49 protein-coding genes and 1 pseudogene (1 of these 50 only partly in view) are annotated in these 57025 nt (G+C 71.2%); 20 read left to right on the forward strand and 30 right to left on the reverse strand.

What is annotated here, in order from left to right; translation table 11 throughout:
* Both ACZ562_RS15030 and ACZ562_RS15035 read left to right on the forward strand, forming a co-directional pair.
* On the forward strand, positions 1–300 hold the final stretch of the coding sequence (locus tag ACZ562_RS15030) for a MalY/PatB family protein (RefSeq protein WP_471178211.1). 879 nt of this gene lie to the left of the window's left edge; 300 of the gene's 1179 nt are visible here — the last part of the coding sequence; its start codon lies beyond the left edge, outside the window; its stop codon occupies positions 298–300.
* A 73-nt stretch (positions 301–373) separates the two neighbouring features.
* Positions 374–760 (forward strand): PPOX class F420-dependent oxidoreductase, encoded by a 387-nt coding sequence (locus tag ACZ562_RS15035; protein ID WP_471178214.1) that lies wholly within the window; start codon positions 374–376, stop codon positions 758–760.
* A gap of 15 nt (positions 761–775) precedes the next feature.
* Here ACZ562_RS15035 and ACZ562_RS15040 read toward each other — a convergent pair whose 3' ends face one another.
* Both ACZ562_RS15040 and ACZ562_RS15045 read right to left on the reverse strand, forming a co-directional pair.
* Entirely contained in the window at positions 776–1189 is a 414-nt protein-coding gene (locus tag ACZ562_RS15040; protein ID WP_471178823.1) for a Zn-ribbon domain-containing OB-fold protein, read from the reverse strand.
* A 165-nt stretch (positions 1190–1354) separates the two neighbouring features.
* The gene (locus tag ACZ562_RS15045; protein ID WP_471178217.1) at positions 1355–2089 is read right to left on the reverse strand and encodes a TetR family transcriptional regulator; all 735 of its coding nucleotides are present in this window, start codon (positions 2087–2089) and stop codon (positions 1355–1357) included.
* Between the two features lie 218 nt (positions 2090–2307).
* Here ACZ562_RS15045 and ACZ562_RS15050 point away from each other — a divergent pair, with 218 nt between their 5' ends.
* On the forward strand, positions 2308–2949 hold the full coding sequence (locus ACZ562_RS15050; protein ID WP_471178219.1) for a peptidoglycan-binding domain-containing protein: 642 nt from the start codon (positions 2308–2310) through the stop codon (positions 2947–2949).
* Positions 2950–3234: 285 nt separating this feature from the next.
* On the opposite strand, the gene ACZ562_RS15055 is transcribed toward ACZ562_RS15050, so the two are convergent.
* The 3 genes from ACZ562_RS15055 to ACZ562_RS15065 all read right to left on the reverse strand — a co-directional run bounded on the left by ACZ562_RS15055 (position 3235) and on the right by ACZ562_RS15065 (position 7451).
* Positions 3235–5664, reverse strand: a complete 2430-nt coding sequence (locus tag ACZ562_RS15055) for a SpoIIE family protein phosphatase (RefSeq protein WP_471178222.1) — start codon at positions 5662–5664, stop codon at positions 3235–3237.
* A 76-nt stretch (positions 5665–5740) separates the two neighbouring features.
* Positions 5741–6121, reverse strand: coding sequence for a hypothetical protein (locus tag ACZ562_RS15060; protein ID WP_471178224.1), 381 nt, complete (start codon positions 6119–6121; stop codon positions 5741–5743).
* A 406-nt stretch (positions 6122–6527) separates the two neighbouring features.
* The gene (locus tag ACZ562_RS15065) at positions 6528–7451 is read right to left on the reverse strand and encodes a MurR/RpiR family transcriptional regulator (protein ID WP_471178226.1); all 924 of its coding nucleotides are present in this window, start codon (positions 7449–7451) and stop codon (positions 6528–6530) included.
* A gap of 199 nt (positions 7452–7650) precedes the next feature.
* On the opposite strand from ACZ562_RS15065, the gene ACZ562_RS15070 reads away from it, so the two are divergent.
* The gene (locus ACZ562_RS15070; protein ID WP_471178229.1) at positions 7651–8052 is read left to right on the forward strand and encodes a DUF3662 domain-containing protein; all 402 of its coding nucleotides are present in this window, start codon (positions 7651–7653) and stop codon (positions 8050–8052) included.
* Positions 8053–8076: 24 nt separating this feature from the next.
* Here the strand turns inward: ACZ562_RS15070 and ACZ562_RS15075 are convergent, their stop codons facing one another.
* Positions 8077–9750 (reverse strand): phospholipid carrier-dependent glycosyltransferase, encoded by a 1674-nt coding sequence (locus tag ACZ562_RS15075; protein WP_471178232.1) that lies wholly within the window; start codon positions 9748–9750, stop codon positions 8077–8079.
* Positions 9751–10332: 582 nt separating this feature from the next.
* Complete coding sequence (locus tag ACZ562_RS15080) at positions 10333–10995, reverse strand: nucleoside/nucleotide kinase family protein (RefSeq protein WP_471178235.1); 663 nt, start codon at positions 10993–10995, stop codon at positions 10333–10335.
* Positions 10996–11053: 58 nt separating this feature from the next.
* On the opposite strand from ACZ562_RS15080, the gene ACZ562_RS15085 reads away from it, so the two are divergent.
* From ACZ562_RS15085 to ACZ562_RS15115, 7 genes are all read left to right on the forward strand, one after another.
* Entirely contained in the window at positions 11054–11449 is a 396-nt protein-coding gene (locus ACZ562_RS15085) for a nuclear transport factor 2 family protein (RefSeq protein WP_471178237.1), read from the forward strand.
* Between the two features lie 72 nt (positions 11450–11521).
* Positions 11522–12262, forward strand: a complete 741-nt coding sequence (locus tag ACZ562_RS15090; protein WP_471178240.1) for an HAD family hydrolase — start codon at positions 11522–11524, stop codon at positions 12260–12262.
* Complete coding sequence (locus ACZ562_RS15095) at positions 12259–14610, forward strand: glycoside hydrolase family 65 protein (protein ID WP_471178243.1); 2352 nt, start codon at positions 12259–12261, stop codon at positions 14608–14610. Before ACZ562_RS15090 ends, ACZ562_RS15095 begins: the two co-directional genes overlap by 4 nt.
* Positions 14611–14712: 102 nt before the next feature.
* A complete protein-coding gene (locus tag ACZ562_RS15100; protein ID WP_471178246.1) occupies positions 14713–16200 on the forward strand; it encodes a hypothetical protein in 1488 nt (495 codons plus the stop codon).
* Complete coding sequence (locus tag ACZ562_RS15105) at positions 16197–16340, forward strand: hypothetical protein (RefSeq protein WP_471178248.1); 144 nt, start codon at positions 16197–16199, stop codon at positions 16338–16340. The genes ACZ562_RS15100 and ACZ562_RS15105 overlap by 4 nt, the downstream gene beginning before the upstream one ends.
* 384 nt (positions 16341–16724) lie before the next feature.
* Positions 16725–17876 (forward strand): glutathione-independent formaldehyde dehydrogenase, encoded by a 1152-nt coding sequence (locus ACZ562_RS15110; protein WP_471178251.1) that lies wholly within the window; start codon positions 16725–16727, stop codon positions 17874–17876.
* 162 nt (positions 17877–18038) lie between these two features.
* Positions 18039–20417, forward strand: a complete 2379-nt coding sequence (locus ACZ562_RS15115; protein WP_471178254.1) for an FdhF/YdeP family oxidoreductase — start codon at positions 18039–18041, stop codon at positions 20415–20417.
* Between the two features lie 234 nt (positions 20418–20651).
* Here ACZ562_RS15115 and ACZ562_RS15120 read toward each other — a convergent pair whose 3' ends face one another.
* The 3 genes from ACZ562_RS15120 to ACZ562_RS15130 form a co-directional block, all read right to left on the reverse strand.
* The gene (locus ACZ562_RS15120; RefSeq protein WP_471178256.1) at positions 20652–21443 is read right to left on the reverse strand and encodes a leucyl/phenylalanyl-tRNA--protein transferase; all 792 of its coding nucleotides are present in this window, start codon (positions 21441–21443) and stop codon (positions 20652–20654) included.
* Positions 21437–24715, reverse strand: coding sequence for an amino acid adenylation domain-containing protein (locus tag ACZ562_RS15125; protein WP_471178259.1), 3279 nt, complete (start codon positions 24713–24715; stop codon positions 21437–21439). Before ACZ562_RS15125 ends, ACZ562_RS15120 begins: the two co-directional genes overlap by 7 nt.
* A gap of 261 nt (positions 24716–24976) precedes the next feature.
* A complete protein-coding gene (locus ACZ562_RS15130; protein ID WP_471178262.1) occupies positions 24977–27979 on the reverse strand; it encodes a putative bifunctional diguanylate cyclase/phosphodiesterase in 3003 nt (1000 codons plus the stop codon).
* Between the two features lie 544 nt (positions 27980–28523).
* Between ACZ562_RS15130 and ACZ562_RS15135 the strand changes: the two genes are divergently transcribed.
* Complete coding sequence (locus tag ACZ562_RS15135) at positions 28524–29714, forward strand: MFS transporter (RefSeq protein ID WP_471178264.1); 1191 nt, start codon at positions 28524–28526, stop codon at positions 29712–29714.
* Between the two features lie 21 nt (positions 29715–29735).
* Here the strand turns inward: ACZ562_RS15135 and ACZ562_RS15140 are convergent, their stop codons facing one another.
* From ACZ562_RS15140 to ACZ562_RS15155, 4 genes and pseudogenes are all read right to left on the reverse strand, one after another.
* Complete coding sequence (locus ACZ562_RS15140) at positions 29736–30695, reverse strand: hypothetical protein (protein ID WP_471178267.1); 960 nt, start codon at positions 30693–30695, stop codon at positions 29736–29738.
* Positions 30696–30707: 12 nt separating this feature from the next.
* Complete coding sequence (locus ACZ562_RS15145) at positions 30708–32180, reverse strand: APC family permease (RefSeq protein ID WP_471178270.1); 1473 nt, start codon at positions 32178–32180, stop codon at positions 30708–30710.
* Positions 32177–32836, reverse strand: a pseudogene (locus tag ACZ562_RS15150) (hypothetical protein); the annotation flags it as partial. The gene ACZ562_RS15145 and the pseudogene ACZ562_RS15150, both read right to left, overlap by 4 nt.
* Positions 32837–32900: 64 nt before the next feature.
* On the reverse strand, positions 32901–33107 hold the full coding sequence (locus ACZ562_RS15155) for a hypothetical protein (protein ID WP_471178273.1): 207 nt from the start codon (positions 33105–33107) through the stop codon (positions 32901–32903).
* Positions 33108–33409: 302 nt separating this feature from the next.
* Here ACZ562_RS15155 and ACZ562_RS15160 point away from each other — a divergent pair, with 302 nt between their 5' ends.
* Positions 33410–35701, forward strand: a complete 2292-nt coding sequence (locus ACZ562_RS15160) for an MMPL family transporter (RefSeq protein ID WP_471178275.1) — start codon at positions 33410–33412, stop codon at positions 35699–35701.
* Here ACZ562_RS15160 and ACZ562_RS15165 read toward each other — a convergent pair.
* Positions 35655–36767 carry a PP2C family protein-serine/threonine phosphatase gene (locus tag ACZ562_RS15165; protein WP_471178278.1) on the reverse strand — a complete coding sequence of 371 codons (1113 nt, stop codon included), beginning with the start codon at positions 36765–36767 and terminating at the stop codon, positions 35655–35657. The two genes, ACZ562_RS15160 and ACZ562_RS15165, sit on opposite strands and share 47 nt — an antisense overlap.
* A gap of 390 nt (positions 36768–37157) precedes the next feature.
* Here ACZ562_RS15165 and ACZ562_RS15170 point away from each other — a divergent pair, with 390 nt between their 5' ends.
* Positions 37158–37997 carry an SAM-dependent methyltransferase gene (locus tag ACZ562_RS15170; RefSeq protein ID WP_471178281.1) on the forward strand — a complete coding sequence of 280 codons (840 nt, stop codon included), beginning with the start codon at positions 37158–37160 and terminating at the stop codon, positions 37995–37997.
* Here ACZ562_RS15170 and ACZ562_RS15175 read toward each other — a convergent pair.
* Entirely contained in the window at positions 37982–38902 is a 921-nt protein-coding gene (locus ACZ562_RS15175; protein WP_471178284.1) for a helix-turn-helix domain-containing protein, read from the reverse strand. The two genes, ACZ562_RS15170 and ACZ562_RS15175, sit on opposite strands and share 16 nt — an antisense overlap.
* Before the next feature lie 126 nt (positions 38903–39028).
* Positions 39029–39259 carry a DUF397 domain-containing protein gene (locus ACZ562_RS15180; RefSeq protein WP_471178286.1) on the reverse strand — a complete coding sequence of 77 codons (231 nt, stop codon included), beginning with the start codon at positions 39257–39259 and terminating at the stop codon, positions 39029–39031.
* 280 nt (positions 39260–39539) lie between these two features.
* Here ACZ562_RS15180 and ACZ562_RS15185 point away from each other — a divergent pair, with 280 nt between their 5' ends.
* The 4 genes from ACZ562_RS15185 (at position 39540) to ACZ562_RS15200 (ending at position 41406) form a co-directional block, all read left to right on the forward strand.
* Positions 39540–40031 carry an ATP-binding protein gene (locus ACZ562_RS15185; protein ID WP_471178288.1) on the forward strand — a complete coding sequence of 164 codons (492 nt, stop codon included), beginning with the start codon at positions 39540–39542 and terminating at the stop codon, positions 40029–40031.
* Positions 40032–40059: 28 nt separating this feature from the next.
* Complete coding sequence (locus ACZ562_RS15190; protein WP_471178291.1) at positions 40060–40605, forward strand: hypothetical protein; 546 nt, start codon at positions 40060–40062, stop codon at positions 40603–40605.
* 175 nt (positions 40606–40780) lie between these two features.
* Positions 40781–41035, forward strand: coding sequence for a DUF5133 domain-containing protein (locus ACZ562_RS15195; RefSeq protein ID WP_471178294.1), 255 nt, complete (start codon positions 40781–40783; stop codon positions 41033–41035).
* Between the two features lie 149 nt (positions 41036–41184).
* On the forward strand, positions 41185–41406 hold the full coding sequence (locus ACZ562_RS15200) for a hypothetical protein (RefSeq protein ID WP_471178826.1): 222 nt from the start codon (positions 41185–41187) through the stop codon (positions 41404–41406).
* Between the two features lie 5 nt (positions 41407–41411).
* Here ACZ562_RS15200 and tgmB read toward each other — a convergent pair whose 3' ends face one another.
* The 7 genes from tgmB to ACZ562_RS15235 form a co-directional block, all read right to left on the reverse strand.
* Positions 41412–42395, reverse strand: a complete 984-nt coding sequence (tgmB, locus tag ACZ562_RS15205) for an ATP-grasp ribosomal peptide maturase (RefSeq protein WP_471178296.1) — start codon at positions 42393–42395, stop codon at positions 41412–41414.
* Positions 42396–42412: 17 nt separating this feature from the next.
* Positions 42413–42604 carry a putative ATP-grasp-modified RiPP gene (gene tgmA, locus ACZ562_RS15210; protein WP_471178298.1) on the reverse strand — a complete coding sequence of 64 codons (192 nt, stop codon included), beginning with the start codon at positions 42602–42604 and terminating at the stop codon, positions 42413–42415.
* 132 nt (positions 42605–42736) lie between these two features.
* Positions 42737–43027 carry a YkvA family protein gene (locus ACZ562_RS15215; protein ID WP_471178301.1) on the reverse strand — a complete coding sequence of 97 codons (291 nt, stop codon included), beginning with the start codon at positions 43025–43027 and terminating at the stop codon, positions 42737–42739.
* 202 nt (positions 43028–43229) lie between these two features.
* A complete protein-coding gene (locus tag ACZ562_RS15220) occupies positions 43230–44330 on the reverse strand; it encodes a hypothetical protein (RefSeq protein ID WP_471178303.1) in 1101 nt (366 codons plus the stop codon).
* 528 nt (positions 44331–44858) lie between these two features.
* Entirely contained in the window at positions 44859–46223 is a 1365-nt protein-coding gene (locus ACZ562_RS15225) for an FAD-dependent oxidoreductase (protein WP_471178306.1), read from the reverse strand.
* Between the two features lie 236 nt (positions 46224–46459).
* A complete protein-coding gene (locus tag ACZ562_RS15230) occupies positions 46460–49081 on the reverse strand; it encodes a SpoIIE family protein phosphatase (RefSeq protein WP_471178309.1) in 2622 nt (873 codons plus the stop codon).
* 317 nt (positions 49082–49398) lie between these two features.
* A complete protein-coding gene (locus tag ACZ562_RS15235; RefSeq protein WP_471178311.1) occupies positions 49399–51954 on the reverse strand; it encodes a SpoIIE family protein phosphatase in 2556 nt (851 codons plus the stop codon).
* Positions 51955–52215: 261 nt separating this feature from the next.
* Here ACZ562_RS15235 and ACZ562_RS15240 point away from each other — a divergent pair, with 261 nt between their 5' ends.
* The gene (locus tag ACZ562_RS15240) at positions 52216–52752 is read left to right on the forward strand and encodes a hypothetical protein (protein ID WP_471178314.1); all 537 of its coding nucleotides are present in this window, start codon (positions 52216–52218) and stop codon (positions 52750–52752) included.
* Positions 52753–52803: 51 nt separating this feature from the next.
* Here ACZ562_RS15240 and ACZ562_RS15245 read toward each other — a convergent pair whose 3' ends face one another.
* The 5 genes from ACZ562_RS15245 to ACZ562_RS15265 all read right to left on the reverse strand — a co-directional run bounded on the left by ACZ562_RS15245 (position 52804) and on the right by ACZ562_RS15265 (position 56030).
* Complete coding sequence (locus ACZ562_RS15245; protein ID WP_471178317.1) at positions 52804–53367, reverse strand: hemerythrin domain-containing protein; 564 nt, start codon at positions 53365–53367, stop codon at positions 52804–52806.
* 73 nt (positions 53368–53440) lie between these two features.
* The gene (locus ACZ562_RS15250) at positions 53441–54205 is read right to left on the reverse strand and encodes a metallophosphoesterase family protein (RefSeq protein ID WP_471178320.1); all 765 of its coding nucleotides are present in this window, start codon (positions 54203–54205) and stop codon (positions 53441–53443) included.
* Positions 54202–54489, reverse strand: coding sequence for a hypothetical protein (locus ACZ562_RS15255; RefSeq protein WP_471178322.1), 288 nt, complete (start codon positions 54487–54489; stop codon positions 54202–54204). Before ACZ562_RS15255 ends, ACZ562_RS15250 begins: the two co-directional genes overlap by 4 nt.
* Positions 54486–55172, reverse strand: a complete 687-nt coding sequence (locus ACZ562_RS15260) for a nucleotidyltransferase family protein (protein WP_471178325.1) — start codon at positions 55170–55172, stop codon at positions 54486–54488. Before ACZ562_RS15260 ends, ACZ562_RS15255 begins: the two co-directional genes overlap by 4 nt.
* 90 nt (positions 55173–55262) lie before the next feature.
* Positions 55263–56030: an ANTAR domain-containing protein gene (locus ACZ562_RS15265; protein ID WP_471178328.1), complete on the reverse strand. Its 768-nt coding sequence runs from the start codon at positions 56028–56030 to the stop codon at positions 55263–55265.
* Between the two features lie 131 nt (positions 56031–56161).
* Between ACZ562_RS15265 and ACZ562_RS15270 the strand changes: the two genes are divergently transcribed.
* Positions 56162–56494: a helix-turn-helix transcriptional regulator gene (locus ACZ562_RS15270; RefSeq protein ID WP_471178330.1), complete on the forward strand. Its 333-nt coding sequence runs from the start codon at positions 56162–56164 to the stop codon at positions 56492–56494.
* Positions 56495–56524: 30 nt separating this feature from the next.
* On the opposite strand, the gene ACZ562_RS15275 is transcribed toward ACZ562_RS15270, so the two are convergent.
* A complete protein-coding gene (locus tag ACZ562_RS15275) occupies positions 56525–56980 on the reverse strand; it encodes a hypothetical protein (protein WP_471178333.1) in 456 nt (151 codons plus the stop codon).
* Between the last annotated feature and the right edge of the window lie 45 nt (positions 56981–57025).

Here is a 57025-nt window from a genome sequence, read left to right on the forward strand (position 1 = left end):
CTGGACGCGCTGCTCGCCGGCCTCGACGGCAACCGGCGGCTGCTCGCCGGACTCCTGGCCGAGCACCTGCCCTTGATCGGCTGCGTCCCGAGCGAGGCGACCTATCTCGCCTGGCTCGACTGCCGCGCCCTGGGCCTCGGCGACGATCCGGCGGAGGTCTTCCTTGAGCGCGGCCGGGTGGCCCTCAACTCCGGCATCCCGTTCGGCACCGGCGGGGCGGGACACGTACGCCTGAATCTGGCGACGTCTCCGGAAGTGATCGAGGAGGGCGTACGGAGGATGGCGGCGGCCCTCGGCTGAGCGGCCCCTCTGCCGAGCGGACCCTGCCGAGCAGGTCTGCCCTGTCCACCAGCACGTGCCTAGACTGCCCGGCATGGACGACACGCTGCTGGAGCGGCTCGGCGCCGGCAAGTACCTGCTGATCACCAGCTACCGCAAGAACGGCACCCCGGTCGCCACCCCGGTGTGGGTGGTGCGCGACGGGGACACGCTGGGTGTGTGGACCGCCGCCGACTCCTGGAAGGTCAAGCGGATCCGGGCCCGCGGCGACGTCCTGGTCGGCCCCTGCGACCTGCGCGGCAACCCGACCGGTGACCAGGTCCCGGCCACCGCCGAGATCGGCGACCGGGCTGCCACCGCCCGCTACCGCGCGCTGATCGCCCGCAAGTACGGCGTCGTCGGCCGTCTCAGCCTGTTCGGCAGCCGGCTGCGCCGGGGAGTGGACGGGACGCTGGGCATTCGCGTGCGGCTCACTCCGTGAGGGGGTGGCGGACCGTCAGCTCCAGGCCCGGTAGGGCTCGTCGACCAGCTGGAAGACCGGCTCGCCCCGGACCGGGTCCTTGGCGGTGGACAGCCGCACGCGGTCCCCGCTGTGGATGCCTATGGGCGGTCCTATGACCCGGCCGCGCACGACGAAGCCCTCGGCCATCTCGACCAGGGACACGTTGCGCGCCGCGGGCGTGTTGCGGTGCACCACCGTGGAGTGGCGGACCGTGCCCATGCCCTCGCTGCGCTCCGTGCGCAGGTCACTGCCCTGGCACACCGGGCACAGCAGCCGGTGGTACATGGCGGTGCCGCACCAGGTGCAGCGCTGGAAGAGCATCGCCTCCGTGTCCGGAGTCTTTGGATCCAGCACGCCCGCCACGGAGCCGGCATTCTCCTGAACAACGCTTCCTGAGTGGTGGTACACCCTGGTCAACTCCCTGCGCTCGGCCGGAATCCCGCGTGCGCGGTCAGCCGTGCACGCACGTGCGCGGTTCACCGTGCCACCGTGCACGCTCTCAGGGTATGGCACTCAGTGCCAGCCGTAAAGGCACTCCGTACCCTCAATAGTGCGCGCACCCGGCGGCGCGGGTCAGCCGTGCCCGAGCGTCGACTCGATCTCCTGGACCACCCGCCACAGCGGTGCTCCGCGCCGGGACACGACGACCACCACGTCGCCGGGCTGCTCGGCGCCGGGATGCGCGGGAGGCTCGCCGAAGGCGGACTGCACGTACCCCAGCGCGTGGTCCACGGTGGCGCCCGCCTCGCTCTGCCCGTCCGAACGCAGCCAGGAACGCAGCGCGTTGTTGTGCGCGGCGACCACCGCGGCGGCGATCACGTCGGCCCGCAGGTTCCCGTCTCGGCGGCCGGTGAAGCGGTCGCGCAGGTACTCGGCGAGGGCGCGCTCGTAGCGCCACACCACGGAAAGCTCGTAGGCGCGCAGGCCGGGCACCTTCTTGGTGAGGCGGTAGCGCTGCACGGAGAAGGTCGGGTTCTCGGCGTACATGCGCAGCACCAGCCGGGCCGCGTCGCAGACCCGCCGCACCGGCTCGTCATCGTCGTCGCCTGCCGCGAGGAAGGCGGTCATGTCGGCCAGGCACCGTTCGTGGTCGGGGAAGACCACGTCCTCCTTGGACGGGAAGTAGCGGAAGAACGACCGCCGTCCCACACCCGCGAGCGTCACGATGTCGTCGACGGTGGTCTGTTCGTAGCCCCGCTCCAGGAACAACCGGAAGGCCGCCGCCACCAGGGCGTCCCGCATGGGAGGCTTCGCGGCCGCCGCCTCCGTGTTCTCGTCGCGACGGGGTGCCGTACTGCTGGAGCTCATGGTCGGGAACGTAGCACCGAACGGGGCCGGAATGGCACTCAGTGCGCACCTATGGGGGAACTGAGTGCTCCCCTGTACGTCACCGACCTGGCGTACCCGGCGCGTGGGCGCCGCTACTGCGACGAGGACATGCGCGGTCTGAACTTCCGCGGCGCGGGCCACGTATCACTCCTCGGGGAACGGCGAAGACCCCGTGCACGGGTCGGAAGGAGACCGGCGTGCCGACACCGCCCGACCGGGAGCAGCAGCAGGACGGCTCCGCACCCGAACCGATCCGGGTGCTGCGCCCGCGCCGCACCGACGCCCTCGCGGAGCTGTTCCGCGAGTTCGAGCAGGGCACCCGCGGCGCCCACGAGTCGGTGTCCGTGCCCCGGCCGGGAGCCGAGGCCGAGACACAGGAACTGCCGCCCGTCACGGTCCATGACCGGCGCCCGCCCCCGCCCGGCCGCAGCGGGGCCGCACTGCGCCGCACCGCCGTCGTGATGGTGGTGGCCGCCGCGGCCCTGGCCGGCTTCGGCTGCGCGCTCCTGCTGCCCGGCAGGAGCGACGCCTCCGCCGCCGCGTCCCCCACCGCGACGGCCTCAGCGGCCCCGGCCACATCGGCCGCGGCCGACCCCGACGGTCCCGGCACCCTCCGCGAAGGCGACAGCGGCCCCGAGGTGACCGAACTGCAGGAACGCCTGCTGAACGTCCCGAGCGTCTACGAGAACGGTTCCACCAGCGGCCTGTACGACGCCGTCCTGACCGAGGCGGTGGCCCGTTTCCAGCTCTGGTACGGCGTCCGGGGGGACGAGGACGGCGTATACGGCGACGACACCCGGCTCGCGCTGGAATCCCGTACGGCACAGGGCAACGGCTGAACGGCAACCCGGCGGGGTGACGTCCCCGCCCGGTGATCGAACACGGGGCAACGTGTGGGAAAACTATCGGTAACGATGGCTAACCGGACGTCACGAGGGGCAGCCCTCGTGCCAAGGTTTCCTGATCGTCGTGCCGAACCGAAAGCCACGCCCATGAGCGGCTCCCGTATCCCGGGCCTGGTGTTGCCCGTCGTCTTCCTGCTGGCCCTTGTCGTGGGCGCGCTCTGGTACTGGACGCATCGCGGCGACGACTGACGCGGACACGGAGCACAGCCCCGGTGCCCGCTACTCGGCGTCGGCGGGCACCCGGATGTCGACCACGCAGACGTCGTCGCGCGCCTCGCCCTCCAGTACCTCGGCGAGCAGCGGGCCCAGGGAGCCCGGCAGGTCCGTGTGGTGGGACAGGACAGCTTCGGCGAACCGCTCCAGGCCCCGGTCGATGCCCTCCGCGGGCCGCTCGACCAGGCCGTCCGTGTACAGGATGATCCGGTCGCCCGGCTCGAGGCGGCACTGCGACTCCTCGAAGACCGGCGAGGAACTCGCTCCGAGCAGCATGCCGCGCGGGCGGTCGAGATAGCGCGCCTTCCCGCCCCGCAGCAGCAACGGCGGCGGATGGCCCGCCTGCGCCCACACCAGTCGCCGCGCCGCGCGGTTGTAGCGGGCCAGGACCATGGTGGCCGTGCCGTGGGAGTCGCGGGAGTGCAGCAGCAGCGTGTTGAGCCGGGCCAGCGCGCCGGTCAGCGACGAGCCCGTGATGACCATGCCCTTGGCGGTGAAACGGAGCTGGGCCATGGTGGCGACCGCGTCGATGCCGTGACCGGCTACGTCGCCGACCACGAACAGTGCGTCCCCGTCGGGCAGTTCGATGGCGCTGAACCAGTCGCCGCCGACGTGGAGCCCCGACTGGGCGGGCAGGTAGGCGACTTCGACGCGCAGCCCGGCCCGGCGTACGGGCCGGGTGGGCAGCGGCAGCAGCGCGTGCTGGAGCCGGGCCGCCAGGGTCCGTTCGGCGCGCAGCACCCCGTGCTGGGTGAGGATCGCCTGCTCGCTCTCCAGGAGGGCCAGTTCCGCGCTGCGCTGTGCGGTGAGGTCCTGCACGAAACCGTGCACCTCGACCGGCGTGCCGTGGATGTCCGCCACCGCCTCGGCGACGATGCGCAGATGCCGGATCCCGTCCGCCGTCCTGATACGGCACGGAACGTCGCACGGCCGTCCCGCGGCGACGAGTTCCCGCACCGCCCGGGACAGCGCGGGCATGTCCTCCGCGACGGCGAGGCCCGGGAGGTCGGTGAGGCGGACCGCCCCGTTCCCCTGGCCGCGGCCGAAGAGGGCGTAGGCCTGTGACGACCAGCTGACCTCGTGCGTGACCAGGTTCCAGTTCGCCCAGCCAAGGTTGCCGAGGCGCTGCACGTCCGCGAGACGCTGCTCCTGCCGGTCGGAGGATTCGTGGCGGAACCAGGTGACGACCAGGTTGCCGCCCAGCCGCGCCGCCCGCAGCGAGTAGGTGACGAGCTCCGCGGCGCCGGCCACGACTTGCTGGTGGGCGAAGGGTTCGCCCTCGTACGCGTCCCCGGTGGCGAGCGTGTGGTGGAAACCCTGCCACAGCGCTTCACCCGCCATGCTCGGGAAGCACTCCAGCATCCGCCGTCCGACCAGCTCACGGCCGGTCCGGCCGGTGACGTCGACCGCGTCCGTGGTCGCGGCGTCGATGCGGTAGTCCTCGGCCTCCCCGGAGGGTGCGCGCAGCGGAGCGAGCAGTATCGCCGCGCCGGGCAGCGCGTCGAACACGGCCTGTACGGCGTCTGCGCCGCTGTCGGCGGCGGGCTCCTGCCGGGTGGCGAACGCACGCAGCCGACCGGCGCACAGCCGGGCGACGGCCCGCAGGAGCTCGCGGCTGCGCGGCCCGAACGGTCCGCTCTGGCCGCGCAGCACCCCGATGCAGACCTCGGGCCTGTCCCCGGCCGGTACGGGCAGCCAGGCGCGGGACTGCCAGCGTCCGGGCGGATCTCCGATGAGCAGGTACCGCTCCTTGTCGGCTTCGATGTCCTCCAGCCAGCGCGGCTCCCGGGCCCGGAGCGCGTCGAGCGCGGCGACGCCGCTCACCGGAGGCACCTGATGCCACTGGTCGGCCAGCATGTCGTCGATTCCGGAGTGTCCGACCAGCTCCAGTCCGCCCGCCGGAAGGCGCGCGTAGATCATGACCGCGTCGGCCCCCACCTCCGGCGAGAGGTGCTCCAGCAGGCAGCGGGCGAGATCCTGTCGCGTGTTGACGTGGACCAGTGCCTTGCCGAGACGCCCGAGAGCGACGAAGCCCCCGGCCGCGTCGGACGTGTCCAGGGTGACCGGGACGGGCCGCCCTGGAGCGTCGGACCCGGAGCGGCCCGCGGCGCCGGGGGGCGGCGGCTCCTGTGCGGCGCGGCCGGGAGGGGGCATCAGACTCCCGAGCGTGATCCAGCACTCTTCCAGGAGCGTGCGGTTGGCGGCCTTGGCGCGTTGCAGGAGGTCCTCGCCGGCGGCGTCCGGGGTGCAGCCGGTCAGCGCCATCACCGCGCCCTTGGCCCGCTCCAGGACGGCCGAGGTCGCCGCCAGGTCCCGCAGCCGGTCCATCTCGGCGCGCTGGCGGGCAACGACCTTGGCCAGTGCAGCGGTTTCTGGCGCCGTCCCGGACTCCGCCGGAACCGCCGGTTCGCTCGTCACGCGACGAGCATCGCACATGGAGCCGTCCGGATCGCGGGGTTGCCCGGCGCCGGTCCGCGCGAACCGTCCGGTGCGGCGTGCGATGCTGTCCGGGTCAGCGTCCCAGGTTGTGCTCGGTCAGCGCCTGGCTGACCGCGCGGACGCTGCGGGCTATGTGCTGCAGCTGCATGACCTCCGCCGCGTACAGCTTGATCGTGTGCTCGATCACCGACTCGGGCATACCCAGCCCGGGCAGGTCGGCGCGGGCCGTCTGCAGGGCGGTGCGCGCGACCCGGATCTCGTGCTGGACCTGGATCTGAGCATGGCGGGCCAGCAGGACGGGGTGGCGCATCAGGGCCGGGTAGCTGGCGTAGCGCGCGGGCACCAGCTCGCGCAGCCACTTGGCCGCCGAGCGCTCCCAGTCGTAGCTTCCGGGGATCTTGACCTGGCACGGCCAGTCCGGGCTGGTGCGCGTCGTCGTCAGAGTCATGGTCATCGCTTCCGGGTGTGCGGCGTCGTGAGGGGTGGTCCGACGGGTTTGGGGCGGCCCCGGTCTAGGGGATGACCGGGGCCGCCACGGGCGCTCGCGCACGCGATGCCCGATCGAACACCCAGGGCGCCGACGCGGGTAGGAGACGGCTGCTTCGGGTGCCCGCGCAGGGGCCCGGGAAGGCAGTCGGCGCCGGCGCGGCGGATGGTGCAGCGTGCGCATGGGCGGACCGTCGGCTTTCTGCGGGCGGATGCGGGTGGTGAGGACGGGGTGGGGACCGGGTCCCGGAGCGGCCGGGCCGTGATCCGTGAGCAGTATTTATATATGCCGTCCGCTTGGCAAGGAGTATGAAAACATTCATGCGTAAATTAGGATGGAATGTCCCACTATAAGGATGTTTGGGGGAGTGGGGTCAGTCGCGCAGGAAGAAATGGTGCTGATCGGAGATCTGCTCGTACTCCTCGAGCCGGGCCTGGGTGCGCTCAGGGTCGGCATCGGTCATGGCCTGCAGCAGGGCGGCCGCCATCACGCCGGGCGCGGCATAGGAGTCGAAGACGAGCCGGGATCCGGTGCCGGTGGCGAAGACGACGTCGGCCTCGTCGGCCACGTCTCCGAGCGCCAGGTCGGTGACCACGGCGACCCGCAGTCCGGCGCCGCGCGCTACCCGCAGGGCGGTCAGGGTCTCGTGCGCGTGCCGGGGCATCGAGAACGCCAGCACCCAGGTGCCGCCGGCCTCGCGTGACTGGAGCAGCGCGTCGTACGCGGTGCTGCCGCCCCGCGTCACCAGCCGCACGTCCGGATGGATCCGGCGCGACGCGTACGCGAAGTACTCGGCCAGCGAGGCCGAGATGCGCAGCCCGAGCACGGTCAGCGGGGACGACCGGGACAGCTCGCGGCCGATGTCGATCACCTGGTCGGGGTTGGCGAAGTCCCGCCGCAGGTTCTCCAGGTTCTCCAGCTCGGCGTCGACCGCCGCCTGAAGCTCGTTGCTCCCGTTCTCCTCCGTCGCCCCGGGGCCGCCGGCCAGGGTGCCGAGGGCGATCGACTGCAGCCTTTCCCGCAGCGCGGGGTAGCCGCTGAAGCCGACGGCCGCGGCGAAACGCGTCACCGACGGCTGGCTCACACCGACGCGATCCGCGAGATCGGTGATGGAAAGGAACGCCGCCTCGGTGATGTGCTCGATCAGGTACTGGGCGATGCGCCGCTGCCCCGGAGACAGCCGGGGCCTGTCGAAGAGCGTCCTGAGCTGGGACGCCGGGGCGGCCTCCGTCTCCGGTGCGGTCTTTCCCGAGGTGATCGCTGATGCCTGTGCGCGTGCCTGCTGCGACGATGGCACCGGTGCGCCTCCCTTGTCTTCCACAGAGATGAACATAGCTCAAGCACTTTTGTGACCAGGGCCTGCACGGAGGCCTCCAGCGACCCGCCGGGAGCGGGGGATACCCGCCCGTCGGCCGGGAACCCGCAGTGGCGAAGGCGACGACGTCGAGCGCGGCGTCCCGGTACGCGAAACCAGACCTTTCGGCAGGTGAGACGGAATGAGCGCTCTGAGCGCGCTGGAGCAGGCCCTGGAACGGCGATGGGAGTCGCTGTGGGCGCGGGTGTTCGACAAGGAACCCGTCGAACTCGTCGACGCGTTGCGACGCGAGTGCGACAGCAACGCCGTCGTCTGCAGTGAGAGTCTGGTCGTGGTTCCGAACGCCTACGACATCGGGCTCGCCGACTTCGTGCACGACGAGCTCACCCGCCGGGGCAGCCGCGTGGGCCAGGTGCTCACCGACAGCCTCGCCCGGCACGCGGAGCGCAAGGGCTACGAGTGGGCCGGCCCGCTCACGGTGCACATCGCCAGGTCTCCGGACGTCCCCAATGGCCGCTACCGCGTGGTCAGCAGCGTGATGCCGCATGTGAGCGCCGACGGGTTCCAGCACGCGGCTCGGTAGGAGGGGGCTCACCCGGGACATGTGTCACCGTCGGTAGATCGTGATCGAGTGACCGACGTCGTCGACCGGACGACCGCTGTCGATCAGCTGTCTCAGCCGCCCGGCCGCCTTGGCCGCCGCGGAGTCCGACACGACCAGCACCCCGTGCACGTCGTCCACCGGCACCGTGCGGGGGTCGGACGCGTCGATGCCGTAGAAGGACGGCACGCCGCTGCCCTTGTACACGAGCCAGATCCGCTCTCCCCGGTACCGTTCGCGCAGCCGGTCGGCGAGCCGGCCCAGATCCTGGCCCCAGTCGACGTTGGAGTCGTGCAACCGCAGACGGGTCTTCGCCGGCCCGCCGAACGCCTCGTTGGAGTACGGCAGATAGTAGGGATACGTCCGCAGCGAGCTGACCGCGACGAACAGCACCAGTGCCGCCGTCACGAACGGCACCCACCGCCGGCGCACCGCCAGGACGCAGCCCGCCGCCACCGCCAGGAACATCGGCAGGAAGACGGCGTAGCGAGTGCCGAAGTTCCGTGCCCCGTCCATGGCCGGTGCCAGCAGCACACCGGAGGGGACCAGCAGATACGCCGCCGCGGGCCGAAGCCGCCGTACCGACACCACCACGACGGCACCGGCTGCCCACAGCGCGAGCATGCCGAGCGGGGTCTTCACCATCAGGGCGGCCGGCAGGTAGTACCAGAGCGAGCCGGTGTACACCCGGCCGAAGAGGAAGCCCTGCCACGGGTGGTTCTCCAGGCCGAACTGGATGCGCATCCCGTCCCGGTACGCCTCGGGGAAGGGCATCAGGTCCACGAGCAGCCCCCGCAGCCCGTGGACGACGGGCACATGCTGCTGGGGCGACCACCGCAGCCGCGGATCCACGGCCAGATACGCGGCCCATACGACCGCGACGGCGGCCAGCGCCACCATGCCCGCGCCCAGGACGGCCCGCGCCGCTCGTCGGCGGCGCTCCCGTGAATCCGCGCGCCACACCGACACGGCGGCCAGTACCAGGAGCACCGGCACCGCCGGCAGTGCGCTCATCTTCGTGGCCAGGGCCGCACCGAGCGCCGCCCCGGCCAGGAGCAGGTGCGGCCGGGGCCGTCGGCGGGCCCGCCACATCAGCCACACCGACGTCAGCAGGAACCCGGCGGCCGGCACGTCGAGCGTGGCGAGGGAACCGTGCGCGACGACGTCGGGCGAGAAGGCGTACAGCGCGAGCGCACCCACTCCGGCGGCCGGTCCGGCCAGGTCGCGGGCGAAGGCGAGGACGACGAGTCCGAACAGCAGCGTCAGCGCGATCACCGGAAGGCGGGCCCACAGCATCAGCCGCCAGGGGTCGTTGCCCGACTCGTACAGCAGATGCCGCCCCAGCCCGCCCTGGTCGCCGGTGAAGGACGCGTCGACGTGCGGATCGGCCGCGGCGACCCCGACGGTGATCACCAGCTTGCCGAGCGGCGGATGCTCGGGGTTGTAGCGCACCTCGTGCTCGTGCAGGTAGTCGGCCGCCGTGCCCACGTACACGGGCTCGTCGATGGTCGGGGTCTGCCGCACCGCCGTGGTCACCATCGCGAACGCCATCTGCGCGAGCAGCACGACCACGAGCAGCGGCACCAGCCACGGTCGGCGGGACTGCCCCGCAGGCCGGGCGGAGGGCTCGCTCGGGAGTGTCCCCGGATCCAGGACCGAGTGCCGTTCGCGCGTCATCATCCGCTCCGCGGTGTCACCGGGGCGTGGTGGCGGGAGAGATGCGAGGACGCCGCATGGGCCTACTCTGCACCACCGCCCGCCACGGAGGGCGTCACCGCTTGAGAAGTCGTACCGACGGACCTTCCGTCGTACAGAGGGGTACGGCCCGCAGCCTGTCGGAGTTCAGACCGACGCGGCCGAACCGGCCGCGCGGCACCGGCGCGCCGAGGACGGGTACCGTGGTTCCCGCCGCCTGGGCCTCTCGGCGTCCAGCCGCAGCGACAGCGCGCTGCCCTGGCCGAGCACCGCCCGCCGCATCACTTCCAGGGCCGGCTCTCGGCACGAACGCAGCATCAGGTCCGGCGTCGCGGACTCCGGGGCGTACCCACCGTGCGCCTGTACCGTCGCGGCGGGCAGGAGAGCAGCGGGCCGGAGCGCCAGGTTCGGCCCCGCGGGGAAGACACCGGCTTCGATGGCCGGCGCGCGTTCCAGCCGCCGGCCGAGGCGAGCACGGTGATGTCCGACCCCATGCGGGCAGACCGGGGCAGCGGACTGCGCCGGTCCTGGGCCCTGTCGTCGAACTCCCGCCTGCCCAGGGATTTCTCACCCCCGCGCGTCCACGCGCGGCAGCACCGCCATCGGTACGACGAGATCGGCCCGCTCCCGGGTCGCGGCGACGAGGTCCGCGTTGCGCTGGTCGGTGCGCAGGACCCACGCCACGGCCTCCTCATGCCCTTTGCCGAACTCCTCGTGCCGGGCGACCAGCCGCCGGACGCGCTCCTCCTCGTCCAGCTCGCAGAACCACACCTCGTCCAGCTGTGCCCGGACCCGCGCCCACGCACCCGTGCCCAGCAGCAGGTAGTTGCCCTCCGTCACGATCAGCCGGGCCTCGGGCGGCACCGGTAGGGCGCCGGCGAGCGGCTGCTCCAGGACCCGCTCGAAGCCGGGCGCGTAGACGACGTCACCGTCGCCCTCCTCGTGCAGGCGCCGCAGCAGTGCCGCGTACCCCGCCGCGTCGAAGGTGTCCGGCGCGCCCTTGCGGTCCAGGCGGCCGAGCCGGTCCAGCTCGGCGTCGGCGAGGTGGAAGCCGTCCATGGGGACGTGAGCGACCCACGGGTCCCCGGCTCCGTTGAGCGCCCGCAGGAGATGCTGGGCGAGCGTCGACTTCCCCGCGCCCGGGCTGCCGGCGATGCCGAGGACGGCGCGCCGCCCTCCGCGTACGAGGGTCCGGGCGCGGATCAGGAGGTCGTCGAATGTCAGCGGCACACAGCAGAGTGTGTCAGCCGGGGCGATGCTGGTGAGAGGGGGAGGAGGGAGCCGTACCGTGGCCGACGACGAGACGCAGATCCGCACACTGATCACGAAGTGGGCCGAAGCCGTTCACCGGGGCGACCTCGACGCGGTCCTCGCGGACCACGCCGACGACATCCTGATGTACGACGTGCCGCCGCCGCACGAGGGCATCCGGGGGCTGCTGCCCTATGCCGCGACCTGGCCGCCGTTCTTCGACTGGCAGGCGCAGGGCGCCTGCTTCGACATCGACACCCTCGACGTCACCGCCGGCGCCGACGTCGCCTACGCGCACGCGCTGCTGCGTTGCGGAACCCCGGAGGAACTCGCCGAATCGCCGACCCTCCGCCTGCGGCTGACGTTCGGCCTGCGCAAGGAGCAGGGGCGCTGGACCGTCGCCCACGAGCACCACTCGTTCCCGCACGACTGACCCACGCCCGCTCTTTCGCCCGTGTGGCGCGCGCCACCCACTGGACGCCGTGTCACGGGGAACCGGTCCTGTATGACGCAGCTCGGTCTCCCCGAAGAAATCCTGGCCTGCCTCTTCGACCTCGACGGGGTCGTCACCAAGACGGCCGTGGTGCACGCGGCCGCCTGGAAGGAGACGTTCGACGCGTTCCTGCGCGAGCGCGAGGGCGAGCCCTTCCGGCCGTTCGACGCCGTCGCCGACTACGACGAGTACGTCGACGGACGCCCCCGCGCCGACGGCGTCCGCACCTTCCTGGCCGCACGCGGTATCGAACTGCCCGAAGGCGACCCGGGCGACCCACCCGACGCCCCCACCGTCCACGGACTCGGCAACCGCAAGAACGACCTGGTCCTGACGAAGATCCGGGCCGGCGGAGTCGAGGTCTACGACGGCACCCTGCGCTACATCGAGGCGGTCCGCGGGCAGGGCCTGCGCACCGCCATCGTCTCCTCCAGCGCCAACTGCCGTGACGTGCTGCGCACGGTCGGCGCCGAGGATCTCTTCGACGTACGCATCGACGGCGTGGTGGCCGCCGAGCGGCACCTGCCCGGCAAGCCGCACCCCGACACCTTCCTGGCCGCGGCCCACGACCTGGGCACCGACGCACCCCACTCCGCCGTCTTCGAGGACGCGCTGGCCGGCATGGACGCGGGCCGGGCGGGTGGTTTCCGGTACGTCGTCGGCGTCGACCGCGTGGGACAGCGCGACGCGCTGTACGCGCACGGCGCGCACCGGGTCGTGGAGGATCTCGCCGAGCTGGGAGGACCGGCGTGATCACCCACGCGTCGTACGCCGTGGAACCGTGGAGCGTGCGCGAGAGGGGCCTCGGTCTCGACGTCCTGGCGCAGAGCGAGTCCGTGTTCGCTCTCTCCAACGGCCATGTCGGCTGGCGCGGCAACCTCGACGAGGGCGAACCGCACGGCCTGCCCGGTTCCTACCTCGGCGGCGTGCACGAACTGCATCCGCTGCCCTACGCCGAGGCCGGATACGGCTACCCCGAGTCGGGCCAGACGGTCATCAACGTCACCAACGGCAAGGTGGTACGGCTGCTGGTCGACGACGAGCCCTTCGACCTGCGCCACGGCCGGCTGGTCGCGCACGAGCGGAACCTGGACCTGCGCAGGGGAGTGCTGGAGCGGGTCTGCGAGTGGGTCTCCCCGGCCGGTTCCCGCGTACGGGTGCGCTCGACGCGGCTCGTCTCCCTCACCCAGCGGGCGATCGCCGGGGTGTCGTACGAGGTGGAGGCCGTCGACAGCGAGACACGCGTGGTGATCCAGTCCGAGCTCGTCGCCAACGAGAGCCTGCCTGAGCCGAACGGCGACCCGCGCGCGGCCAGGGCGCTGAGGTCGCCGCTGGAGCCCGAGGACGCCTTCGCCGTGGGCCGCCGGCTGCGCCTCGTGCACCGCACCCGGCGCAGCGGTCTGCGGGTGGCCGTGGCCGCGGACCATGTGGTCGAGGGTCCGGGGAAGACCCGTACCAGCAGCGAGAGCAACGAGGACGTCGCCCGCCTGACCGTCACCTCGGTCCTCGCCCCGGGGCAGCGGCTGCGCGTGGAGAAACTGGTCGCGCACGGCTGGTCCGGCACCCGCTCGCTGCCCGCGATGAGCGACCAGGCCGACGCGGCGCTGGCGGCCGCGGCGATGGGCGGCTGGGCGGGCCTCCTGGCCGAACAGGAGGCCTGCCTGGACGACTTCTGGGCGGGCGCCGACGTGGAGGTCGACGGCGACGAGGCGATCCAGCAGGCCGTCCGCTTCGCCCTCTTCCATGTGCTGCAGGCCGGAGCCCGCGCGGAACAGCGCGCGATACCCGCGAAGGGCCTGACCGGCTCCGGCTACGACGGCCACGCCTTCTGGGACACCGAGACCTTCGTGCTGCCCCTGCTGACCTACACCGCTCCCGAGGCCGTGGCCGAGGCCCTGCGCTGGCGCCGGAACACCCTGCCCGCCGCGCGGGAACGCGCGGCCCAACTCGGCCTGCGCGGGGCCGCGTTCCCCTGGCGGACCATCGAGGGCTCGGAAGGCTCGGCGTACTGGCCCGCCGGGACGGCCGCCTTCCATGTGAACGCGGCCGTCGCGGACGCGGTGGTGCGCTACACGGCGGCGACGGGGGACGAACGCTTCGAACGTGACACCGGGGTCGAGCTGCTCGTGGAAACGGCCCGCCTGTGGCGCTCGCTCGGCCACCACGACCACCGGGGCACCTTCCACATCGACGGTGTCACCGGCCCGGACGAGTACAGCGCGGTCGCCGACGACAACACGTACACCAACCTCATGGCCCGGGCGAACCTGCTGTCGGCCGCCGACGCCTGCGCACGCCATCCGGACCGGGCCGCCCAGCTCGGTGTCGACGTCGAGGAGAGCGCCTCCTGGCGGGACGCCGCCGAGGCCGTGCACATCCCCTACAACCACGAACTCGGCGTGCACGAGCAGCACGCCGGGTTCACTCGCTACCAGCGCTGGGACTTCACCGGCACCCGCCCCGACCAGTACCCGCTGCTGCTGCACTTCCCCTACTTCGACCTCTACCGCAAGCAGGTCGTCAAGCAGGCGGACCTGGTTCTGGCGATGTACACGTGCAGCGGCTGGTTCGAGGAGTTCTGCGACGAGGAGCAGATCGCGCGCAACTTCGCCTACTACGAGCCGCTGACCGTTCGCGACTCCTCGCTGTCGGCGTGCTGCCAGGCCGTCGTCGCCGCCCAGGCGGGCCATCTGGACCTCGCCTACGACTACACCGCCGAAGCCGCGCTGATGGACCTGGCGGACCTGGAGCACAACACCCGCGACGGACTGCACATCGCCTCCCTGGCCGGCACCTGGACGGCTCTGGTCGCCGGGTTCGGCGGCCTGCGCCGCGACGGCGACAGCCTGCGGTTCGCCCCGCGGCTGCCCGAACGTTTCAGCCGCCTGGCCTTCACGCTCCAACTCCTCGGCCGCCGCCTGCGCGTGGAGATCGGCCCGGACAAGGCCACGTACACGCTGACGGGCAAGCCGCTGACGATCCGCCACCATGGCTCCCCGCTGACCCTGCGAGGCGACAGTCCCGTCGTCCGCACGGTCCCGCGGTCGCAGGCGCGCCCCGCTCCCGAACAGCCGCCGCACCGCAGCCCGAACACCCGCTGACCTGCCGCGTAAGGCACCTGCTCCAGTCCACACTGCACGCCTGTCCGATGCGGGTTAATTTGTCCGTAATTTGCTGTGGGGTGCAGGGGCAAGAGGTGGACGATGGGCAGTGGAGCCGACGCGGTTCTCGCCGGAATGCGGCGACTCCAGGCACCGGACAGACCCGGCCCGTCCTGGCGGGCGCGCGGCGACGGACCGCTCGCCGCCGTCGCCTGCGCCTTCGCGCTGGCCCAGCTCGTCCTGGTACCCCCGGGCATGGGACTCGGCTGGGACGAGACGGTGTACGTCAGCCAGGTGAGCCCCCAGGCCCCGGCGGCCTTCTTCAGCGCACCCCGTGCCCGAGGCGTGACCCTGCTGGTGGCTCCGGTCGCAGCCTGGTCGTCGTCCACCCCGCTGCTGCGCGTCTTCCTCGCACTGCTGTCCGGCATCGGCCTCTGGCTGGCCCTGCGCGCCTGGCGCGGATTCTTCCCCGCCCGCGTCCTGGCCGCCGCCGGCGCACTCTTCGCCACCCTGTGGGTGACGCTCTTCTACGGCCCGCAGGCCATGCCCAACTACTGGGTGGCGATCGGCGCCCTGGCCTGCGTCGGCTGCTTCCTGCGGGCCCGCGCCGACCGCTTCGGGCGGGCGGCCCTCCGGGGTACGGCGGCCGCAGCCGCGGTCATGGCGTGGATGCGGCCCACCGACGCGGTGTGGGTGGCGCTGCCGCTGTTCGTCCTCGCCGCGGTGGCACGCCGGGTACGGCTCGCGGCCGCCCTCGTGGCGGGACTCCTCGCAGGTGCCGCGGAGTGGGTGATCGAGGCGTTCGTCAGCTACGGCGGCCTGGGCCAAAGGCTGTCCGACGCCTCCCGTGTCCAGGGAGGCCTCGGCTGGAACTTCGCGGTGGACGACCAGCTGCGCAGTCTGGGCGGGCGCGCGCTCTGCCGCCCCTGCACCGGGCCGATGCCCGAGCCGGTGCTCACGCTGTGGTGGTGGGCCCTCCCGCTGCTGGCCGTGCTGGGCCTCACCGCCGCGGTCCGGGCCCGGCGCACCACGTACACGCTGGTCCCGCTGGCCTGCGCCACGACGGCCGCCGTCCCCTACCTGTTCATGATCGGATACGCGGCGCCCCGCTTCCTGCTGCCGGCCTACGCGCTGTTGGCGATCCCGGTCGCCGAAGGCCTGTTCAGCCTGGTCACCGCGCGCAGCGGCCGATGGCGGCCGGTGGGGGCGGCCCTCGTCGGGGTGGCGCTGACGGGCCACCTCGCCGTGCAGTACGCCGTCCTGGACCACACCGTGGACCGCACCGCCGCGGACCGCCGCGCCTGGGCCCTTACCGCAGCCGAACTGCACCGCCTGGGGGTACGTCCGCCCTGCCTGCTCACCGGGCACGAGGCCATCCCCGTCGCCTACTACACGGGCTGTGCCTCGGCCCAGACACGCGGCAACAACGCCAACACCACCGAGGCGGAGATCCTGCGGACCACACGCCGGATGCCCGCCGCCGTGCTCACCGGGCCGGGCGGCCGGCCACCCGCATACGCCCGCACCTGGGAGACCCACCGGTCCGGTGATCTGCGCATCCGCCTGGCCCCCAGGGGCGGACCCGTATGACGTCCCAGCAGATCACCGTCCCGCCCCCGCGCAGACCCGCCTCATGGCGCACCGTCCCCACGCTCGCAGTCCTGGCCGGCGGCCCCTGCCCGGCCCGGCGCCGCCGGCCCGTGCTGGAAGCCGGGGCCTCCGGCTGCTGATCGCCGCCGGCCGCGCCGTCGCGCTGCGGCGCCGCCGGCCGGGTGATGCTGCTCTCCCGTGCCGCGAGCAGCGCCTCGGTTCTGCTGCCGGCTCCGGGCGGCCCCGGCTCCCTCGGCCCCGTGCTCGCCGACCTCTCGAATGCCTCCTCGTCTCCCTCGGTGATACTCCCTGGGCAGTGCGTTACCCGGCGCCGGGATTCCCGTCTGAAGGGGGTTGCAGCGCCTGCGATACGGGCGTTCCCTGGAAGTATCCAGTGGTGAACCAAGAGCGCCTGGGACTACGACACGGACCGAGGGGCTCCGCCTCATTACGTGTTCTCCCGGCAAAAGCCTCGGTGGGCGGTCCGCCGTGGTCACCAAGCGTTCGACGCGGAGGTGATCCAGGTGAAAGCCGTTGTCTACGAGAAGCCCTTCAGCGTCGCCGTCAGGGATGTCGACGATCCGCAGATCCAGCACCCGAACGACGTGCTGGTACGCGTCACATCGACGGCTATCTGCGGATCCGACCTGCACATGTACGAGGGCCGCACGGCGGCCGAGTCGGGCATCGTCTTCGGACACGAGAACATGGGCATCGTCGAGGAAGCCGGCGCCGGTGTGACCTCCCTGTCCAAGGGCGACCGCGTCGTCATGCCGTTCAACGTCGCCTGCGGATTCTGCAAGAACTGCCTTGCCGGGAAGACCGGCTTCTGCCTGACGGTCAATCCGGGCTTCGCGGGCGGAGCCTATGGCTATGTGGCCATGGGCCCGTACAAGGGCGGGCAGGCTGAGCTGCTGCGGGTGCCCTTCGCCGACTTCAACTGCCTGAAGCTGCCGTCGGGCAACGAGTTCGAGACCGATTTCGTGTTGCTCGCCGACATCTTCCCGACCGGCTACCACGGATGCGAGCTCGCCCAGGTGTCCCCCGGAGAGAGCGTGGCCGTCTTCGGTGCCGGCCCGGTCGGGCTGATGGCCGCCTATTCCGCGATGCTGCGCGGTGCGTCGAAGGTGTTCTCCGTGGACCGGGTGCCCGAGCGGCTGGCCAAGGCCGAGGAGATCGGAGTCGTCCCGATCGACTTCACCAAGGGCGACCCGGCCGAGCAGATCAAAGAACAGACCGGAGGCGAGGGAACCGACAAGGGCGTCGACGCCGTCGGCTACCAGGCCCAGGCGCACGACGCGAGCCATGAGGAACCCGCCGTCGTCCTCAACACACTCGTCGAGACGGTGCGGCCGACGGGCATGCTGGGCGTACCGGGTCTGTACGTGCCGTCCGACCCGGGCGGACCCGACGAGAACGCCAAGCACGGTCAGCTGTTGGTCTCCATCGGCAGGATGTTCGAGAAGGGCCAGCAGATGGGTACCGGTCAGTGCAACGTCAAGCGGTACAACCGCCAGCTGCGTGACCTGATCATCGCGGGGCGCGCCAAGCCCAGCTTCGTGGTCTCCCACGAACTGCCACTGGACCAGGCGCCGACCGCGTACGAGAAGTTCGACCAGCGGATCGAGGGCTACACCAAGGTCGTACTGCATCCAGGTCACGCGCTCGCGGCGTAAGGCGGACAGTCGGTGGGCGGCGGCGCTCACTGATCCCGCATGGCGACGGGCCGGCTGCTGGAAGCCAAGCTCAGCAGCCGACCCGCCGTGAGCTGGTTTCCTGCGAGTCGCGTCCGGGGTCCGGATCCCAGGTGAAGCCGGCCCCGGCAACATGAGGCGGTCATGGCTGAGCAACCCATCGACCCGACGGGTACGCACGCGTCGGCGGGCGGTCCTCCGCCCGCATCGGATCCGGCATCGTCCGGCCCCGGGACGTCCAGCGTCGGAATTCACGGCATCACCGAATCCGCGCGGTACTCCCTGGCCGAAATGGGGCCGAAACGGAGTCTGCAGACACTGCTGGCGATGAACCACGTCGACGGTTTCGACTGTCCGAGCTGCGCATGGGGCGACCCCGATCCCGGCCACCGGAAGACCGCGGAGTTCTGCGAGAACGGCGCGAAGGCCGTCGCCTGGGAGGCCACGCGCAAACGCGTCGACGCGTCGTTCTTCGCCGAGCACTCCGTCGCTGCCCTGCGGGAGCGGGACGGTCACTGGCTGGAGTCACAGGGCCGGCTGGCCCAGCCGATGCATCTCGCCCCCGGCGCGACCCACTACGCGCCCATCTCGTGGGAGGACGCGCTCGCGCTCACCGCCGGCCACCTGAGCGGCCTCGCCGATCCGAACCGTGCCGTGTTCTACACCAGCGGCCGGACGAGCAACGAGGCCGCCTTCCTCTACCAGTTGCTGGCACGCAGGCTCGGCACGAACAATCTGCCGGACTGCTCGAACATGTGCCACGAGTCGAGCGGCGCGGCCCTGACCGAGACCATCGGCGTCGGAAAAGGCCTCATCACGTTCTCCGACATCACCGACTACGCAGACTTGATCATCGTCGTGGGCCAGAACCCCGGCACCTGCCACCCCCGTATGCTCACCGCACTCGAGCAGGCCAAGCGGCGCGGCGCCCGCATCATCGCCGCCAACCCGCTCCCCGAGGCCGGTTTCGGCCGCTTCCGCAACCCGCACACCGCACGCGGCCTGGTCGGACCCGGTACGAAGCTCGCCGACCGCTACCTTCCCGTGCGCATCAACGGCGATCTGGCCCTGTTCGCGGGCCTGAACCGTGCCCTGATCGGCCGGGAGGACTCCCGGCCGGGCTCCGCCCTCGACCACGACTTCATCGACCGGTACTGCGACGGCTTCGAGGCGGCGGCAGCGGCATGGCGTGCCCTGGACTGGTCGCGGATCGAGACGATGGCCGGTCTGTCCCGCCGTCTGATCGAGGACTGTGCGGCCGACGTGCTCGCCGCGGACAGCGTCGTCGTCTGCTGGGCGATGGGGCTCACTCAGCACCGCAACGCGGTGGCCACCATCCGCGAGATCGTCAACTTCCTTCTGCTGCGCGGCAACATCGGACGCCCCGGTGCCGGGCCCGCCCCGATCCGCGGGCACAGCAACGTCCAGGGCGACCGCAGCATGGGCATCTGGGAGAAGATGCCGCCCACGTTCCTGGACAGGCTCCGCGACGAGTTCGGGTTCGATCCGCCCCGTGCCCCCGGCCTGGACACCGTCGACTCGATCAAGGCCATGCGCGACGGCGAGGTCGACGTGTTCATCGGCCTCGGCGGCAACTTCGCGTCGGCCACGCCCGACACACAGGTCACGGAGGCCGCACTGGCCAACTGCGTCCTCACCGTCCATGTCGCGACCAAACTGAACCGGTCCCATCTGTGCCCCGGCACCGAGGCGCTTCTCCTGCCCTGCCTCGGCCGCACCGAACGCGACCGGCAGGCCTCCGGCGAGCAGTTCGTCACGGTCGAGGACACGATGGCCATGGTGCACTCGTCGCGCGGACGACTCCTTCCCGGATCACCGCACCTGCGCAGCGAGGTCGCGATCATCGCCGGCCTCGGGCACGCGCTCTTCGGCGACGACCTCGGCTGGCGCCCCATGCGCGACGACTACGCCGTGATCCGCCGTCACATCGAGCACGTCGTCCCCGGCTTCCACGCCTTCGAGGAGCGCGTCCGGCAGCCCGGCGGCTTCATGCTGCCCCGGGCACCGCGCGACTCCCGCACGTTCCCCACGCCGACCGGCAAGGCGCGCTTCACCGTCAACCCACCGACCGCGCCCGAAGTCCCGCCGGGACACCTGCTGCTGACGACGGTACGGTCGCACGACCAGTTCAACACCACCGTCTACGGCCTCGACGACCGCTACCGCGGCATCAAGGGCGGACGGCGGGTCGTCTTCCTCAACCGGAACGACCTCCGCGACCTCCACCTGCAAGACGGCGACCTGGTCGATCTGGTCAGTGTCAGCCCTGACGGTGAACGCCGTGCCCCCGGCTTCCGCGCCGTCCGCTATCCGACGCCGCGCGGCTGCGCCGCCGCCTACTATCCGGAAACGAACGTGCTGGTCGCGCTGGACTCCACGGCCGAGACCAGCAACACTCCCGTGACCAAGTCCATCGTGATCCGCATCGAACCGTCCAGCGCGAGAGCTGTCCGGACGGTCGATGCGAGCACTGATCATCGGCGCCAGGGAGGGGGGACGTGATCCTCGGGTTCCCGGTCGTCAGGTAGTCGCGCCGCAGGTTCTTCCGGAATCGCGAACGCCGGCTCCTCCGTGCACGCCGCCCGCGCGCCAACGCCCGAGCCGCGCAGACCGCGGAGGACACCGGTCCGTCCACAGCCCCGAGCCGTGGGGCCGAGTCAGAGGCGGGCGTGGCGGCCACAGTTCCCCGACCAGAGCCCGCTCGGGGCCGCCGGCCCTGACACGCGACGACCGCGGTCAGCCCGATGCCGTCGGCTGGGCGAGGCGGCGGGCGGGCAAGGTGGCGGAGGGCATCGGGTGGCTGTCGCACGCGGTGCCGCGGAGGTGCCGGACGTACTGCTCCCGCGGTACGAGAACGGCGCCCAGGCCGCGGACGTGCGGGCTGTCCCGCTGTGCGTCGAGCAGCACACCGCCGGCCTGTGCGAAGCGCGCCGCGAGGTCGCTCACCGCGACCTTGGAGGCACCGGGACGGTGGAAGAACATCGAGTCCATGCTGAAGACCGATCCGACCTGGAGGCCGAAGACGCCGCCGACCAGTTCGTCGTCCTCCCACACCTCGACGCTGTGAGCATGCCCCAGGTCGTGCAGCCGGACCAGGCTTGCTATCAGCTCCTCGGTGAGCCACAGGGGGTCGCGGTCGGCGCGGCATTCGCGGACGACCCGCTCGAACTGCCGGTCCAGACTGGTCGACCACGGCAGCCGGTTGCGCAACTGGCGGGCGAGGCTCCGGCTGAGGTGTGCGCCCGTGACCGGCAGCACCGGCCTGGGGTCGGGCGACCACCAGGAGACGGCGTAGGGATCGTCCGGTTCCCCGCCCACGAGCGGGATGCGGCCCTCCTCGACCTGATCGGCGAAGACCACCTCGTTGAGGGCGCGGGTGTACTCGTCGGACGCCGGGAACGGATAGACCCCGGCGCGGTACGCCGCCAGGAGGCTGGCGGGACCGAGGTCGGCGGAGAAAGCCACCGGACCGTCGGGAGACGCCGCCAGCACGTCGAGGGCCTCCCAGCCGGGGCAATGGCTCACCATCGTGCCGCTCCGGTCCCTCGGCTCGCCACCGGCCGGACGTAGTCGGCATGCTGGAGGTAGTCGATGTACCGGTCCAGCATCTCTGCGTCCACCGGCGGGACGTCGATCCCCGCGTCCTTCAGCGCCCGTTCCCCGTTGCCGCGGGTGAACTCCGGGAAGACGTCATGGAAGTACATCTCGCTCACGGTGATGTCGGCGAGGGCGCACCGGTCGACGAAGAGCGGGACGAACGGGGTCATCGGATCGGTGGGGTGCCCGGCCGCGTACTTCACCAGCGCGGCGATCCATTCGGTGTAGGGGATCTCCTGGACCGGGTAGCCCTGCTTGCGCAGCCGCTCGGCAAATGAACTCAGCAGTGTGGGACGGGGGTTGGTGAGGTGGTAGACCTCGCCGCGAGCGGGTTGGCGGGTGGAGATGTGTCCGATCGCGCGGGCGAGCTGGTCGGCCGGCAGGAAGTCCAGCGGAAGCTGGACGTCAGGGCACAGCCCGGTCCGGGCGATGAAGCCGAAGAGGGCGGCCATCTCACTGCTGGTGTTCATCACGCCGGTTCCGCTTTTCCCCGTGATGTCCATCAGGCGGTAGATGACGACCGGCAGCCCCGCGTCGGACGCCTTCTTCAGCAGCTCCTCGCCGACCCACTTGCTCTCCACGTATCCCACCGACAGATACTCCGGGAAGCGCAGCGGGGTGCTCTCCGTCACCTCCCGTACCCCGGCCGGCCCGAATCCGGCGAGGACCGCCACGCTGGAGGTGAAGTGGACGGGTACGGCCCTGTCGGCGGCGAGGCGGATGATCTCGTGTGTTCCGTCGACGTTGGCCGCGCGCAGGTCGTGGTACGCGTAGATGAAGTTGACCTGGCCCCCGAAGTGGTAGACGGCGTCGATGGTCGATCCCAGTTCCCCGAACCGGTCGGGCGACAGCCCCAGTCCGGGCTTGCCCAGGTCGCCCACGACCGGCTGGACGCGGTCGCTGGACAGATCGCTGTGCACGAACCTCTGGTGGCTCGCGCGGATCCGCTCCATGCCGTCCTGCTCGTCGGAGGCCCTGACCAGGCAAAGGACCCGACCGGTCGTCCTGCGCAGCAGCTCGTCGATCATGTACGCGCCGCAGAACCCTGTCGCTCCGGTCAGCAGGACGTCGCCGGGGTGCCCGGGGTCCGGAGCCGGCCCGGCACGGCCCACCGCAGGAACGCGCCGGGCTGTCTCCGCGGTGAAGTCGACGCTTCCGCCTTCCGGGTGGGCCAGTGTGCCGGCGCGTGCCTGGCGCACGGACTCGGCGAACGCGGCGAGCACCGGCTGCCGCAGCAGTGAACGGGTCAGGTCGCGGATGTGGGTGACGCCGATGCCGAAAATGACGCGGGTCCGCGCGAGCATCTCCATGGCCAGCAGCGAGTTGCCGCCCAGCTCGAAGAAGTCGTCGTACGGACGGACGTAGTCCACACCCAGGATCTGGCCCCACAACAGGGCCATGCCCTGCGGCACGGGACGGTCGTCGGCGCCGGCCGTCGCCGCCGCGGTCTCGGTTTCCGGCACGGCCTTGCGGTCGAGTTTTCCGCTGGGGGCGAGGGGCAGCCGTTCGACCGAGTGGAAGGCTGCCGGGATCATGTAGCCCGGCAGGACGTCGGCGAGTGCAGACCGCAGCCGGGTGCGCAGCGCGGCCTCGCCGCCGTCCGGGGGCGAGGCCGGCGTGTAGTACGCGATGAGGTCCCGGTCGCCGTTGTCGCGCGCCCGAGCCACCACCATCGCCTGGCCGATCTCGGTGTGGGACACGAGCGCGGCCTCGACCTCGGCCGGGTCGACCCGGAACCCGCGGATCTTCATCTGGTCGTCGACGCGGCCCAGGACCTCCAAGTTGCCGTCCGGGCGCAGGCGGCCCAGATCCCCGGTGCGATACATCCGGTCCCCCGGCGCCGAGCCGTGCGGGTCGGGCAGGAACTGCCGTGCGGTCAGGGCGGGTTGCTGCCAGACACCGCGGGCCAGCCCCGGGCCGCCGATGTAGATCTCGCCACGCTCGCCCGGCGGCACCGGGCGCAGTTCGGCGTCGAGCACGTGGACGTGTTCCCCCTCCAGGGGTCTGCCGATCGGGGCGACGGCGGTGTCCGGCACGGCGAGCACTTCCTCGTTCACGTCGCAGAGCGTGGAGGTGATGGTGGTCTCGGTGAGCCCGTAGGCGTTGACGAGCCGCGCGCCGGGCATCCGGCGCAGAATGGCGCGGCAGTCCTTCGCGGTGACGATCTCGCCGCCGACGATGACGAGCCTCAGGGACGCGAGCTCGTCGCGGTCCGCGACGGAGACGATCCGCTGCCAGTAGGCGGGGGTCAGGTCGGCGACGGTGATCCCGTGCTCCGGGAGGCGGTGCAGCAGGTCGGTGGGCGCCCACGTCTGTGTTCCCGCGAGGACGAGCGTCGCGCCGCTGATCAGTGTGGCGAAGATCTGCTCCAGGGAGGTGTCGAAGCCGAGCGCCGCGGCGTGCAGCACCCGGTCGCCGGGCGTGAGTTCGTACGCCCGGGACACCGCGGTGAGGGAGTGGGTCAGCGACCGGTGGGTGATCATCAAACCCTTGGGAGGTCCGGTGGACCCGGAGGTGTAGATCACGTAGGCGAGGTCGTCCGGCCGCGGGCCGTGTGCCGGGCGCGGTTCCGTCGGCGGCTCCTGCGTGACCGGTTCCCCGGCGACCCTTGGGTGGACGGTCAACGCGTCGCACTCGGCGAACATCTTGGCGTGCTCGTGGCTCGAGACGACGAGGCGTGAACCGGTCTCCTTGACCAGTGCGACCATGCGTTGCTGCGGAGTCGCCGGGTCGAGGGGCAGGAACGCGCCGCCGGATCTCAGCACCGCCAGCAGGGAGACGATCAGCTCCGGCAGGCGGTCGAGACACACGGTGACGACGGACTCCGCGTCCACGCCCGACTCCCGCAGCTTCTGGGCCAGCCGGTCGGCGCGGCCGGTCAGCTCGGCGTAGCTGAGCCGGCCCTCGTCCGAGAGCACCGCGAGAGCCGACGGCTGGTGTTGCGCCCGCTCCCAGACCAGCTCGGGCACGGTGCTCGGCCCGGATCCCCGGCGCCGCCGCCCGGTACGGGCGCCTGTGGACCGCATGTCGGTCCACAGGCGGTCGACCAGGCTTCCGCACGAGTCCGCGGACTCCGGTGCGCCAACCCGGGCCCACCCGGCCGGAATCGGCCGATCGGCGGGCCAGACCGCGTACTGCTCCAGGTCGTTGCGCAACACGACGAACAGCGCAGCCGGCTCTGCCGGCGGGTGATCACGTTCCATCACCTTGGGTCTCCTGCCTCGCGCGGCGTCCTGCGGAGCATGACCGGTGTCCCTCAGCGCCCGTGTCACATCCCCGGCCGGGCCCGTGACGAAGGCGCTTGGAGCCTGTGTCACATCCCCGGCCCGGCGTCCGCCGCCCGGCACGCACGCTCGCCGCGTCGCCGAACCCCGCAGGTGGCTCCGCCATGAGCGGACGCACAAGGCGACGTTCGCCGATCCGGCCGGGGATGTGACACGGGCTCTTACGGGAGATGGCCGCCATCACCGCTTCCCTTCCGCGGGCGCCGCGGGCGCCGCGGGCAGTCCGGCCAGGCGGCCGAGCGGCGGCGCGAGGATGAGCTGCTCCGCCTCCTCGGCGCTGACGGGTTCGGCGAAGAGGTATCCCTGGGCCAGACGGCAGCCCATGGAGATCAGCAACTCCTGCTGCCTCACGTTCTCCACGCCTTCGGCGATCACCGTGAGACCGAGTGTGTCCGCGAGATGGGTGATGCCCTCGACCAGGGCGTACTGTTCGGGCGAGCGCCCGAGTTCGTCGACGAACGACTTGTCGATCTTGAGTATCGAGATGGGGAACTCGCGCAGATAGCTCAGCGACGAGTAACCCGTTCCGAAGTCGTCGATCGCGATACGGATCCCGAGGTCGGTGAGCGCACTCATCTCGGCCAGAATCCGTTCGTCGTTGTACATCAGCACGCTCTCGGTCAGTTCCAGTACGAGAGACGACGGTTCGATGCCGGACAGATCCAGGGCGCGCCGTACCACGTTGTAGAACTCCTCGTCGCGGAACTGACGCGGCGACACATTCACGCTGATGTAAGGCTCTTTGCGGCCGGGCGTCCCGTCGCGGCGCACGGAGCTCTGCAACCGGACGGTCTCGGCCGTGGCCTGGTCGAGCACCCAGGCGCCGAGCGGGACGATCTGCCCGCTCTCCTCGGCCAGCGTGATGAACTGCTCCGGCAGCACCATGCCGCGTGTGGAGTGGGGCCAGCGGACGAGTGCCTCGAAGCCGGAGATCTGCCCGGTGGTCAGTTCCACGATGGGCTGGTACAGGACCAGGAAGGACGTCTCGATCGGCGAATTGTCCAGGCCCTCCTGCAGCTTGGCGCGCTCGGCCATGCCGCTCTGCAGCTCCGGGCGGTAGCGGCGCCACTGGCGCTTGCCCGCCGTCTTGGCCGCGTACAGCGCGAGATCGGCGTGGGTCAGCAGTTCGACTGCGTCGATGCTGTCCTCCGTCGTCGCGACACCGATGCTGGCGTACGTGCTCACCGGTCCCACACTGAGCCGGAACGGTTCGGCGAACACGGTCATCAGGTGTTCGGTGAACCGCTCCACGCCCTCCGGCCCGACGGAGCCCTCCACCAGCAGGGCGAACTCGTCCCCGCCGATGCGCGCGGCGGTGTCGGAGGCGCGGACGGTGGTCGACAGCCGGAGCGAGAGCGCGACCAGGAGTTCGTCGCCCACACTGTGGCCGTGGATGTCGTTGACGACTTTGAAGTCGTCCACGTCGACGAAGAGCACGCCGATCACCGTGCCGTCGCGCTGGGCCTGGAGCAGGGCGTGGTTGACCCGCTCCTGGAAGAGCACGCGGTTGGCCAGGCCGGTGAGCGAGTCGTGGAACGCCTGGTGGGTGAGTTCGCGTTCGAGCTTGCGCTGTTCGGTCACGTCCCGCAGGGTGAGCACCACGCCGCCGACGGTCGCCTCCTCGCGCAGGTCGCTCCATCTCACCTCGACCTCGATGGACGCCTTGTCGGCGCGGACCATGCGCCAGTGCTCGCGCATGCTCTGGTACTCGCGGCTCCGTATCCGGCCGAGCGTCTCGACCACCACACGGCTGTCCTGCGGCGGCACCAGATCGATGAGGTGGGTGCCCTCCAGGTCCTGAATGCCGAGCACCTGATCGGCCGACGGACTGGCGTAGCGGACCCGGTCGTCGTCGTCGAGGATGAGGATGACATCGGAGGCGTTCTGCACCAGTGTGCGGAAGTACATCTCGCTGTTGCGCCGGTTCACCTCCTGGGCGAGGGCGACCCGTGCCACGGCAAGTGCCGTCTGCGCGGCGAGCGTCGCCAGCGTTTCGCGGAGCACGAGGAGCTCCTGCTCTTCCCCCGGCACGACCAGCGCCCCGATCAGCGAATCGCCGGAGGGGTGATCCTGGGAGGTGAGCGGGCAGACGAGCGCGTGGCTGACGCGGGTCCGCTCCTCGTCCGGGCCCGTGAGGCAGGCGGCCATGTCCGACCCCGTACGGTCGAGGGTCACCAGGCGGTTCTTGCCGGAATCGGTCAGTTCCCGTACCACTGCCGTCACACGGGCCGACACGGGGCAGGGGAGGCCGCCGTCCGACCCGTTCACCCAGAGCGTGTTGTCCGGCATGGTCAGCAGCACGGAACGCGGCGGCCGCTGCCGTACGAGGTCCGCCACCGCGGAGTGGACGGCGCCGGCCACATCCCGCACACCGCCCGCTCCGCCCAGCGACGACACCGCCAGGCGCAGCACCTTCTCGCGTCGGACCGCCTGCCGGTGGGTCGCCACCACGCCGGCCAGGCGGTAGAGCACAAGGAGGAAGAGCACCGCGGAGAACACCCCGATGACGCCGACGTTGGCCTCCACGCCGCGGACCGCCTCGATGAGCAGGATGGTGGGCGCGATCAGCGACGCCAGGGTGAGCAGACTCAGCCTGCCGACGCCGGTATCGCTGCGCGCTGCCACCGGCTCGGTCAGCGACCGCATGGACGGATGGAGCGCGGCGGCCGCCCAGGCGCCGTACAGGGCGGCCCAGCCGAGCTCGACCCAGGTACCCGTGCGCCAGATCCCGTGCAGTTGGATCAGGCCGTACATCACGTCGGCGACGAGCAGGCCGACGGTGCCCGTGGTGAGCAGCACGAGCGCGGGGCTCTTGCCGCCACGACCGGCGAGCAGACGCAGCAGCATCGCCAGGACGAGGATGTCGCCGAGCGGATAGGCGATGGAGAACGCCTTCTGGATCCAGGTGAGGCCCTCGACACGGGCGAACGGATCGATGAGGAAGAGCCACGACAGCAGCGCCAGGCCCACCGTCAGCGTCAGCGCGTCGACGAGGCTCGCGCGGTCGCGCCAACCCGTGCGCCAGTGGACGAAGCCCAGCAGCCCGGCCGCATAGAGCGGATATGCCGCCAGATAGAAGCCGTCGGCGATCGACGGAAACGGCATCTCCTCGTGGAGCAACTCGATGAGGATGATCTGGGTCGCCTGGCCTGCGGCGAAGGCGAAGTTTCCCGCGGCGAGCAACAGCCAGGGGAGTCTGTGCGTCGGGCGGTTGAGAAAGACACCCAGGACAATACCGAAGACGCCGACAGCTCCAATACCTACGAAGATGAGCCGCTGTTCTGGAAATGTGTAATAGAGCGCGATCAGCACGGCGATACATACGCTGACGGCGGCCAAAGCGGCCTGGCTTCGCAGTCGCGGGTTCACCCCAACTCACCTCCTGGGAGGGTCACTCGTCGGCGTTCCGAGCTGGGCGAACGGCACCCGGCGACGGAGAAGCCCATGGGATCGGGCCGACGAAAGAGAATTCTCCAGGGCCGGGACTCGGCCCCGGTTGCCGGTATACACGGTTTCCGGTATACGCGGTAGCCGATATAGGGCTCCTTCGCGCCAAGACATCGACGTGTCTTCCATCCAGCTTACTCAGCTCGCCATTTCCCGCACGCTCACGGAGAGATACCGTCTCACCTCGCGAGTTATCGTGCCATGCGGGAAAATGGAGGACGCGGAAAACCGGACCGGATCCGCCCAGCGACGATCGGCTCCTGACGGAGCGTGGAGTGCCATGCTCTCCGATTACCGCCGGATCTTCTCCCCTGAAGGCACTCTGCTCTTCTCCGCAGCGGGCTTCATCGCACGCCTACCGCTGTCGATGATCGGCGTCGGCATCGTCACCATGCTGTCGCAGCTCGGCGGTGACTACTGGCTCGCCGGCTCGGTCTCCGCCACGCAGGCGCTCGCCGGCGCGGCGATCGCACCGCAGATCTCACGGATGGTCGACCGGCACGGCCAGCGCCGGGTCGTCCTGCCGGCGACAGCCGTGACGGTGGCCGGCATCTGTGCGCTGCTGCTGTGCGCCCGGTATGCCGCCCCGGACTGGACGCTGTACGTCGCGGCGGCGGTGGCGGGCTGCATGCCCAGTGTGGGTGCGCTCGTCAGGTCCCGCTGGGCGGAGATCCACCGGGAGTCGCCGCGGCTGCTGCACACCGCCTACTCGCTGGAGTCGGTGTTCGACGAGGTCGTCTACGTCGTCGGCCCGGTCCTGGCGATCGGGCTGTCCACCAGCGTCAGCGCCGGGGCCGGGCCGCTGACGGCCGCGGTCCTGCTCGCCGTCGGCGTAATGCTGTTCGCCGCCCAGCGGCGTACGGAACCGCCGGTACGCCCGGAGCCGCAGCGCGCCGGTGGCAGCGCGCTCCGGGCCCCTGGACTCGGCCTGCTGGTGCTGACGGTGACGTCGGTGGGCGCGTCCTACGGCGCCGTGGAGGTCGCGACGGTGGCGTTCGCCGGCGCACACCACCACAAGGGGCTCTCCGGCCTCCTGCTGGGCGTGTACGCGCTCGGCTCGGGTCTGGCGGGCGCGGTCTTCGGCGCGATCAGACTGCGGGGGCCGATCCCGCGGCGCTTGCTGGTCAGCGTCGGCGCGATGGCGGTGACGACCGCACCGCTGTTGTTCGCGCCGAATCTCGCGGCGCTCGCGGGCATGCTCTTCGTGGCCGGCGTGGCCCTCGCGCCGATCCTCATCACCACGATGGGGCTGGTGGGCCATATGGCCCCGGCCGGCCGGCTCACCGAGAGCTTCACCTGGATCGTCTCGGGCCTGTCCGTCGGGGTGGCGCTGGGCTACGCGACGGCCGGGTGGGCGGTCGAGGGGGCGGGGGCCTCGGCGGGCTACCGGGTACCGTGCGCGGCGGCCCTGCTCGCCGCCGCGACGGCCGCCCTCGCCCTGCCACGGCTGACCCGAGCCGGCGCGCAGTGACCGAAGAGGCTCACCGCGAGGTCAGGTCCGCAGCCGCAGTTCCTTACGCCACTTGACGAGCTGCTGCTCCGGATCTCCCGTGTACGACCACGGAGTTCGCGTGACACGGCGCCCGAGCATCGCCAGCAGGGCGGCGGCGACGTCCGGGACTCCCGCGTGACAGGCGGCGTGCGCCAGGTAGTTGAGGTCGCGCAGTTCACCGGGCCGGACGTCGCCCTGCCCGCGGCCCGTGATCCAGCGCTGCCAGGTGCGCCGTACGTCGCTGACGGCACCGTCGTGGTCCCAGTGCTGCCCGAGGCCCATCGCCGAGTGACTTCCGTGCGCGGCGCCCAGGGCGTATCGGTACTCCTCGACCCGGGCGTACTGCACCAGCACCGGCAGCGCGCAGCCCTCCGGAGCCACGCCGGCCGCGTCGTGGGCGAAGTCGTACATGAGGCCGTGCGATCCGTGCCAGCGCGACGAGTAGTAGTGCAGCACCTGCAGATGGCCCTCCACGCTGTACGGGTCACGCCCGTGCAACTCGTCCCACCAGCGGGCCAGTTCCTGTCGGCGTACCCCGGACGAGTACAGCCGGGCGACGGAGATCAGGGAGACCCACGGTGTCGGGTCGTCCACATATGCCTCGGCGGCCTGCAGGCATGCCATCACCGTGGTGTCGATGCGCTGCTGGTCGATCGGCACACCCCGGCCCGCGGCGATGGCCAGGTTGAAGGCCCGGGCGGTCTCGGTCGCCGCCCGCAGCACCAGCGCGTCGGCGCTGTGCGGTTCGGCGGCCAGCCACGACTCCACCGTCGAACTGCCCGCGCAGGCCTGCGCGAGCAGCCGGACCCGGTGGCCGCGGGCGAGCCAGTCGGGGCCGGTGGCGCGCAGCAGTTCGCGCAGGCCCTGCCAGCGGCCGATGACGAGGTCGTGGCGGGCCGAGCTGAGGGGCCCGTCGCCGCAGTCGGGGTCGAAATCGGGAGCGAAGCGGTCTCGCGCCATCGGGGAATCCCCTCAGAAGTCGGTGGGGAGACCCTCGTGGACACGGGAGTCGAGGAGCGCTCCGTCGTCGGGGACGTATTCGGCCTCGACGGTGCGGCTGGCGTCCAGCTTGGCGGGCCGGTAGTAGTCGCTGCCCTGCTTCCAGTACCAGAGCATGGGGATCAGCCCGACGGCGAGCCCGCCGATGCCTATGGTGAGTGCCGCGGTGCTCAGTTCGCCCAGCGACTCGAAGAAGATCCAGAACATGAACAGGGAGCCGAGCAGCGGCCACAGCCCGCCGAGGACGAAGTTGGCCGCCGATGTCAGCAGCATCTTGCGGTATGCGACGACCACCGCGAGACCGGTCAGTCCGTAGTAGACGGCGATCTGCAGACCGATCGCCGAGATGGCGTCGGAGAGGATGTCGCCCACCGTGCCGAGGGCGTTGGAGGCGATGAACATCACCAGCGCCACGGCTCCGACCACCACGATCGCCACCCAGGGAGTGTTCCACCGGCGGTGCACGCGGCCCAGGGCGGCCGGCATCGTACGGTCGCGGCCCATCGCGAACAGGGAGCGCGTGACCTGGATGAGGGTGGTCTCCAGCGTGGCGATGGTGGAGAGCATCACCGACACGACGAGCAGCTTGCCGCCCCAGCCCGGCCAGATCTCCTCGCCGAGCACGGCCAGCACGTTGGCGTCGTTCTCCTCGATCTGCGGGGAGGACAGGATGACGTTGACCGCGATGGTGAACACCTCGAAGAGCAGGAAGACGATGCCCACTCCGATGAGGCCCGCGAGGCCCGTCGTACGGCGGCTGTTGCGGGTCTCCTCGCTCAGGTTGCTGGTCACGTCCCAGCCCCAGTAGTAGAACGCGGCGATGAGCGCACCCGACGCGAACCCCGCCATCCCGTCGAAGTGGCCGAAGCCGAGCCAGGACCATTCGAATGCCCTTGCGTTGCCCGTGTGGAAGAAGGCGAGTACCGCGAAGAGGGCCAGGATGGCGAGTTCGACCCCGGACATGACCAGTTGGGCGCGCACGGTGAGCCGGGCACCGCCGAGCACCACCAGCAGCATGAGCACGAACCAGGCCGCGCCGACCACGGTGGACAGAGCCGTGTCGTCCGCGAGCTTGTCGTCGAAGAGAGCGAGTGTCATCGACCCGGCCGGCAGCGAACCCGCCACCATGAAGATGGTGGCCGAAATCACCAGCGCCCAGCCGCTGATGAAGCCCAGGAAGGGATGGAGTGTGCGCCCCACCCACGAGTAACTGGCGCCGGCGTTCACGTCGATACGGCTGAGATAGCTGAAGGCGAGCGCGATGCCCAGCATGGGTATCGCGCAGTAGAGCAGTGCCGCCGGGCTGGCCAGGCCCACCGCGCCGACGAGGACCGCCGTGGTCGCGGCGATCGAGTACGCCGGTGCGCTGCCCGCGACGGCCATCACGACGGTGTCGAAGGTACCGAGGGCGTTGGCCTGCAGCCCTCTGCCCCTGCTGTTGCTCATGAATGCGCTGCTTTCGTCTTGCACGACGCAAGGGCGTGGCCCCGACGACGTAAAGGGGGGTGGGGGGTGAACCCGCCCATGACCGGAGAGGGATGGCCTCGGGCCAGGGGCGGTACAGAGGGCGCCGGCCACCGTTCTGCCTCGCTGTCTACAGACGGTGACCAGGCGTGTGCGTGTGATGATAGTCGTGCCCATTGCGCTTTCAAGATTGACCGGAGAGTAATCTTCCGGCCGTCGAAATATTTCGAAGGCCCTTCTCCCGTCCCACCCGTGACGTTTCCCTCAGAGCCTCTGTCACATCCGGGCCGGGCGTGTGACGCAGGCTCTCGGTCCCCGATCCGGTCGAACTGGCCCAGCTTGTCCGTGGCGTCGAGGGCGGCCACCTTGTAGGACTCCGCGAGCGTCGGGTAGTTGAACACCGATGCCGATCGGCCGGAGGTTGTGTACGTGCGTGCGGTTGTGTACGTGCGTGCGGTTGTGGCCGTCCACCGTGATACGGCCGCGCCGGTGCGCGGCCAACCCGGCATTGCCGAGGCCGAGTTCGGCTGTCAGGCCCCCTGTCGGCCGGCGGAGTACGTCATCGTGTCGGCCCGTGTCGTCCTGCCGCTCTCCAGGACGGTGAGCGTGCCACGGGGATGCCGCTCGACGCGTGGCACGGCGGTTGCCCGCACGTGTCCGCTCCCGGACGGGGGGCGACCCGCCCGGGCGGACAACCGTCTCCTACGGCAGCAGCTTGTCGAGGGCGGCGGGTCCCTCCGCCTCCAGCTTGCGCCGGGCCCATTCCAGGGTGCGCGGGGTGAGGTCCTTGCCCGAGGCGAGCACCAGGTCCTCCGGTGACACCTCGGTGCCGGTACGGGCATGGAGCAGGTCGTCCGGGGTGGCACGGTCCTCGGACGGCCCTGACGCGTCGGGCTGTGACGTCGGCATGATCTCTGCTCCTCGGATCCGGATCGTTCTGCGGCCCCGGTGCTGTCATCGGGTCCCTTATCAGCATTCGACGCTGGAGCGCGGCGTGCATCCGGAACCACCGGTACCGCCCGCCGGCACCGCCTCCCGGCGGCCGCCGGCTCCCGTGCAAGGCCGGGGTACCGCCCCGGGCCGGAACGGAACCTTCCCGAGGTCCCCGGCCGGCCCGCCACCCGGGATGCCCGTCCAGGATGCCCTGATGATCAGGTTGGCGTGTAATGGGGGATATCTATCGACCCGGCCGACAGGGGAAGACCAGGCCCATGGCACGTACCCGCAGCAGCGACGAGGGACGGGGGACAGGAAGGCCGGGGAGCCTCAGAAGGCTGGGGGAGTGGTGTGCGCGCCACTTCGTGATCGTCATCGTGGCCTGGCTGGTGGCCCTCGTCGCCCTCCAGGTCCTGAACCGCGCTTACGGCGGCACGTATTCCGACAACTTCGACCTCCCGGGCGTGCAGTCCACGGAGGGCCTGGACGTCCTGAAGAAGCACGACCCCGCCGCGGGCGGCTACAGCAGCCAGATCGTCATGCACGACGACGACAAGGCTCTGACCTCGCTGAGCTCGCAGATGTCCACCACGGTCAGCGACCTGCAGAAGCTGCCCCACGTCCTGTCGGTGCAGAACCCGCTGTCCGCCGCCGACTCGACGACACAGTCGCAGCCGAACGTCGGGCCGCTGTCCACCGACGGCAAGACCGCCTACATCACCGTCCGTTTCGACGAACAGCCGTCGAGCCTCGGCGACGACTACCTCAACGGCGTGGACGACGCCGTGCAGCCGCTCAGGGCGGCCGGCGCCGACGTCGAGTACGGCGGACCGCTCGGCGAGCTGGCGCGGCCCGCCGCCGACGACCGGGTGAGCGAGCTGATCGGCTTCGCGGTGGCGATCGTCGTCCTGCTGATCGGCTTCGGCAGCGTGATCGCGGCCGGCCTCCCCCTGGTGAGCGCACTCATCAGCGTGATCTGCGGGCTCGCCTGCCTCGGACTGATCGCCGCCGCGTTCACCTTCGCCACCGTCTCGCCGACCCTGGCCACGATGATCGGAATCGGCGTCGGCATCGACTACTCACTGTTCCTGATCACTCGTCACCGGCAGAACCTCATGAACGGCGCGGACCCGGTGCACTCGGCCGGCCGGGCCACCGCCACCAGCGGCCGCGCCGTGCTCGTCTCAGGGTGCACGGTGATCATCGCCCTCTTCGGTCTGTACGCGTCCGGAGTCTCCTTCATCGGCAAACTCGGCCTCGCCGCCGCCATCACGGTCGTCACCGCCGTCCTGGGCGCGCTGACCATGGTGCCCGCCTTGCTCGGGCTGATCGGCAGCCGGATCGACCGCTACAAGGTGCGCCGGCCCGTCGCCGAGACCGACGCCGCCCCGGGCGCCGAGCCCCAGGGCACCTGGCACCGCTACGCACAGCGGGTCGAGCGGCACCCGTGGAGCTTCCTGGCGGCGGGCGTGACGACCGTCGTGATCCTCGCCATCCCGCTCTTCTCCATCCAGCTCGGCCACATCGGCGACGGCGCCGATCCCACGTCCTTCACCGACCGGCGCGCGTACGACCTGATGACCGACGCGTTCGGTCCCGGCTCCAACGGTCCTCTCACCGTCGTCATCGACCAGACCTCCGTGCCGTCGTCGCAGCGCTCCGACCTGTCCTCCAAGGCCCAGAAGACCCTCGACGGCGTGGCGGGGGCCTACAAGGTCACCCCACTGCAGCCCACCCAGGACGGGGACGTCCTCATCGCCACCGTCTACTCGGATCAGTCCCCGCAGGACGCCGACACCACGGACCTGACGAACCGTCTCGTCGACGACACCCTCCCCGACGCGGTCTCCGGAACGGACGCCAAGGGCTATGTCACCGGGACGACGGCCGCACAGGTCGACTTCCGCGACATCGTCGCCAGCCGGCTGTTCCTGATCATCCTGGTCGTCGTGGCCCTGGCCTTCCTGATCATCCTCGCCGTCTTCCGCGGCCTCCTCGTCGCGCTCAAGGCGGCAGTCCTCAACGTCCTCTCGATCGCGGCCTCGTACGGCGTCGTCGTCGCCGTCTTCCAGTGGGGCTGGGGCGGCCCCGCGCTCGGCGTCAACGGCAAGGTGCCCATCGAGAGCTACGTGCCGATGATGATGTTCGCGATCATCTTCGGGCTGAGCATGGACTACGAGATCTTCCTGCTCTCCCGCGTGCACGAGGCCTGGCTGCGCACCGGGGACGCGAAGGCGTCGGTCGCCCACGCGCTGGAGATCACCGCGCGGGTCATCACCTGCGCGGCACTGATCATGGTGAGCGTCTTCGCCGCGTTCATCGTGAGCGACAACATCGTGGTCAAGATGATGGGCCTCGGCCTGGCCGTGAGCGTACTCATCGACGCATCGGTCGTACGCCTGCTGATGGTCCCGGCGGTCATGACACTGCTGGGCTCCCATGCCTGGTGGACACCCCGGTGGCTCGACAGGATCCTGCCGCACATCGATGTCGAGGGAGAGCACGAGCAGGCCCCGGAGGTCAGCGGGACTCCTCCGGCCTCTCGGGCCTCAGGAGGAGCATCGTGACGTCGTCGGCGACGGTCCTGCTGTAGCGGACGAGGTCCGCCCACACATGCTCGGCGAGGACGGCCGGCTCGTCGTCGGCGAAGTCCGCCAGCCGCTCCGTGAGCGGATAGAAGGCGCCCTCGTCGTTCCTGGCCTCCCAGACGCCGTCCGAGGCCAGGAAGAGCAGGTCGCCAGGCCGTAGCGGCACGGTGAGCCCGGCGGGCGGCCCTGCGTCGGACAGGCCGAGGCCCAGCGGCGTGCCCGACGGGACCTTGAGCTCGACGGCCAGGCCCTGGCGCAGCAGGACGGGAGCCGGGTGCCCGCAGGCCACGATCCGCACCGAGGCCGCGTCGGCGGAGAACTCGAGCAGCACGGCCGTGGCGAACAGTTCGGAGTGCCGTACGGCCGCGGAGTCCACCACCAGCCTGCGGTCGAGGCGGGCGGCCATCGTCTCCGGATCGGGTTCGTCGAGCACCGCTTCCCGGAATGCCCCGAGCAGCGCGGTGACCGTCGCGACGGCCGTCAGACCGTGCCCCTGCACATCGCCCATGACCGCACGTACGCCGTGCGGGCCCTCGCGCACGTCGAAGAAGTCGCCGCCGACCAGCGTGCCGTGCTGGGCCGCCCGGTACAGGCCCGCACACCGCACCGGCCCCACGTGCTGCGGCAGCGGCGGCACGACGGCCCGCTGCACGGCCTCCGCGACGGCACGCTCGGTGACCAGCTGGGCGTCACGGCGGCTGCGGACGAACGAAACCCCCACACTCAGCGCCGCGACGAAGCACATGGTGAGCAGATCGGTGTTGCCGGGGGCGTCGAGATGGAACGCAGGGACGCTCAGCACGACCACCACCAGGCCGCCGAGGACCGCGGTCGCCACGGGCCCGTACGACAGCACGGCCAGCGGCGGGATGGCGCCCAGCAGAAACCCGATGTCGACCTGGTCGGGATCGCTGGCCGTCACCACGCACACGCCGGCCAGCAGCGCGACCGGCAGCACCCGCACCCAGCCCGGTGGCGGCGCGCCCCGCAGCCAGCTCCGCCGTTCCCGTTCGCGCAGCGACAACCGGCCGCCCTCTCTTCTCACACCTCTACGCTGCTACAACGGCCCTGGCACCGCACGCCGGGACCGGCGCCCGTGCCGTACGCCGGACCCCCCCGGTCATCCGTGTGCTCGACGCGAGAGACACCCTGGCGACCACGATGCCGGGTTCGAGGTGACCGGCAGCGGACGGCGGAGGCGCCGTGGGTTCGGCGGTGAGGTCTGGTGTGTGCGCAGCGGCGACGAACTGGGGGGACTGGGAGGCGGCCTGCCGCGGGGCGTGGACCATCCCGGCGGGCGCGCGCGGCCCGTCTCGGTCTTATCGTTCCTTCACAGCCGGGTTCGTGGATGGGCTGGCACCGGCAATCGTCCGGTCCCTAGGATGGACTCCCTGTCATGTCAGGCCAGTTGGCGCGGCACGTAGCTGGGGGAGCGATGCACACCGGAAAGCAGCTGTCCACGTCGATCGATGCCACCGTGCCGACGGCCGCGCGGATGTACGACCACTACCTGGGCGGCAAGGACAACTACGCGGCCGACCGGGCGGCGTGCGAGGAACTCGACAAGGTCGTCCCGAGCACCCGGCGTCTGGCGGTCAACAACCGGCGCTTCCTGCAGCGGGTGGTGAAGACGCTGACGGCCGAGTACGGAATCCGCCAGTTCCTCGACCACGGCTCCGGCCTGCCCACCCAGAACAACGTGCACCAGGTCGCCCAGCGGATCGACCCCGCCTCGCAGGTGGTCTACGTCGACAACGACCCGATGGTGCTGGTGCACGGCCGGGCGCTGCTCGAGCAGGACGAGCGCACCGCCGTCATCCAGGCGGACATGCGGGACACGGAGGCCATCTTCTCGCATCCGGAGACCCGGCGCCTGATCGACTTCTCGCAGCCCGTCGCCGTGCTCTTCAACTCGGTGATGCACTGCATCCCTGACAGCGAGACGGACGGTCCCCTCGCCCTGGCCCGCCGCGTGGCCGACCGGCTGGTCCCCGGCAGCTTCATGGTGATGTGCCAACTGGTCAGCGAGGATCCCGAAGTCCGGGACTTCGTCACCGACTTCATGGACCGGGCGACCCAGGGCCACTGGGGCCGCGTGCGTGAGGAGAAGGACGTCGCCGAGCTGTTCGAGGGCCTGGAGATCCTCGAACCGGGCCTAGTGGAGGTGTCAACCTGGCGCCCGGACTCCGAGGTGGCACCCCGTCAGCTCACCCACGAGTGGATCGAGTTCGGCGGCGTGGGCCGCGTCCCCAGGCCCTGTCACCGGGTCGCGTAGCGCCCCTCCGTCGTCTCGCGCAGCAGCTCCAGCGACTCGCGGGGAGTGAGGGCCTCGTCGGCGAGGCGGTCCAGGGCCACCCGGTACTCCTCGGTCTCGTCGCGGTCCTCCAGGAAGTTGGCGCTCCGGATGTGTTCCAGATAGACGACATCGGGCAGGTCGACGCCGCCGAACCGCAGATACGTGATGGGGATGGCCGGTGCCGACGCGTTGGTCACGTCCAGTGGCACGACCTGCACGGTCACATGGGGCTGCTGGGCCATGTCGACGAGATGCGCGAGCTGCTCCCGCATGACCTGACGGCTGCCCAGGACGCGCAACAGGACGGATTCGTCAATGATCGCCCACAGCTGCGGAGCATCCGCCCGGTGCAGCAACTGCGCACGCCGGGTCCGGAGTTCGACCCGTCGCCGGACCTCGGCCGCCGGCGCCGTGGGCAGCCCGCGCTGCACCACCGCTTCGGTGTAGGCCGGGGTCTGCAACAGGCCGGGGACGTACTGGATCTCGAAGGTACGGATCGCTGCGGCTGCCTCCTGCAGTCCGACCAGCCGGTCGAACCACTCCGGCATCAGCCGCTTGTCGTAGCGCTGCCACCAGCCCGGCTCTCCGGCGCGCTGCAGGAGTTTGACGAGTACCGAGGCCTCGTAGTCGTCGGTGCCGTACAGCCGCAGCAGGGCGCGGACGTCGCCCTCCGCCGGTGGCCGGCGGCCCTTGCCCGACTCGATGCGGGACAGCTTCGCCGCACTGAACCCGAGGGACCGGGCCGCCTGGTCCTGGGCGTACCCGGCATCCTCGCGGAAGCCCGCCAGCTGCACACCGACCAGCATCTTCAACAGGGTCGGTGCCGGCTCGGGGCGCTCCAGATACGGTTCCAGGCGGGAGATGCGATGCGACTCGGCAGACATCCTGACTCCCAGCTGACTGGCACAGAGGTCACTCACACTATCGCACCCCGCTGGGTCCCACCGCATCAACCTTACGAATATGGGGAGTTGGCCTCCGCTTCGGCCGAGGCGGCCGGACCACGGCCGTCACAGCAGATGGTCGAACTCGCCCTCCTTCGCGCCGGCGAGGAACGCCGCGACCTCCGCCGGCGTGTAGACGAGAGCGGGACCGTCGGGATCGCGGGAGTTGCGCAGGGCTATGCCGCCGCCGGTCAGAGCGGCCACTTCGACACAGTTCCCCTCGGCGTTGCTGTGCCGGCTCTTCATCCAGCGGGCGTCCAGCGAACTTGCCCGCACCCCGTTCTGCACTGGTGGCACCGCAGTCTCCTTGCCTTTCACGTTCCCCGCCGGGCGCTGCGCCCGGCTGACCGGGAGGGAGGCAGGGCGGGTTCCCCGAACTCTCCTGCCCCACACGTCCGGCACGCAATTTCTCGTGCAATTGCACGCGGGCGCCTTCAGCGTGGATAATAGCCGCGGCGTCAACCCCAGTGACTGGCGCCCTGTCTTGACGTCGCATCAGGGAGATGACGTGTCATCACCTGCGCACCACACGCTCAGGCCGCTGGGCCGGACTGTGTCTGGGGCAGGTGCAGCGGCCTTGACCGATGGGCTCCAGCCAGTGCTGCCCCGGCCGGCCCTGCCGGACGACGGGAATCCGACGACAGGGCCTGGCGGCACCGCTCCCGTCGCAGCCCTGCGGATCGGTTGCAGCCGCGAGGCATTCGCCCGGGCCCGCGCCTTCACCTATGACACGCTGCACTGCTGGTCGCTCGACCACCGCAGCGACGACGCCATCCTCGTGATCACCGAACTCGCGGCCAACGCCGTGGCGCACGGGGTGCCCCAGGCCCCGCCGGGCGGTGCGGACGTGTGGCTGCGGCTGTCCCTCGACCCCGCTCACCTGATGCTCGCCGCCTCCGACCCCGGCGACAGTCCGCCCATGTGCCCGCCCGGCGACCGCTTCGCCCTGCTGGAGCACGGCCGCGGTCAGTGCATCGTCGACGCCCCGGCCGAGGAGTGGGGCTGGACCCCTACTCGCCCGGCGGGCAAGACCGTGTGGGCCAGGCTGTCGACCATCCCTCCTTCCTGACATGTCCGCCGCGGAAAGGCCCCATGCCATGCGCACCGCTCCGACGCACCAGCCGAGCACCGAGCGCACCGACGACACCGTGCCGCAGAAGGGGGTCACGAGGACCACACCCCTCATGGCCCTGGACCGGGTGCCGTGGTGTGAGATCCAGGACTCCACCGGCTGCGCGGCGGCCATCCCCCTCCTGCTCGGCAGCGTCGCCTGCGGCGACCCCGACACCGCCCGGGCGGCCCTCGGCGATCTGCGGAAACGCATCTGCCAGTACGGCTTCGTCGTGGAGCAGGCCACGGCGGCCACGGTGCCCTTCCTGTGGGAACTCGCGCAGCTTCCCCAGGTGACCTGCCGCGCCGAGGTCATCCAGCTGCTCAAGAGCATCGCCGATGCCCGGCAGTGGGAGAGCACGGCCGCCGTCTACCCCAAACTCCTCAACCGCCGCGAAAACCCGGTCGTGTGGGAGCGTGCGGCACGGAAGGCGGTCCACGACCGGCGCGGGGCCCTGCGGCGGCTGATGGACGAGGAGGACACCGAGATCGCGCGGGCCACGTCGGAACTCGCCCACGCGCTGGGCGCGTAAGGAGGCGGCGTCCGGCGCGGGAAGGCCCGCCGTGCTCAGCCTCGCGGCCGTCCCGCGTGCGGCAGAGCGCCGCGTGGCGTCTGCATTGCGCCAAACGTGTATCGCCGGGCGCTGGTTGCGAATGGTTCGGCACCACTCGGGCATAGGGAGCGAAAACTCGAGAGAGGGGCGCTTCGTGCTCGTTCCGGACCCGAAGGTCGTCAGGGAACTCCTGACGCGGTACGCATCGCTGCGGATCGCTCAGGCGCAGCGGGAGAACGTGGCGGCGGCACGTGAACTGGAGGACGTCACCTACACGCTGTGCGTAACCATGGGGACCACGGGTGTCCACGACGCGGTGGCCGCGGCGGACGCCGTACTGCTCGCCGCGGGACGCTCAGCAGCCACCGCGGCCGACCCGGACGGGAAGAACGACCTGATGGCAGTGTGACCACCTGTGGGCGGCCGCCCCGTCAGCCGCCCACAGGCATTCCAGGGCCGTCAAGTCCCACGCGGAATTCGCACCCCGGTGTGTCGCGGCCCCTACACTTGACGGTCGTGCCCATACGCATGGGCCACGACGGAAAGGCGCGTCCCCGGGTGTTCCAGGATTCCCCCATTTACGACCGACTCGTCGCGGAGCGCGGCGACGTCCCCGCTCAGGTTCGCAGGGAGGCCGAGCGCGTCAGCAGGGAACTTGAGTACGTCATGCGACCGCTGCAGTCCCTCGGCCCCGCTCCCGCCCCCGAACGGCAGGCGTCCCCGGGCGCGGGATGGCAGCGCGCCGCCCTGCCGCCGGCGTCGGGTCAGCGGCCGTACTGACCGCCTCAGGAAACCTTCGAGTTCCTGCCGTTGACGCGTTCCGGCTGTTCCGGGCCGGGACACGCAAGCCACTCGGCGATGCCGCGTGCGATCGGCTGACCGGTCTCCACCTCGACGAACCCGAACTGTCCCGACTGGTTGCACTCGAGGAACCACCAGGTGCCGTCGGCGTCCTCGGCGAAGTCGAAGGCGCCGTAAGCCAGTTCGGCCCCACGGATGTATCTGAGGACGGCCTCGGCGACCCGATGCGGAACGTCCGCGGGGAGCCAGGGCGTGGCGGCCGAGGCGAACCGGACGTCGACCTCGTCGGGGTCGGCGCCCGCAGGGGTCGCCTTGCGCGCGGCCAGCAGGCGCTCGCCCACGACGGTGAGACGGATGTCGGCCCGCTTGGCGACCCGCCGCTGCAGCAGGGTGGGGCCGAACGCGACGGCGGAGAAGTCCGTGTCCGGGGCGACCCGGCTGGTCGGCACGGCCCTCGGGGGGTCCTGCGGATGGGCGCCGGAGACCGGCTTGACCACCAGGTCCGGGTAGCGGGCCGCGAACTCCCGCGCGGCCTGCGGGAAGGTCGTGATCAGTGTGGCCGGTACGGGCAGGCCGCAGCGCTGGGCGAGACGGAGCTGCCAGGGCTTGTGACGGGCCCGGCGTGCCGCGTCGGGGTGGTTCATCCAGCGGGCCTGCGAGCCACGGAGCATGCCGTAGAGCGCCTGTGAGGCCTCCTCGGTCAGCCAGGCGGAGGGCTCGGCCGCCCGGCCGGCCGCGGGTCCCGGCCTGCGTACCCAGACGGACCGCAGTCCGCCGATGCTCACCAGGCGTCCCGCGGCGGAGAGATGGCCACGGAAGGCGCCGTGCACATACTCGCCGGACAGGGCGACCCCACCGGTCAGGTCGGCCGGATCGAGCCGGACCACCGGGACGCCGGAGGCGTTGAGGTGCACCACCACCATGTCGGCGGTCACGTCCTCTTCGCAGGTCAGAATCAACACGGTCATCGTGGTCGGTCCCGCGTTCAGTCGTCGAAGTGAGTCTTGGAGCCCGCGGTCGAGGTCGTGGTCGCCAGCTCTCTCAGCAGGGCGTGGTCGCAGGCGGCCACTCTCCCGTCGAGGAGCACGTTCAACTGCCGTCCGGAGTCGTAGACATACGGAACTATGGACTCCAACTCCGCTGCCGGACGTGCATAGCTGAGCGCGAACGGTTGCATCGTCTCTCCCTCGCCGGTACTGCTTCGATCAGGCGGCGGTCCCCCCTGAGACCCCCGTCCGTCCGCCGACTCCTTCGGCTTCCAAAGACTTATACGGATCGAACGGGTGATTGGTTTCCTTACTTTCCGTAGTCAAGGTCGGTCTGGTGCCCCGTTGTCCCGTCCCTCGGCCGAGCCGCGCACGGTGCGCAGGGCGAGAAGGAGGACGGCGATGTCGTCCAGATACACCGGATCCGGCAGCACGTCGGTCGGCAGCAAGAAGTAGAGGAGGGCGCCCCAGAAGACCCAGCGCGGCCCCGTCGGAAGTCCGGCGCGCCGCAGCCCGCGCCGGGCCCGCAACAGCCGCAGGAACACCCCGACCGCGACGGCGAGCGCGAGTGCCGCGAGGACCCCGATGACGATCAGAACTGTGACCGAGTCCACAGCGGCCCTCCCTCATGCCGGTGCGCCGCGCGGTGGGCGCTACTAGTCGAATTCCCGCTCACGACACCGGCAGGCATGCGGACCCGTGGATCACCCGAGTGGGGCAGGAGCAGAGGGCGCAGAGCGGACTGTTCCTACGCGCCCCTGCCCGCCGCCGGTCCACCTGTGCGCCGAGCCCGGCGCTTTTCGGCCCCCCTGCTCGTCAGGGGCGGGGAGGCTCCCGACGGGCGCCCTTGAGTCGTTCGAAGGTCCGGGTGAGCTGCTGGAGCGGGGAGCCGGACTGGGGAGGAACGGGGCGGCCGGCCTTCTCCGCGTCGGGGGAGGACTCGCGGTAGGCGGCCAGTGCCTCGTTGGCCCGCTCCGCCGCCTCCCGGTACAGGTCACGGGACTTCGTCATCGCCTCCAGCGCTTCGGCGTACATGGCGACGAGTTCGCGCTCGCGGTCCAGCTCCTCCTTGAGGGTCAGCAGGTGACACTGCTCCCGGAGTGCCGTGACGGCCTCGTCGCCGCCGTCCGGCAGGGGCCTCGGCGAAGCGGCGTAGCGGGTTACCGTGTCGATGAGTTCGACCGGTTCCGAGCCGTCCAGGAAGACACTGCGGACGCAGAAGTCGTGATCGTCGGAGCCGGCCGGAAGGGGGATGGTGGGCAGGACCACTGCCCCGCCGCGCGGTACCTGCACGCCCAGGTCGCGCAGGGCCCAGTTGACGACCCGGAACTGGTGCGGCGCCGCACGGTGCTCCACCACGCGGTGGCGCAGGCTCGGGGGCAGGAGCCCGGACAACGGCCTGCGACCCCGCTGGTCGGTGGTCATCGCTTCATGGACGACGACGTGGATGCCCCAGCTGCCGCGCGCGGCGCTCTTGAGCAGGCGCCGTACCGCCTTGTCGTCCTCGGGGAGGAGGTTGAGGTCCCCGAAGCGCAGGCCGGTGACGGGCTCGTGGTCCCAGGCCGCCGCATCCGGTGTCTCGGGCCAGAACATCGTGGCCGGCGAGGGCCAGCGGACGTCCCACGCACGCTCCGCCTCCGCCGCGAGCACCCAGTCCCGACCGCCGCCCGAACCGGGTGCGAGGGTCAGCCGGGCGCGCACCGTCACCCCTTCCGGAACCAGCCAGCGCGCTTCGAAGACCCGCTCTCCGGCGGCGTCCTCCGCGGCGGGTTCGAGGAAGTCGTGGATGAATTCCCCGTCCTTGAGCTGCTGCAGACGGTGCCGGAGAACGTCTTCGGCGCCGGGCCCGGCATGGCGGCCGCGTGCCAGCCAGACAGTCAGGGGAATCGTGGCGCGGGCGGAGGGGGAACTTGGCATGAGTCCATCGGTGAGCAGGGGCGCGTGTGAGTGCCAGTATCGTCGCCGGGCCCGGCGGGAGATCAACCGGGGTGGGGCATACGGCGACGCTGATCGTCGGCGAGAGCGGTCAGTTGGGGGGGGAGAGGCGCAACGGCCGACCCTACCCTGGGACGCGCGCTTCGACGGACGCCACGCCGACCGCCTCGCGAAGGACGGATCCCACTCCGGTGACCGCTGCGCACGGGAGACGGGCACCGCGCTCGGGGTGTGCGCGATCCACTCCAGCCGGCCGCCGTTCACGCGTACCGCGGCTACGGCCCGCCCGCAACAATGGCCCCTCGAACAGGGCCCGCCCACCATCCGCGTCGGGGCGGGTCCTGTTCGGCGGAGACCCGCTCGGCGCGCCGCGGTACCGTCCGCCCGGTGAACCGCACATCGCCGAAGTCACCGCGTACGGCGGCGGCTACGGAACCGTTCTGGACGGCTGACGGGTGACGGGTCCGGGGCACGAAGCCGCGGACCCGCCGCCAGCGGTCGCCAGGCGCCTTACGCGCCGCTCTCCCTGAGCATGTCCTCACGCTCGACGATCTTCACGCGCTCGCGCCCCTGAGGCTCGCCCAGGGCCTTCTCGGCCGAGTCCAGGCGGTACCAGCCGTCCCAGGTGGTGAACCGGACGTTCCGCTCGGCCAGGAACGCGTCCACGGCCTCGAGCTCGGGCGACGCGGGCGTCTGCAGGCGGCCGCTCGCGTAGTCGTCCAGCAGGTTGGCCACCGTCTCGTTGGCGTCGCCCTTGGTGTGGCCGATCAGGCCCACCGGACCACGCCGGATCCAGCCGGTGACGTACATGGACCGCAGGTGCTCGCCGGACTCCTGGATGACCCGGCCGCCCTCGTCGGGGACCGTGCCCGAGTCGATGTCCCAGGGCAGCTTGGGGAGTTTGTCGGACAGGTAGCCGACGGCGCGGTAGACCGCGGTGACGTCCCAGTCCTTGAAGGTGCCGGTGCCCTTGACGTTGCCGGTGCCGTCGAGCTCGGTGCGCTCTGTGCGCAGACCGACGACCTTGCCGTCCTCGCCGAGGATCTCGGACGGCGACTCGAAGAAGTGCAGGAACAGTTTGTGCGGGCGGTCGCCGACGTCGCGGATGGCCCAGTTCTCCAGGGTCTTGGCGACCATGTCGGCCTGCTTGTTGCCGCGCCGGGTCTCGATCGAGCCCTCGTCGTAGTCGATGTCCTCGGGGTCGACGATCACTTCGATGTTGGGGGAGTGGTCCAGCTCGCGGAGCTCCATCGGGCTGAACTTCGCCTGCGCCGGGCCCCGGCGGCCGAAAACGTGTACCTCCAGGGCCTTGTTGGCCTTGAGACCCTCGTACACGTTCGGCGGGATCTCCGTCGGCAGCAGCTCGTCGGCCGTCTTCGCCAGGACGCGCGCCACGTCCAGCGCGACGTTGCCGACGCCCAGGACCGCGACCTTCTCGGCCTCCAGCGGCCAGGTGCGCGGAACGTCGGGGTGCCCGTCGTACCAGGAGACGAAGTCGGCCGCGCCGTAGGAGCCGTCGAGGTCGATGCCGGGTATGTGCAGCGCACGGTCGGCCGTCGCGCCCGTCGAGAAGATCACGGCGTCGTAGAACGCGCGCAGGTCGTCCAGGCTGATGTCGGTCGGATAGTCGACGTTGCCGAAGAGGCGGATCTGCGGCTTGTCGAGCACCTGGTGCAGGGCCGTGATGATGCCCTTGATGCGGGGGTGGTCGGGGGCGACGCCGTACCGGATCAGCCCGAACGGGGCCGGCATGCGCTCGAAGAGGTCGATGGACACACCGGGTTCGGCGGCCACGTCGGACTTGAGCAGGGCGTCGGCGGCGTAGATCCCGGCGGGGCCGGCTCCGACGATGGCTACCCGCAGGGGGCGGGGCATGATCAGGTTCCCTTCGAGCGGTGACAGGCGACTCGTCGGAAGCCTAAGCTAAGGCAAGCCTAAGCTGGTACGCGGGTCCAGTCTATGAGCTCATAAGCCGCCTTTATGAGCGAGTGTTGGTTTCTTTCACACGCGGGCCCGCCGGACGGAACTCGTTCGACGGCATCGGGCAACAGCAGACGACCATGCCTGCGACGTCGAGGAAAATCAATGACCTGAGAGGCGACCGGTGACCGTCAGGGCAGTGACTGTGCGGCCCAGATGACCTTGCCCTCGGGCGTGTAGCGGGTGCCCCAGCGTTCGGTGAGCTGTGCGACGAGGAACAGGCCGCGTCCGCCCTCGTCCGTCATGGCCGCGTAGCGCAGGTGCGGCGAGGTGCTGCTGCTGTCGAAGACCTCGCAGATCAGGTTGCGGTCCACGAGCACCCGCACATGGACGGATTCGCCGCCGTACCGGATCGCGTTGGTGACGAGCTCGCTCAGGATCAGCTCGGTCGTGAACGTCAGCTCCTCCAGCCCCCACTCGGCCAACCTCCTGGTGACCAGGGCGCGTACCTCTCCGACGGCCACCGGGTCGGACGGTACCTCCAACTCGACGATCCGGTCCGCGGGAAGGGCCCGGGTGCGTGCCACGATCAGGGCGACGTCGTCGCTCGGCCGGGCCGGGAGCCGGGAGTCGAGGACAGCCCGGCAGGTGTCCTCGGGCGACTGCCCGGCCCGTTCCAGGGCGTCGCGCAGCATGTCGAGCCCGACGTCGATGTCCCGCTCCCGGTCCTCCACGAGGCCGTCCGTGTACAGCACGAGCCGGCTGCCCTCCGCCAGTTCGAGGTCGGCCGTCTCGAACGGCAGGCCGCCGAGCCCCAGCGGGGGACCGGCCGGCACGTCGGGGAACGCCACGCTGCCGTCGGGGTGGATCAGGGCGGGCGGCGGGTGCCCGGCGCGGGCGATCGTGCACAGCCGCGAGACCGGGTCGTAGATGGCGTAGAGACAGGTCGCGCCGGTGACGGGGGCGCTGCCGCCGTCCACGGTCTCGTCCTGGTCGAGGCGGGCGACCAACTCGTCGAGCAAGGAGAGCAGTTCGTCGGGCGGCAGGTCCAGGGCGGAGAAATTGTGCACCGCCGTACGCAGCCGGCCCATGGTGGCCGCGGCGTGCAGCCCGTGGCCGACGACGTCACCCACCACGAGGGCGACCCGGGCACCGGACAGCGGCAGCACGTCGAACCAGTCGCCGCCCACACCCTCCTGGGCCGGCAGATAGCGGTACGCGATCTCCAGGGCGTCCTGCTCGGGCAGGCTGCGGGGCAGCAGACTTCGCTGCAGAGTCACCGCCATGCTGTGCTCACGCGTGTAGCGGCGTGCGTTGTCGATGGAGACCGCGGCCCGGGCGACGAGTTCCTCGGCGAGGGCCCGTTCCTCCGCGTCGAAGGGCTCGGGTTTCTCGGAGCGCCAGAAGCTGACCACGCCCAGCACCAGGTTCCCCGCGCGCAGCGGCACCGTGATCAGTGAGTGGATGCCGTAGTCCACGACCTGCGCGGAGCGCCCGAGATCCTGTGCGCGCCAGCCTGGGGCGTCACTCAGACGGGGTTCGACCACGGCCTGGCCGGTTGCGAGGCTGCGGGCCTGCGGGGAGGTGCCGACGAACACGATCCGCTCGCCCACGGCATACAGGGGGGAGTCCTTGCGGATCCCGCTCATCGCCGTACGGTGCATGCTGCCGGACGCTTCGGGCTGCCCGCCGCCCATCACGGCGTCGAACAGGTCCACGGTGGCGAAGTCCGCGAACCGGGGTACCGCCAGTTCGGCCAGTTCCTCGGCGGTGCGGGTCACGTCCAGGCTGGTGCCGATGCCCACGCCGGCGTCGTAGAGCATGTCGAGGCGTTCCCGCGCTTCCTCGGCGCGGCCGGACAGGGCCCGCAGCTCCGTCGAGTCGCGCAGGGTGGCCACGGTTCCGGGCGGGCCGCCCTGGCTGTCGGTGGTCCGCTGGTTGACCGCCAACAGCCGGTCCTTGACCAGGTGCACCTCGTCGGTGGCGACCCGGCCGGAGGCGAGCAGGGCGGTGATGTCCGGGGCGAGATCGAGGTCGAGGACTTTGCGCCCCTCGGCGTCGTCGGGCAGGCCGAGGAGGCGGTGCGCCTCGTCGTTGGCGAGCAGCAGCCGCCCCTCGCCGCCGACGATGAGCACTGCCTCGCGGACGGCGTGCAGTACGGCGTCGTGGTGCTCGTACATACGGGTCATCTCGTGCGGGCCCAGGCCGTGCGTCTGGCGCAGCAGCCGCCTGCTCACCAGCGCTGTTCCCGCCGTGGCCAGCCCGAGGGCCGCGGCCGCGGCGAGCAGCACGAGCGGCAGCTGCCGGTTCGCGGCGACGCCCACGTTCTTCAGGGTGACGCCGGCCGACACGGCGCCCACCACTGAACCGTCCGGTGCCTTGATGGGCACTGTGGCCTGCACCAGCGGGCCGATGGTCCCCGTGATCTGCTCGGTCACGGTCTTCCCGGCCAGCACGGGGGCGAGGCTTCCGACGAATTTCTTGCCGATGCGGTCCGGCTTGGGGTGGGTGTAGCGGATCCCGTCGGTGTTCATGACGACGATGAAGTCCACCTTCGTCGCCTTGCGGGCCGATTCGGCCCGTGGCTGCAGCACCGCCGTGGGGTCGGGGCCCGCCAGCGCCTCGCGGGTGCCGGGCGCGTTGGCGATCGCCTGGGCCACGGCGACCGAACGGTTGCGGGCCTCCTGTGTGCTGTCGTGGCGCACCTGCAGCACCAGCGCCACCACCGCGGCCACGACCAGCAGCAGCACGATCACCACTTGCAGGACGAACACCTGTCCGGCGACGCTGCGGCCGCCCAGTTTCGAGCCCATCGCTGTGGCGGCGGCGCGCGCCGACCGGTGCGGGTCCCGACCGGACTGACCGCCCGGTATGTCCGTCGCCTGCCGCTCACGCGCACCGCTGGGATGCTCGGGGGTGCGCCGAAAGCGCGTGGCGCCGGGGCGACGCGTCGACCGGGCCGCGGATCGACCCACAAGTCGGACCATGTGCCTATGTCTAACACTGCCGGGCACCGAGAGGCGAGGGGTGTCACACGGTGTGGCGGGGCGAGCTGTCCCGGACAGTTGCTTCGGCCGCCGTCCTGCGTCCCGCCCGGCGTCCTTCGGTGGCGGGCCCTTGCGCGCCGGGTTCATCCGCCGGGCGGCTCCGAGCCGGTGCGCCTGGTGGCGAGCAGGAGCGCGATGTCGTCGGGGCGGTCGGCGGCGTGCCGGGCCGTCGCGGTGAGCCGGTCCGCCACGCCCGCGAGGGAGCGGCCGCCCGGGCGTGCGGCCGGGCCGCCGACCCTGGCCAGGGCGACGCGCAGGGCGGCGATGCCGTCGTCGATGTCGACGCCGGGCCGTTCGACGAGCCCGTCCGTGTAGAGCGCAAGGACCGCGCCGGGTTCCATCTCCAGCTCCGTCACCGGGTAGCGGGCCTGCGCGTCGACACCGAGCACGACTCCGCCGGGCAGATCGAGGACGTGGGTGCGGCCGTCCGGGCAGCGCAGCAGCGGCGGCGGGTGCCCGGCCCGGGCCGCGCGGGCGAGGCCGGTGGCCGGGTCCAGGCGGATGTAGCAGCAGCTCGCGAACAGTCCGGTGTCGAGGTCCATGAGGAGGTGGTTGGTGCTGGTCATCACCTCGTCTGGCGGCCGGTCCCCGAGCGCGAACGCCCGTACCGCGGTGCGCAGTTGGCCCATGGTGGCGGCCGCCTGCACACCGTGGCCCTGAACGTCGCCGATGACCAGCGCAAGCCCGTCCCCCGACTCGATGACGTCGTACCAGTCCCCTCCCACGTCCATGCCCTCGGTGCCGGGCAGATAGCGGCCTGCGGTCTCCACGCCCGGGTGCGCCGGCAGCCGCCGCGGGAGCAGGGCCTGCTGCAGGCCGCGGGCGAGCGCGGTCTCGGTCTCGTAGCGCCGCGCCTTCTCCATGGCGTGGGCGATGAGCCCGGTCAGGGCGGTGAGCACGGTGCGTTCCTCGGTGCTGAAGCTGCGGGGGCGGTCGAAACCGAGGATGCAGGACCCGACGGGGCGGCCGGAGGCGATCAGGGGCAGGAACGCGCGGGCGCCCTCCGTGGCGTCCAGGGCGATGCCCGGGTACGCGGCGGCCAGTTGCTCCATCGATTCGAAGAAGAGCGGACGGCCATTGGTGAGCGTCTCCACGCCCGGCAGGCGCTCGTCGAGTCCCACGCCGTCGAACGGGGCGAGGAACCCTTGGGGGAAGCCCGTTTCCCACGCCAGGTACAGATGCCGTTCCTGCAACAGGTAGATGGCGAGCCGACGGCCGCCGAACGCCGGCAGCAGCTCGCGCACCACGACGGCGGACACCTGGCGCGCGGTGACGGCCTCCGTCAGCGCGATGGCCAGGACGATGGGCCGGTACAGGGGACCCGGCGAAGTGACGCCGTCGTCGGACGGCTCGGCGTCCTCGACCTCACCGCTCGCGGGCACGGGATCGGCGGGGGCGTGCGCCATACGGCTCACCGGGCGGACCGTGCAGGTCAGGACGTCGGGGCCGGGATGGACGGACAAGGCCAGCCACTCGCCCCCGAACGGGGGCGCGGGCTCCGGGCCCTGGAACGCGGGCCGTCGCACGTCGAAGTGCACCGGGTCGGGCGACAGCAGCGCCCCGCGCAGATGGTCCTCGGCTTCGGAACGTGTCAGCCACGGTACGGCCTCCCACAGGGCCTGGCCGAGCAGCTCGGCCCGCGGCCTGTTCAGCAGCTGGGCGGCGCGCGGGTTGGCGTAGACGATCAGTCCCAGCCGGTCCAGGGACAGCACGCCGTCCGGCAGCAGGTCGGCCGCCGCGTCAGCCGCCGGGCCGGGCCCCGGGTCCAGGACGAAGCCCCGCACCGGGCGCGCCGCGACCGGTCCGGCGGGCTGCGTCACGGCCGTGTCGTACGAGCCCCACAGGTCCAGCAACAGTGCCCGGCCGTCCGCGGCACGAAGGTACAGGGGCAGCAGCGGCGGTGTGCCGGCTGCCGACTCCCGCAGCGCGGTCAGCACCCGGTGCGCCTCGGTGGGGGTAACCGCCTCCGCGAACCCGCGCGCCGACCCCGTGAGGGCATCCGGCTTCACGCGCAGCAGGGCGGGCAGGTGCTCGTCCACGGTCATGGCGGCCGTCGCCGGATCCCAGGTGAAACGTCCGATGCGCCCCGTCTCCCGGCGTTTGGCAGGAGGCCGGAGGCACAGGGGCTCGCCGTCCCACGCGACCGCCGGCCCCTCGGACTCCTCCAGGCTCCGCAGGGCCCCACCCAGGTCCTCGGCGAGCCGTGCCAAGCGGTCACGCTCGGGCAGCAGCTCGGTGGCGTCCGACACCGCGGGTCGCAGCACGGTCAGCACGCCGTAGGCGGTCGGCCCGGCCGCGACCGGCGAGTACAGGGACCCGAACTGGAAGGGCAGTCCGGCCGCGAACTGCGGGTAGCGCCGCATCGTCTCCGTGGCGTTCGGGAGGACCACCGCGACTCCGAGCCGATGGGCGTCGGCCACGGGGAACGGACGGTCGGCGTGCAGCCGCCACCAGGGCCGGAACAGCGGGCCCGGCAGGCCCTCCAGCACGGCCAGGCGCAGCAGCCCGGGCGTGCGCGAGCGCAGGTAGAGCCCTCCCGTGTGGCCGCCGGCCGCGCTGACCGCCTGTGTCGTGGCGTCGATCAGCAGCTCCGCCAGCCGCCCGGGCGTCGGGTGCCGGTCCTCGGCGCTCCCAGTCATCGGCCCTACCTCGTCCGTGCGCCGTCAAGCGGGCGACACAGCAAGAATGCGCCACGACGGCCCCCGAGCGCACCTGGGAAGGCAGGGACTCCGGCGTTTCCCGGCCGCCTGGGCTGTCGGCCGGGGCACGCACCGCCTCGTCCTGATGTGGCCGAAGCCACGTCGGCGGCCCGGCCCGGGAGATGTTCCTCCGGACGTCCGGAAGCTACGGTTTTATCCACTCTCCCTGTTCCCTCGCCCGTGGATTCGGACGGCCCGGCAGTGCTCGCAGATCTCTCCCCGCTCATCGCGGCCACCACCCGGTGGCTGACGCGTGCCTATCCGTCGGGCGGCGGTGCGCTGGATTCCGCCCTGTGCGAGGCGCAGGCGCGACAGGCCGTGACGGTCGCCGCGTGGTTGCGCTACCCGACGCCCACGGACGCCGCGCTGGTCGGGATCGCGGGCCCCGGCGGATCGGCCCGGCTCGACTGGATCACGGGCGCCGACGGGACGGCCGCCGACGGGACCGGGGACGCGGACGAGTACGCCTGGCGTACCTGGGTGGACGAGGTCGTGGCGAGCTGGGCGGCCTGCCTCCTCGCCGACCCGGAACTGGCGGGCCTGGCGGCGGCAGCGGTCGCCGACGGCAGTCACACGGCCGGTGCACCGGCCGGGTTCCGGCGCCTGGTCACGCCCGACGAGCGCGACCGGCGGGCGACGGCGCTGCTGCGCCACCCCGACCTCGTCGCGCCCGTGGCGCGGCTGCACCGCTCGCCGCTCCTCGACCGGCTGGGGCAGGGAGAAGCGCTCATCGTCTGACCGCGCGCCCGCCCCGCTCGGCCGCGGGCCCGGTGCGGCCCGCCGCCGGCGTCAGCCGTGCTTGCCCCGGCCCGTCAGGGCGTCGCGCAGCCGGTCGACCAGTCCGGTGCCCGGTGCCAGCAGCTTGTTCGCCGGCGGTGTGTCCGGTGCGGAGGGGTGCGGCCGGGTCGGCGCCATCCTCTTGGCCATCCGGACCTTGTCGCCCAGCTTGTCGAGCGCGTCGGGCGAGCTGGCCACACGCAGTTGGGGGAAGAGGTTCTCCTCCTCGTCGGCGATGTGGGCGCGGACCTCGCTCATCAGCATCGCGACGAGCCGGTCGAAGTCGGGGTCGTCCGCGTCGCAGCCCTCCAGATCCTTCATGAGCTGCTCGGCCTTGGCGTGGTCCTCGATCTCCCTGTCCGCCATGGTGTTGCCGTTCGCCAGGTGTTCCCGCACCGCCGGGTAGAGGTACTCCTCCTCCGCCACGGAGTGCCGGATCAGCTCCATCGTGGCCTGGTCGGCGTACATCTTGCGGTCCTTGTCACCGGGCGGCAGTGCCTCGATCCGGCCGAAGAGCTCCTCGACCTCCCGGTGATCGGTCATCAGCTCGTCGATGACGTTTCCACCATGTCCCATGCTCCGCACACCTCCAGCCAGGGGCTCCGGGCCGGAGCCGCCACGACCCCCGGGTGCCCCGGCCGCCGGTGGGCTAACTCGGTCGCGCCGCTGGTCCGGGACCGGAGGGGACCGGGCTCGGGTGCAGCTGGTAGACGTTGAAGGCGCGCCGGATGACCGGCTGCGCCACGTTGCGCACCCGGACGCCGCCGGCCGTCATGCCGTGCTCGGTGCCCATGTGGGCGTGACCGTGGACGGCGAGCTCGGCACCGGCCGTGTCGATCGCCTCGGCGAGCAGGTAGCTGCCGAGGAACGGGTAGATCTCCGGCGGCTCGCCGGCGAGCGTGTCGGCCACGGGGGAGAAGTGCGTGAGGGCGACCCGCACGTCGCAGCCCTGCCGCTCCAGCTCCTCCAGCGCGCCCCGCAGGCTGTCCGCGCAGCGCCGCGTGTAGCGGACGAACTCCTTCATCAGCGGCTCGCCGAACTCCCCGGCGCTGCGTCCCACGAACCCTCCGCCGAAGCCCTTGGTTCCGGCGACGCCGACACGCGTTCCGCCGCACTCCACAACGGTCCCCTCACCCTCGAGAACCCGTACGTCCGCGTCCTGGAGGATCGCGGTCACCTCGGCGGGCTGCTCGTCGTGGTGGTCGTGGTTGCCGAGGACCGCCACGACCGGCACCGGAAGCCCGCGCACCTCACTGGCCACCACCCGCGCCTCCTCCGGGGTGCCGTGCCGGGTGAGGTCACCTGCCAGCAGCAACAGGTCGGCACAGTCGCCCAGGGTGTCGAACGCGGGCCGCAGCAGACCCTGGCTGTCGGCTCCCATGTGGATGTCCCCCACGGCGGCGACGCGGATCACGGCAGGTCCTCCGCGTGGTCGGGGGAGGCGGTCTCCGCCACCACGAGGTCGCTGTGCAGGGCGAGCCCGGCCAGTTCCTCCCGGGCTGTGCTCAGCAGGGTGTCACGACAGCGAGCGGAGGGCACCGTGCCGGTGATCGCGACGGCTGAGGCCCGCACCTCGATCCGTACGCCCAGTTCACCGAGTTCCTCCGCCGCGAGGCGGTCCCGTAGATGGGCGACGCGGTACTCGATGTTCCCGGCGTCGCCGGTGTCGCCGCCGTGTTCCGCGACGCGGCCGCTCATGGCTGCTCCTCCCTCTGCGGAATGACCTTCAGCCGTTCCAGGAAGTAGAAGAACGCGTCGGGCATCGGGGCGTCTCCGCAGGCGGTGCGGACCTCGTCCCAGTCGATCTTCTCGCGCAGGATACGGGCGATCGGGAGCACCGCCCCGAAGTCGCAGTGGTGCTCGGAGAAGGCGGCCAGCAGACTGTGCATGAGGTCGGTGGGCGACAGGACCGGCATGACGACGGAGTCGACCGACAACTCCTGCGCTCTTGTCAGCAGTTCGGTCGTGACGGGTCCGTGCGACAGTTCGTGGATGATGTCGACCTGCTGGCCGAGGCAGCTGGCCTTCAGCAGCCAGTCCTCCGGGGGCGTGTAGACCGGCAGGCCCGCTTCGCGCAGCGTCTCGGCGACGGCTTCCGAGTCCTCGGGCCTGACGCAGAAGTCGACGTCGTGCTGGAGGTTCTGGGTACCGCCGTGGGCGTACACGGCGACGCTGCCCGCGAGGGCGAACGTGTGCCCCTGCCGCTTCAGGATCGAGCCGACCTGTTTGGCGGCCTGCAGGATCGCCTGGTTGCGGTCGAGCGGCAGTTCCTCCCCGGGTACGTCGTTCTGCGGGACCGGTCCGGGCTCTCCCGTCGCCGGGCGCAGCTCGGCGACCCCGGCGCGCTCGTCGAGAGCGTCTTCGTCGGCGTGCCGCGCCATCGTGCCCCCTTTCCGGGCAGGGAATCCCGGGTACCCCGCGCGATCGACTCCGACACGATCCCCGGCGCGCCCGGCCGGCGTTCCGGGGGCTCACCCGTCCTGGTCGGACAGGTCGGCCTGCCCGATGGTTTCGCTCGCCGCGGACTGCCCAGGGGCAGGGGGAGTGCTCACCTTGGCGACCGCGGCGGACAGCTGCCTCTGTACGGGCTCCGGCAGCGGAGCACCCTTTATGGCGTTCACCAGATCCTGAGCCAGGTGGTGCAGTTTGGTGTTCGTGTTCTGGGAGGCCATGACGAGCGTGGTCAGGGCGTCGTCGGGACCGAGACCGAAGGTTGCCATGAGGATGCCGCGGGCCAGGTCTATCGTCGGCCGGGTCTGCATCGCCCGCCGCAGCTGCACCACTTCGACGCGCAGGTCCTCCTCCGTCGCGCCGTGCTGTGCCGGAGCGTGGTCGGCGCCCGGACCGGCAGGAACCTCGCCCGCGTCGTCGATGTCCGCGGCGGTGAACAGGGGCCGGGTGTCGGTCAGCGCGAGCACCCGCTCGACGGTGGGCCCGGCGGTTCGGATCGTGACCGTCTTGGACTGTGCCAGGGCCTGATGCCGGACGCTCAGGAGGACGTTGAGAGCGGAGCAGTCGCAGAACGTGACTTTGTCCATGTCCAGATCGATGCCCCCGGCCGAACGGGTCAGCGCGGACCGCAGGGCGTGTCGCAGCCGCTGATCGGCTCCGAGGTCGAGTTCGCCGCAGACGGTGACGATCACCCGGTCGCCGTCTGCGCAGGTGTCGATCGTCGGCTGGGCATGCGTGGCGGACCCGTCCCCACTCTCGGACGGTGCAGAGTACGCCGGCTCCGGCATGGCCGCCTCTCCCACGAGTGCTGGTCCCCTTGCCCTTCCAAGCTCGCTCACACGCACCGAACACGTCAACAGATACATGAAATAAATTTCGGCCTTTTGTATACGTGAACTACTCGCCGTATGATTCGGCTATGGATGGAGCGCCTGAGTCGCACACAGGATGGACGTTCATCACCAATCACGCACGCGTACTGGCCGTCATCGCCGACAACCAGAGCGCCCGCATCCGGGACATCGCCGCGCACTGCCGGCTCACGGAGCGCGCCGTTCAGAAGATCATTTCCGACCTGGAACAGGACGGCTACCTGTCCCACACCCGGGAAGGACGCAGCAACACCTACCGGATCGAACAGGGAAAGGTCCTGCGTCACCCCGCCGAGGCCGGACTCTCCGTGGCCGCCCTGCTGTCCCTGCTCGTCAAGGACGAGGCGCACCGCGCCACACGGCCTCCGCAGCGGCACTGAAACCCCTTCGGACGGTTCCGCGGGGGTCGGTCAGTCCCACAGCGGATAGGTCACCACGGGTGCGAATCCCTCCGGGTGGCCGTCGGCGTAGGTGAGGCTGATCCGGGTGTAGTGCTGCAGCCGGGGGTGTTTCTTCCAGGGCTTCGGGTGGTCGAGGCGCACGCCGACCCGGTAGGCGTGGAACCTGCCCGCCGCGCAGTACGGCTTGCAGTCGTTCACCAGGTTGACGCCTTTGGCCGTCGCCGAGTTCGGGTCCCACTTCGTCCACCGCAGGGAGACGAGCCTGCTGTTGCCGTCACCGCAGGCGAGCATGAAGTGGGCGGGCCGGACTTCCGGATGCCAGAAGCAGTCCACCAGTACCGGCGTCGTGGGCTGGTGTCTGACGGCAGGCGCGGCCGGCGGAGCGGCGGAAGCCGTCGTGACGGCTGCTCCGAGCAGTGCGGTGGAGCAGAGGGCGACCGCTGTCCTCAGCGTGTTCCTGCGCATGTCCCCTCCTGGCCGCCTGTCCGAGAGCCCACGGCCCGGCGCCCG

Source organism: Streptomyces sp. NPDC040410, from assembly GCF_055595715.1.

Bases quoted from the DNA above. Each gene is read 5' to 3' on its own strand.
- ACZ562_RS15035 (WP_471178214.1), top strand. From the start codon at position 374: ATGGACGACACGCTGCTGGAGCGGCTCGGCGCCGGCAAGTACCTGCTG.
- ACZ562_RS15045 (WP_471178217.1), bottom strand. From the start codon at position 2,089: ATGAGCTCCAGCAGTACGGCACCCCGTCGCGACGAGAACACGGAGGCG.
- ACZ562_RS15055 (WP_471178222.1), bottom strand. From the start codon at position 5,664: ATGTGCGATGCTCGTCGCGTGACGAGCGAACCGGCGGTTCCGGCGGAG.
- ACZ562_RS15060 (WP_471178224.1), bottom strand. From the start codon at position 6,121: ATGACCATGACTCTGACGACGACGCGCACCAGCCCGGACTGGCCGTGC.
- ACZ562_RS15070 (WP_471178229.1), top strand. From the start codon at position 7,651: ATGAGCGCTCTGAGCGCGCTGGAGCAGGCCCTGGAACGGCGATGGGAG.
- ACZ562_RS15075 (WP_471178232.1), bottom strand. From the start codon at position 9,750: ATGATGACGCGCGAACGGCACTCGGTCCTGGATCCGGGGACACTCCCG.
- ACZ562_RS15090 (WP_471178240.1), top strand. From the start codon at position 11,522: ATGACGCAGCTCGGTCTCCCCGAAGAAATCCTGGCCTGCCTCTTCGAC.
- ACZ562_RS15100 (WP_471178246.1), top strand. From the start codon at position 14,713: ATGGGCAGTGGAGCCGACGCGGTTCTCGCCGGAATGCGGCGACTCCAG.
- ACZ562_RS15105 (WP_471178248.1), top strand. From the start codon at position 16,197: ATGACGTCCCAGCAGATCACCGTCCCGCCCCCGCGCAGACCCGCCTCA.
- ACZ562_RS15115 (WP_471178254.1), top strand. From the start codon at position 18,039: ATGGCTGAGCAACCCATCGACCCGACGGGTACGCACGCGTCGGCGGGC.
- ACZ562_RS15120 (WP_471178256.1), bottom strand. From the start codon at position 21,443: ATGGTGAGCCATTGCCCCGGCTGGGAGGCCCTCGACGTGCTGGCGGCG.
- ACZ562_RS15125 (WP_471178259.1), bottom strand. From the start codon at position 24,715: ATGGAACGTGATCACCCGCCGGCAGAGCCGGCTGCGCTGTTCGTCGTG.
- ACZ562_RS15135 (WP_471178264.1), top strand. From the start codon at position 28,524: ATGCTCTCCGATTACCGCCGGATCTTCTCCCCTGAAGGCACTCTGCTC.
- ACZ562_RS15140 (WP_471178267.1), bottom strand. From the start codon at position 30,695: ATGGCGCGAGACCGCTTCGCTCCCGATTTCGACCCCGACTGCGGCGAC.
- ACZ562_RS15145 (WP_471178270.1), bottom strand. From the start codon at position 32,180: ATGAGCAACAGCAGGGGCAGAGGGCTGCAGGCCAACGCCCTCGGTACC.
- ACZ562_RS15155 (WP_471178273.1), bottom strand. From the start codon at position 33,107: ATGCCGACGTCACAGCCCGACGCGTCAGGGCCGTCCGAGGACCGTGCC.
- ACZ562_RS15160 (WP_471178275.1), top strand. From the start codon at position 33,410: ATGGCACGTACCCGCAGCAGCGACGAGGGACGGGGGACAGGAAGGCCG.
- ACZ562_RS15170 (WP_471178281.1), top strand. From the start codon at position 37,158: ATGCACACCGGAAAGCAGCTGTCCACGTCGATCGATGCCACCGTGCCG.
- ACZ562_RS15175 (WP_471178284.1), bottom strand. From the start codon at position 38,902: ATGTCTGCCGAGTCGCATCGCATCTCCCGCCTGGAACCGTATCTGGAG.
- ACZ562_RS15190 (WP_471178291.1), top strand. From the start codon at position 40,060: ATGCGCACCGCTCCGACGCACCAGCCGAGCACCGAGCGCACCGACGAC.
- tgmB (WP_471178296.1), bottom strand. From the start codon at position 42,395: ATGACCGTGTTGATTCTGACCTGCGAAGAGGACGTGACCGCCGACATG.
- tgmA (WP_471178298.1), bottom strand. From the start codon at position 42,604: ATGCAACCGTTCGCGCTCAGCTATGCACGTCCGGCAGCGGAGTTGGAG.
- ACZ562_RS15220 (WP_471178303.1), bottom strand. From the start codon at position 44,330: ATGCCAAGTTCCCCCTCCGCCCGCGCCACGATTCCCCTGACTGTCTGG.
- ACZ562_RS15225 (WP_471178306.1), bottom strand. From the start codon at position 46,223: ATGCCCCGCCCCCTGCGGGTAGCCATCGTCGGAGCCGGCCCCGCCGGG.
- ACZ562_RS15230 (WP_471178309.1), bottom strand. From the start codon at position 49,081: ATGGGCTCGAAACTGGGCGGCCGCAGCGTCGCCGGACAGGTGTTCGTC.
- ACZ562_RS15235 (WP_471178311.1), bottom strand. From the start codon at position 51,954: ATGACTGGGAGCGCCGAGGACCGGCACCCGACGCCCGGGCGGCTGGCG.
- ACZ562_RS15245 (WP_471178317.1), bottom strand. From the start codon at position 53,367: ATGGGACATGGTGGAAACGTCATCGACGAGCTGATGACCGATCACCGG.
- ACZ562_RS15255 (WP_471178322.1), bottom strand. From the start codon at position 54,489: ATGAGCGGCCGCGTCGCGGAACACGGCGGCGACACCGGCGACGCCGGG.
- ACZ562_RS15260 (WP_471178325.1), bottom strand. From the start codon at position 55,172: ATGGCGCGGCACGCCGACGAAGACGCTCTCGACGAGCGCGCCGGGGTC.
- ACZ562_RS15265 (WP_471178328.1), bottom strand. From the start codon at position 56,030: ATGCCGGAGCCGGCGTACTCTGCACCGTCCGAGAGTGGGGACGGGTCC.
- ACZ562_RS15270 (WP_471178330.1), top strand. From the start codon at position 56,162: ATGGATGGAGCGCCTGAGTCGCACACAGGATGGACGTTCATCACCAAT.
- ACZ562_RS15275 (WP_471178333.1), bottom strand. From the start codon at position 56,980: ATGCGCAGGAACACGCTGAGGACAGCGGTCGCCCTCTGCTCCACCGCA.